The 57,671-nt window shown below is 34.5% G+C and carries 33 protein-coding genes and 2 tRNA genes (2 of these 35 running past the window's edge); 21 read left to right on the top strand and 14 right to left on the bottom strand.

Translation table 11 applies throughout. The annotated features are described in order from the left end of the window. From AC2TDS_RS14720 to AC2TDS_RS14700, 5 genes are all read left to right on the top strand, one after another. Window positions 1-384, top strand: partial view of a GNAT family N-acetyltransferase gene (locus tag AC2TDS_RS14720; RefSeq protein WP_484736334.1) — the 3' portion only. The gene continues 162 nt to the left of window position 1, outside the view; the window shows 384 of its 546 coding nt (coding positions 163-546); its start codon lies off the left edge, out of view; it ends in the stop codon at window positions 382-384. Window positions 385-924: 540 nt separating this feature from the next. Then, window positions 925-1,251 (top strand): thioredoxin family protein, encoded by a 327-nt coding sequence (locus tag AC2TDS_RS14715; RefSeq protein ID WP_484738964.1) that lies wholly within the window; start codon window positions 925-927, stop codon window positions 1,249-1,251. 15 nt (window positions 1,252-1,266) lie between these two features. Beyond that, entirely contained in the window at window positions 1,267-2,295 is a 1,029-nt protein-coding gene (locus tag AC2TDS_RS14710; protein WP_484736333.1) for a serine hydrolase domain-containing protein, read from the top strand. Window positions 2,296-2,737: 442 nt separating this feature from the next. Continuing rightward, on the top strand, window positions 2,738-3,061 hold the full coding sequence (locus AC2TDS_RS14705; protein WP_484736332.1) for a hypothetical protein: 324 nt from the start codon (window positions 2,738-2,740) through the stop codon (window positions 3,059-3,061). Continuing rightward, window positions 3,051-3,746, top strand: coding sequence for a TauD/TfdA family dioxygenase (locus tag AC2TDS_RS14700; protein WP_484736331.1), 696 nt, complete (start codon window positions 3,051-3,053; stop codon window positions 3,744-3,746). The genes AC2TDS_RS14705 and AC2TDS_RS14700 overlap by 11 nt, the downstream gene beginning before the upstream one ends. 501 nt (window positions 3,747-4,247) lie before the next feature. On the opposite strand, the gene AC2TDS_RS14695 is transcribed toward AC2TDS_RS14700, so the two are convergent. Continuing rightward, window positions 4,248-4,320: transfer RNA gene (locus AC2TDS_RS14695), tRNA-Met, on the bottom strand. Window positions 4,321-5,193: 873 nt separating this feature from the next. On the opposite strand from AC2TDS_RS14695, the gene msrA reads away from it, so the two are divergent. After that, complete coding sequence (gene msrA / locus AC2TDS_RS14690) at window positions 5,194-5,685, top strand: peptide-methionine (S)-S-oxide reductase MsrA (protein ID WP_484736330.1); 492 nt, start codon at window positions 5,194-5,196, stop codon at window positions 5,683-5,685. Window positions 5,686-6,227: 542 nt separating this feature from the next. Here msrA and AC2TDS_RS14685 read toward each other — a convergent pair. From AC2TDS_RS14685 to AC2TDS_RS14670, 4 genes are all read right to left on the bottom strand, one after another. Further along, entirely contained in the window at window positions 6,228-8,258 is a 2,031-nt protein-coding gene (locus AC2TDS_RS14685) for an OmpA family protein (RefSeq protein WP_484736329.1), read from the bottom strand. A 15-nt stretch (window positions 8,259-8,273) separates the two neighbouring features. Further along, a complete protein-coding gene (locus tag AC2TDS_RS14680; protein ID WP_484736328.1) occupies window positions 8,274-9,182 on the bottom strand; it encodes a PorP/SprF family type IX secretion system membrane protein in 909 nt (302 codons plus the stop codon). A 34-nt stretch (window positions 9,183-9,216) separates the two neighbouring features. Next, a complete protein-coding gene (locus AC2TDS_RS14675; RefSeq protein ID WP_484736327.1) occupies window positions 9,217-23,697 on the bottom strand; it encodes a T9SS type B sorting domain-containing protein in 14,481 nt (4,826 codons plus the stop codon). Window positions 23,698-24,557: 860 nt separating this feature from the next. After that, window positions 24,558-24,630, bottom strand: a tRNA-Met gene (locus tag AC2TDS_RS14670). Between the two features lie 138 nt (window positions 24,631-24,768). On the opposite strand from AC2TDS_RS14670, the gene era reads away from it, so the two are divergent. Next, the gene (gene era / locus AC2TDS_RS14665) at window positions 24,769-25,650 is read left to right on the top strand and encodes a GTPase Era (RefSeq protein ID WP_484736326.1); all 882 of its coding nucleotides are present in this window, start codon (window positions 24,769-24,771) and stop codon (window positions 25,648-25,650) included. Here era and AC2TDS_RS14660 read toward each other — a convergent pair. Further along, on the bottom strand, window positions 25,638-26,159 hold the full coding sequence (locus tag AC2TDS_RS14660) for a GTP-binding protein (RefSeq protein ID WP_484736325.1): 522 nt from the start codon (window positions 26,157-26,159) through the stop codon (window positions 25,638-25,640). The two genes, era and AC2TDS_RS14660, sit on opposite strands and share 13 nt — an antisense overlap. 124 nt (window positions 26,160-26,283) lie before the next feature. Between AC2TDS_RS14660 and AC2TDS_RS14655 the strand changes: the two genes are divergently transcribed. The 4 genes from AC2TDS_RS14655 to AC2TDS_RS14640 all read left to right on the top strand — a co-directional run bounded on the left by AC2TDS_RS14655 (window position 26,284) and on the right by AC2TDS_RS14640 (window position 35,039). Continuing rightward, window positions 26,284-27,801, top strand: coding sequence for a choice-of-anchor I family protein (locus tag AC2TDS_RS14655; protein ID WP_484736324.1), 1,518 nt, complete (start codon window positions 26,284-26,286; stop codon window positions 27,799-27,801). A gap of 233 nt (window positions 27,802-28,034) precedes the next feature. Continuing rightward, window positions 28,035-29,345: a ribosome biogenesis GTPase Der gene (gene der, locus AC2TDS_RS14650; protein ID WP_484736323.1), complete on the top strand. Its 1,311-nt coding sequence runs from the start codon at window positions 28,035-28,037 to the stop codon at window positions 29,343-29,345. A 400-nt stretch (window positions 29,346-29,745) separates the two neighbouring features. Further along, entirely contained in the window at window positions 29,746-32,517 is a 2,772-nt protein-coding gene (locus tag AC2TDS_RS14645) for an outer membrane beta-barrel protein (RefSeq protein WP_484736322.1), read from the top strand. Between the two features lie 131 nt (window positions 32,518-32,648). Then, window positions 32,649-35,039, top strand: coding sequence for a GAF domain-containing protein (locus AC2TDS_RS14640; protein ID WP_484736321.1), 2,391 nt, complete (start codon window positions 32,649-32,651; stop codon window positions 35,037-35,039). 231 nt (window positions 35,040-35,270) lie between these two features. Here AC2TDS_RS14640 and AC2TDS_RS14635 read toward each other — a convergent pair whose 3' ends face one another. After that, a complete protein-coding gene (locus AC2TDS_RS14635) occupies window positions 35,271-36,479 on the bottom strand; it encodes a Pycsar system effector family protein (protein ID WP_484736320.1) in 1,209 nt (402 codons plus the stop codon). Window positions 36,480-36,587: 108 nt separating this feature from the next. Between AC2TDS_RS14635 and msrB the strand changes: the two genes are divergently transcribed. From msrB to AC2TDS_RS14590, 9 genes are all read left to right on the top strand, one after another. Continuing rightward, window positions 36,588-37,049, top strand: a complete 462-nt coding sequence (gene msrB, locus AC2TDS_RS14630) for a peptide-methionine (R)-S-oxide reductase MsrB (RefSeq protein ID WP_484736319.1) — start codon at window positions 36,588-36,590, stop codon at window positions 37,047-37,049. Between the two features lie 217 nt (window positions 37,050-37,266). Then, window positions 37,267-38,832 carry a protein adenylyltransferase SelO gene (locus AC2TDS_RS14625; RefSeq protein WP_484736318.1) on the top strand — a complete coding sequence of 522 codons (1,566 nt, stop codon included), beginning with the start codon at window positions 37,267-37,269 and terminating at the stop codon, window positions 38,830-38,832. A 558-nt stretch (window positions 38,833-39,390) separates the two neighbouring features. Continuing rightward, window positions 39,391-41,736, top strand: coding sequence for a TolC family protein (locus AC2TDS_RS14620; protein WP_484736317.1), 2,346 nt, complete (start codon window positions 39,391-39,393; stop codon window positions 41,734-41,736). Window positions 41,737-41,766: 30 nt separating this feature from the next. Continuing rightward, on the top strand, window positions 41,767-42,858 hold the full coding sequence (locus tag AC2TDS_RS14615; RefSeq protein ID WP_484736316.1) for an efflux RND transporter periplasmic adaptor subunit: 1,092 nt from the start codon (window positions 41,767-41,769) through the stop codon (window positions 42,856-42,858). Window positions 42,859-42,877: 19 nt separating this feature from the next. Continuing rightward, complete coding sequence (locus AC2TDS_RS14610) at window positions 42,878-45,991, top strand: efflux RND transporter permease subunit (RefSeq protein ID WP_484736315.1); 3,114 nt, start codon at window positions 42,878-42,880, stop codon at window positions 45,989-45,991. Window positions 45,992-46,076: 85 nt separating this feature from the next. Then, on the top strand, window positions 46,077-46,649 hold the full coding sequence (locus AC2TDS_RS14605; protein WP_484736314.1) for an META domain-containing protein: 573 nt from the start codon (window positions 46,077-46,079) through the stop codon (window positions 46,647-46,649). A 7-nt stretch (window positions 46,650-46,656) separates the two neighbouring features. Continuing rightward, entirely contained in the window at window positions 46,657-47,349 is a 693-nt protein-coding gene (locus AC2TDS_RS14600; protein ID WP_484736313.1) for an ion channel, read from the top strand. Window positions 47,350-47,353: 4 nt separating this feature from the next. Further along, window positions 47,354-51,007 carry a ShlB/FhaC/HecB family hemolysin secretion/activation protein gene (locus AC2TDS_RS14595; RefSeq protein WP_484736312.1) on the top strand — a complete coding sequence of 1,218 codons (3,654 nt, stop codon included), beginning with the start codon at window positions 47,354-47,356 and terminating at the stop codon, window positions 51,005-51,007. Window positions 51,008-51,063: 56 nt separating this feature from the next. Next, window positions 51,064-51,441 carry a DUF423 domain-containing protein gene (locus AC2TDS_RS14590; RefSeq protein WP_484736311.1) on the top strand — a complete coding sequence of 126 codons (378 nt, stop codon included), beginning with the start codon at window positions 51,064-51,066 and terminating at the stop codon, window positions 51,439-51,441. A 20-nt stretch (window positions 51,442-51,461) separates the two neighbouring features. Here the strand turns inward: AC2TDS_RS14590 and AC2TDS_RS14585 are convergent, their stop codons facing one another. The 7 genes from AC2TDS_RS14585 to AC2TDS_RS14555 form a co-directional block, all read right to left on the bottom strand. Further along, window positions 51,462-52,319, bottom strand: coding sequence for a YjiK family protein (locus tag AC2TDS_RS14585; RefSeq protein WP_484736310.1), 858 nt, complete (start codon window positions 52,317-52,319; stop codon window positions 51,462-51,464). A 773-nt stretch (window positions 52,320-53,092) separates the two neighbouring features. Beyond that, on the bottom strand, window positions 53,093-53,821 hold the full coding sequence (gene bla / locus AC2TDS_RS14580; RefSeq protein WP_484736309.1) for a subclass B1 metallo-beta-lactamase: 729 nt from the start codon (window positions 53,819-53,821) through the stop codon (window positions 53,093-53,095). A 451-nt stretch (window positions 53,822-54,272) separates the two neighbouring features. Beyond that, the gene (locus tag AC2TDS_RS14575) at window positions 54,273-55,058 is read right to left on the bottom strand and encodes a TPM domain-containing protein (RefSeq protein WP_484736308.1); all 786 of its coding nucleotides are present in this window, start codon (window positions 55,056-55,058) and stop codon (window positions 54,273-54,275) included. After that, window positions 55,058-55,495: a TPM domain-containing protein gene (locus AC2TDS_RS14570; RefSeq protein WP_484736307.1), complete on the bottom strand. Its 438-nt coding sequence runs from the start codon at window positions 55,493-55,495 to the stop codon at window positions 55,058-55,060. Before AC2TDS_RS14570 ends, AC2TDS_RS14575 begins: the two co-directional genes overlap by 1 nt. 1 nt (window position 55,496) lies before the next feature. Continuing rightward, window positions 55,497-56,105, bottom strand: a complete 609-nt coding sequence (locus tag AC2TDS_RS14565) for a LemA family protein (RefSeq protein ID WP_484738963.1) — start codon at window positions 56,103-56,105, stop codon at window positions 55,497-55,499. A gap of 18 nt (window positions 56,106-56,123) precedes the next feature. Further along, on the bottom strand, window positions 56,124-56,453 hold the full coding sequence (locus tag AC2TDS_RS14560; protein ID WP_484736306.1) for a MerR family transcriptional regulator: 330 nt from the start codon (window positions 56,451-56,453) through the stop codon (window positions 56,124-56,126). A gap of 9 nt (window positions 56,454-56,462) precedes the next feature. Beyond that, a complete protein-coding gene (locus AC2TDS_RS14555) occupies window positions 56,463-57,431 on the bottom strand; it encodes a M23 family metallopeptidase (RefSeq protein ID WP_484736305.1) in 969 nt (322 codons plus the stop codon). A gap of 155 nt (window positions 57,432-57,586) precedes the next feature. Between AC2TDS_RS14555 and alaS the strand changes: the two genes are divergently transcribed. After that, on the top strand, window positions 57,587-57,671 hold the start of the coding sequence (gene alaS, locus AC2TDS_RS14550; protein WP_484736304.1) for an alanine--tRNA ligase. Its footprint extends 2,531 nt past the window's final position; only the first 85 of its 2,616 coding nucleotides appear in the window; it begins with the start codon at window positions 57,587-57,589; the stop codon falls past the right edge of the window.

The following is a 57,671-nucleotide window of genomic DNA, read 5'->3' as shown; positions in this document are numbered from 1 at the left end:
TGGTTAAAAGATTATGATATGTATGGTTATGGAAGATGGGCTGCTGTATACAAACCAGATAATAAAATAATAGGTTTTGCAGGTCTTAAATATCTTCCTGAAATAAATGAAACTGACATTGGTTATAGGTTTCTTCCTGAATATTGGGGTATGGGAATCGCCTCTGAGGTATCAGAAAAAATATTGGGATATGGTTTTGAAAAACTTAATCTTGAAAGAATAATTGGAATCGCTATGCCTGAGAATATAGGTTCTTGGAAAGTTCTTGAAAAAATAGGTTTAATCTTATACAAAATTGATGAATATAATGGTGACGGAAAAAAGTATAATTGGTATAAAATAAATAGAACTATCTACAATCAAGTAGACGTCTCTCCTCGTTAAAGAAGAGAGTGCGCCTCTCACACCACCGTACATACGGGTCTCGTAAATGGTTATGGGCACTACCCCACCCCATAAGGGACTTGCACCCTCTAGATTAATATTTTATCTTGCGATAAAATAAAGATGCCCATGCTGGGCACACACACGGTATAAAAATAATAGCGGCTTAATCGCTAAAATGAAATTAAATAATTATAAGAAGAACTATTCCAAATCGAAAATTAGTGTTTTAAATCCAATACTATTATTATACTAAACTCCTCATATACTAGACGGTTGTAGCTAATTTAAACGACTCATCACCTAAAAACAACAATTGAGTGAGTAAAATTAGATCTAATAATTTTTATTATTGAATTTTATCTCGGAAAACAAAAATCTTGTAATAATGAAAACAGCAGGCAATTCATCCTCCAAATTTTCTAAAACTAAATCTCATCCATTTTGGAGATGGTTCTGGCTCACTTTTCTTGTAGTCTCTCTTGCTTATGCTTGGTATTCTTTTTATGTGCCATCCAATGATATAAATGGGCAAAAAATATTACTTCTGCTCAAAAACTCACCAACTATTCTGACAAAAACACACTTCTTTTTTTCACTGGTAAATGGTGTGTACCTTGCCGAATTATGAAGCGTGAAGTTTTTGCAGATAAAGAAGTTACAAAGGTCATCAATTCGCAAATTACACCAGTAATGATTGACATTGACAACCCAAATACCAAAGAACTAGTTAAGCAATATAAGGTTAGCGCAACACCAACAACAATTATTATTGATTCCGAAGGAAAAGTAATTGATTACATTGTGGGAAAAATTGAAAAAAATAAATTCCTTGAAATGTTTGGTAATCTTCAACCTAATAAATAATAAGCACATATCCTGATGAACAAACAAAAAACCATAATACTTAGAGTAATTTTACTTGTCGGAACAATAATCTCATTGTTTTTTGTGCCATGGCTATTGGTAAAAGCGTGGATTCTTCCTTTACCAAATACGGTTCAGGAACAATTAGATGAGGCCATTGGTCATGGATTTGATGGAATGATTGTTTACGTAGACCAAGCAAACAAACCAGCTCAGTTTTATGCTTCCGGTTGGCATAATCGAGAATTCAAGACACCTGCTAAACCAGACGCACTATTTAAGATTGCTAGTATTAGTAAACTATATGATGCTGTAGCTGTTACCAAACTGGTTAGTGATGGAAAACTTTCATTAGATAAAACAATAGCTGATTATTTACCAAAACTAGTGGGAAGAATTGAAAACGCAGAAAAAATAACCTTGAGGTTAATGATACAGCATAGAAGCGGTATTCCCAATTTTACAAATACCCCAAATTTCTGGGGAAGTCCAACGCAAACTTATGAAGAAAGTCTCGCCTTGATTTTAGATAAACCAGCCAATTTTGAACCTGATGGAGATTATGAATATTGCAACACAAATTACCTTTTAATTAATAAGATAATGGATGATGTATTAGGTTATAATAACTTTCAATTCATTCGAGAAGAAATTCTTATACCACTAAATCTTAACAATACCTTCGGCTCGTTAAGTGATGTAAATATAGACGATGTAATGAGTGGTTATCATGTAGGGTATCCGTTTGATTTAAAGGAAGACGAACATGGTATGGTTGCTACTGCAGAAGACGTGGCCACATTCTTAAGAGCATTGAATGATGGCTCGTTATTTGAACAGGGAGAAAAGGAGATATATGATTCTATATATGAATATGAACATTCTGGTTGGGTTCCAGGATATCAGAGTTTTGCCAAATATCACAAAGACCTTGATGCTGTAGTTGTTCAATTCTACAGTACAACCGATGCAAAACTGTACAATTGGAATTTATCAGAAATCATAAATAACAGAATTAGAAATATAATCAGAAATAAAAATTAGCCACAATAACTAAGCATATGCCGTGCCGATAGGCTGACGCAATGTATCTTCTTGTAAAATTATAATAAAACTTACCATAAGCACCTTATCATCAAGGTGTTTTTTACACCCAAGATTTACGTAAACAAATTATGAAATAATAGTAGGTTTTTAGATCCTAAAAATGGACAAATTCTTTGACATAATTGTGGTGAGTATTACGATAACCACTTGTAAACGTTTACATCCTTTTGTAGTATATTTTTTGTTAAATGGATAATCCCTATAAAATTACTGTTGTTTTATAGGGGTCAAAACAGTTTTGTCACACCCACACTGTAAAGTATTTGTTTTCAATAAATTAAATTCAATTAGTTACGTGGGGATTTTTGTAATTTTGTGTAAAAAAAGATGAATATGCGTAATTGCGTATATACACTAGTTAGGCAAAATTAAAACTGATATGAATATTGAATATTATTCTGAATTTGATGATACTAATTTTCCAATAGTTGAGAAGTTAGAAATTGAAATTGATGAGACCTCACCTATAATAGAATTACTTGAATCAATTCACCAACTTACTGAAATACCAAAATATAGAGAGATAAAATGGGATGGAAAAGTGGAAAAAATTGCTTGTTCTTATTTTTTTAAGAAATCTCAAGAATCGTATGATTTTGAAATGGTAGAGGATTTAAATAGACAAATACTCGAATTTCCTAAAAATGGTTCAAATGGAGAATTAAGTTTATTCATTGACAAAAATACTGGACTTGTTAACTAAGTATAATTTTGAAAAAGGATTAGTTTTCCAACAAGTTATTGAAGACTTAAGAAAGGGAAATAATATCATTCACATTGAGAATTATCCGGTTTCAGACAATGAATTAAGTACATTTATCACTAAAATTGGTATTCCCTTTTATGAATACAGAAATAATAATCAAAAAGCTGTTTTTGATGTAGAAATTTCTAAACAGAATAATTATTTTAAATCTATTGCAAACTCAAATTTAGCTTTTCCTTTACATACAGATTGTGCAGATTTTGAATCTGTCCCAAATTGTATAGGATTATTATGTATTGAACCAGCATTAAATATGGGAGGGAAAAGCAGATTTTCATCTTTAAAAGATTTTTTGCAAAAATTGTCGGATAACAAATTCAATGAACTGACAACTAAAAACTGGAAATTTAGAAACCAACTAAAACCCATCATTCGAAAAAACAAAGAAGACATAACTGTATGTTATGACAGAATTACAATTGAATCATTTTCTAAAATTAATAATGATGAAATCGAAAAACTTAATAAATTAGATGAATTATTTAAAGATAAGTCGTTTGAATTTATGCTTAAAAAAGGGGATTTAGTATTGTTTAGAAATGATTTGTTCTTACACGGAAGAAGTGGTTTTGAAGAAAATTCAAAGAGATTGATTAAAAGAATAAGATTTGATATAAAATAACTTTGCCCAATAACTAAGCATATGGCGTGCCGATAGGCTAACGCTATATGCCCTGTTGACTGATCCGTTGACAGTAAGGGGTAAAACGATAATTTTGTATTATTTTAGTAAGTGAATGTTGGTTAGTTTCTAGTGGGGGTTTAGTTTTTTTTAGAGTCCTTAGTTTATAATTTGTTACTTTTTCTTTCTGATTGTAAAATTCATAGCTTAATCTGCTTGTTTATTTGGTTTTTTCATAAGTCCCTCTTACTACTAAAGACATTATAAATTCGGATAAAGGTTTATTTAATTATGGAAATCTAATATCGTTAAAAGCTTCTGATACATTAGAAAAGTATCGAAATAAAACAATAATAACTACTTTTTTATTTACGGGAATGAGATTTAACGAGCTTAGAAATTTAAAAGTTGAAGATTAAAATACTCTCAAATTTTTTAAGTATGTTTTAGGTAAAAAATCAAAAAAGACTTCCAAATAATTGAAAGTCTTTAGTGTTTTAGTAGCGGGAACAGGACTCGAACCTGTGACCTTCGGGTTATGAGCCCGACGAGCTACCTACTGCTCTATCCCGCGATTTGCGGTTGCAAAACTACAAACTTTTATTGAATTAAAAAAACAAAAAAGATATTTATTTCCATAATCATGACAGCTAGGAGGTTTCATTCCAATAGCAAATTAAAAACAAGCTATATCTAGGTATAATACCTCCACTAATGTTAATTTAAGAATTCTAAAAAATATCAAAACCAAAAAGGTGTTCTAAAATATTTAAAGTGATTGGTGTTATACGATTTATAGATATATATTTCGTGTATAGGTATTGAATTATTTTAAGTTAGTTTAAGGCATAAAACTTTAGCATAGCCAAGCTATGGTTAAGTTTTATAACGCAAAAATAGCTACAAAAGAAATAATAGATATGCGAAATATTTATTTGTAAATCGTATTAAACCCGAATTATGCAATAGAACTTCGTAATGAAAGAGGCAAGCAAGCGCAATAAAACCAAATGCTTTCTCAATTTTAACATAGTCCCCTATGGTTAAAAGTAAAACGAGATGGATGCTTTTAAAGTGGTTTTTATCTTATAATAAATATTCTATGGCATAATTCGCGTTAAATATACCGAATACCAATTGGAATTTGAAGTTACGCTTAATTTCGTCCCACTCATTAAAGGTTTTAAATAACCATCAGCATGATACCATGAAAATACTACACCTATAGATCGGTTTTTACCATAAACAATTTTGGTCGGCACATTAACACCAAATGGTATACAATTTTTTAAAAACCTAAAAACAACTAAGAATTACCATTTACTTACGTTGACATTGCAAAAAGTTATTCATGTTTACAAAAACAGAAAATACTTCTATCTAGTTAAACTTCGAGTATTTCTTGTAATTTTACAGTGTAATAAATCGTTTATAAAACACTACACATATGAGCACTTATAAAACAGCATATATCGCAGGAGGATGTTTCTGGGGAATGGAGGATTTATTTAGAAAACGCCCTGGTATAAAAGATACTGAAGTAGGGTATATCGGAGGGCAAAATGATTTTCCTACCTACAAAAACCACCCTGGTCATGCTGAAGGAATTGAACTTATCTATGATCCTTCTGAAACTTCCTTCAGAGAGATCTTAGACTATTTCTATAGAGTTCATGATCCAACAACCATTGATCGTCAGGGAAACGATTTAGGCGCAAGTTATCGTTCGTCTATATTTTTCCAAAATGAGGAAGAAAAGAAAATCGCTAAAGAGTTTATTAAAATCGTTGACGATTCAGGTAGATGGTCAAGCAAAGTTGTCACAACTTTAGAGCCGTACACTAAATTTTGGCCAGCCGAAGAGTATCATCAAGATTATTTGCTAAAAAAACCGAACGGTTACACCTGTCATTTTGAAAGGTTTGATACTTTTTTATAAAAATAAAATGATACCATTTGCAAAGTGAAATTACCTTCAAAGAAAAAAAGTAGGTTATTATGGTTGTTTCAAATTGTAATGGTATCATAAATTATTAAATCCGAATTAGGTATTATACCATTTACCATTTGAATTTACTGTAAAAGAAAACTCAAACAATAACTGGTATTAGTATTTCAATACTGAATGTTTTACTGTTTTTTTTCAGCATAGCGACGCTACACTAATACCAAGAAAACGCCTGTTTTTCATGGATATTTCAAATCTAATTTGAAAATTCTAATATAGAACTAGGGATAAAACTGATTTTATGTCATCTAATATCTAAAAAATAAACGTATTCGTTTTTATAGTTAAAACTCCTTACAGCAGTCATAAATCTCTCTTTTTATTCATATTAAAAGGTTCCATAAAAGTCCTTAAAACCATTATTTACAGAGCATATCATCTTACGATACTAGATACTAATCTTCTAAAGATACAATTTCAAGGACTATAATACAAAACGACTTCAATTTTACATTAATATTTTTACATAATTACTACATCTTAAGTATAATAAACTCAGATCTTCTATTCATCTGGTGCTCTTGTTGTGAGCAAGGAACATTATCTTTACATTTATTAATTAATTGAGACTCACCATACCCAATTGCACTTTCTATTCTGCTAGGAACAATGCCTTGACTGATAAGATAATCTCTCGTTGCTTTTGCCCTTCTGTCCGACAGGTTTACATTATAAGTACTCGTATTTCTAGCATCTGTATGAGATTCAATTTTTATGATCATTTTAGGATATTGTCTCATTAACACCACAATTTTATTCAACTCTATTCCAGCGTCATTTCTAATGAATGATTTATCTAAATCAAAATAAATGATCCCTATCTTAATTTTAAGGAGTCCTTGATCTTCAATAATTAACTCATTAAGTGTTTCTAATCCAAGAGCCACCACAGTCTCTCCATTTTCATTTTCGGTGATAAACCGTTTTTCTTTAATCTGATAGCCTGCTTTTGATACTTCTACCCTGTGTTTTACTTCACAATTAAGCAACGTATTAAACCTATAGGCTCCATTCAAATTGGTTACTGTTGTTTCCAACTTTTGACCGTTCTCATTAAATAAACTTACGGTTGCCTTTGCAATTCTCTCGCCTGTAATCGTATTAGAAACATAGCCGCGAACCATCTGTTCACATAGTGATTTTTCAGTATTTTTGGGCATTCTTACAAACGAATAAATATCATCATCTCCTTTTCCTGAAAGTCGATTTGAAGCAACAAACCCAGTATTTTTATCTTCTTTGATAATCAAAGAAAAATCATCCAACTCACTGTTCAGAGGCGTACCTAAGTTCACTGGCTTTTCAAAGACATCTTTAGACCTTGCGCTCCTGAAAACATCTAAACCTCCCAATCCTAAATGACCATCAGAGGCGAAATACAACGCTTTATCCGTAACGTACGGAAACATTTCACGTCCTGCAGTATTCACATTCTTTCCTAAGTTTCTAGGTTTAGAATAGCCACTGAATGTCTTATCAGATGCTTCACCTACCTCCTTTTCATCAAGAATATCAACAACAAAAATATCTGTACTTCCAATCGAGCCCGGCATGTCAGAAACAAAATACAACAACTTCCCATCATTACTTACAGATGGATGACCTACAGAATACGCGTCACTATTAAAAGGGAGTTCTTTAACATTTTGCCATGTTGCCATAGTATCTCCTTCTGACTTAATTAAATCTGCACTATATAATTTCAAGTGGTTGGTTCCTGCATCATCTCTACCTAGTTCTCCATTATAATTATTTCTTGTAAAATAAATTCTCTTATTATCGGGAGAAAATGCTAATGTAGCCTCGTGATATTTTGTGTTTAAATTTTCAGAAAACTCTCCAATTTCTTCCACATCCGATTCAATTTCGTTAAGATTACTGATATACATATTCAGAAAAGGTTGTTGATTCCATTGGTAAATTCGCGTATGATAATAAGACGAATCTACTGCTGAGGAATAGATTAATTTATCATTATAATACATAGGACCGAAATCTGAATTCTTAGTATTAATAGATAAATTATGCAACACAAACTGAGGTTCGATATCAAAAATATCATCGATAGCCATCTTTTCTTGATTTAGATTATTTGATCTATCATCAACATTTTTTGTTCTTTTTGCAAATTCTTTCATCCATCTTTTTGCTTCTCTGTGTTTTCCTACTCCTTCTAAACTATGCGCATATCTGAAAATATATTCAGCTTCAATACTGGTAAAATAATCTGAAACTAATTTATTATATAAACGGTACGAATTTTTCATATCTGTATTAAAGAAATAAGAGTCTCCTGCATTTTTAAGAGTTTTGACATACTCTTCTATCTCTTTGTTGGACTTGTTATCTTTCTTTGCTAATTTATTAAGCTCCAACTCATATTGGGCTGCTGCTTCTTTATACCACATTTTTTCAAATAACTTATCCGCTTTAGAAATAGGTTTTTGAGCATAAGAAAAGCTGGTTGTTAACCCTACTATGATTACTATAATTATTTTTTTCATGACTTACATAAATTTTTAAAAGAAGCGGGGTGATTTTAATTGACTTTCTTTTGTGATTAACTCATAACGCAACATTACCTCATGGGTACCAGAATTGAAATCTCCCAAACGAGTTGTTGTTAAATCATAAGCATAGCCTAATAATAATTTCGGGCTTAGTTGTAACCCTAGTAAACCGCTTACGGAATCATCCCAACGATAAGCAACTCCTAGTCTTAAATTATTATGAAACATAAAATTGGCTGAGATATCCGCAATAATTGGGGCTCCATCAGTAAATTTCCCTAAAAACGCAGGTTTAAACTTTATAGATTCACTTAAATCAAAAACCTTCCCTGCAATAAAAAAGTAATGCAACCTCTCTTCGCTAATATCATTAATATCACGATCGTAATGAGTGTTCGTTAAAAAATTTGGAACAGATACACCAAAATAACTCTTTTCATTTCGCCAATAAACCCCAGCACCAATTGTTGGTAAAAACTTATTATTAATCGACGCTACATCAGATTGCTGTTGAAACCCATCAAATAAATCGACATTTAACATCCTTCCTCCTCCTTTCATTCCGAATGATAGTTTACTGTTATTACTAAGTCGGATTGTATACGATACGTTCGCATCTAAATATAGTTCCTTAGAAGGGCCTAATTTATCATGAACAAATGAAATACCTAATCCTAAGTTTTTCCCTATGGGAGATTCTACACTCAGAGATTGTGTTTGAGGAGCTCCTTCAATACCTACCCATTGCGTTCTATGCAAAGCCGTAATTGATAAATGACCTCGCGAGCCCGCATATGCAGAATTGACAGACAATGTATTAAACATATAGTTTGTGTACTGAGGGTCTTGCTGAGCCTGAATATTTAGACTCAACAAGACGAACACAAATACAATTGATATTTTAAATTTTAAATACATTTTAACGTTTTTTATATCCTTATTAATAATTTTATTACCTAACAATGTACAACCATCCTACTTTGGCATCATTTCCGTCTCCTAAATCTAAAACGTAATAATATGTTCCAACTGGTAACTTTTCATCTTTATTCAATACTGCTCTACCATTAGAAACACCTCCGAAAGTATTATCATATCCCTCCTTTGAGTAAACAATATTTCCCCATCTATTATAAATTTCCAATTTATTATTTGGGTAATTGCTAATACAATCTATGTAAAACACTTCATTTTCAGCATTTCCGTTAGGAGAAAACTTAGGGTGAATTGTTAAACATACAGGCGAGATAGAAGCACTGTTTGTATCATTAGTACCATCAGAATCAATCTGATCTAATGAATTTAATGAGGCTGTATTTAGATAATCATTAATATCTAACACTTTAACCGTTACTTCTAACATCTCAATAGCCCCAGAACTGACGGTAGAAATACTCCAAACACCAGAGTCTTGATCATAAGTACCAACCGTAGCAACAGATGATATAAATTCATATCCTGTTGGAAGAACATCAAGAATTTCGACAGAGGTTGCGTCTGCACTTCCTTCATTGACTATCGTTATGGTAAAGGTTATCACATCGCCTATCGAAGGTTCAAGTACATCAACTTCTTTTTCAACAGCAATATCAGCTGTAGGAGTCATGATTGAAGTACCCGATTCATCATTTTCACTTTGATCACCATCATCATTACGTGGAGAACTATTCGGGTCAAACTGATTACTAGCGGTAATCTCAGCAATATTAAGATACTCTCCTTCTTGAAGAGTAGGTGCATTTACTGTCGCATCATACGTAATAGTCAATCCCGTTAAAGGCACATTTATATTAGACCAAGTAATCTTATTATCTATTAGCACCCCTTCATGACTTATATTAGAAATATTACCATAACCAATAGGCAAATTATCTTCTAAAGCAACGCCTGTAGCCATATCAGGACCAGTGTTATTTATTTGCAGTGTAAAGGTTATTACATCCCCCACATTTGCAATCGTATTACTAACAGACTTTTGTAATTCTAAGTCAGCTATCTCTACTAAAACGGTAAAACTAGCCTCATCATCATCTGTTATACCGTCTCCTAAGTCATCAACAGAGCTATCACCTAACACATCGCTATCAGGATCTATTTGATCACTTGCTATAATTTCTACATTATTAACAAACTCTCCGGTTGTATTACTTGGAGTATTGACTATTACATCAATGAACAACGTTTGAGAACCATTCACCGGAATGTCATCTACAGTCCACAAACCAGTTGCTGAATGATAAATTCCAGACGTTGTACTAAATTGCTGATAAATAAATCCAGCTGGTAATAAATCTTCAACTTCAACATTAGTTGCATGATCTGGCCCAGCATTACTTACTGTTATTTGAAAACGTAAAGGATCCCCCGGTAGCGCATTCGTAACACCACCAACAGTGGTCTTACTTATAGATAAATCTGCTACTGCCTGTATTGGCGTGGTTATGGCCTCCCCATAATCATCTTCGGAAGCAATTCCATTGCCTGGTGTTGAATCAATATCAACTACATTTGAAGCTGAGACTTCAGCTGTATTTAAATAGTCTCCTGTAGGGTTAACCTTTACATCAATTAAAAGTGTTTCAACATGGCCATTCTCTAAATTTCCTATAGTCCAAACTCCAGACACTTCATCATAACTACCTGTAGAAGAACTAAATGTTAAGAAATTATATCCTGAAGGTAATACATCTACCACTTCAACTCCTGTTGCCATTTGGGGGCCATCATTTCTAACCGATATTTCAAAAGTAATCTCCTGCCCGACCAATGGCGTTATATCTCCATCTACTACCTCTTTGGTTAACGATAAATCTGCCATCGGAACCACTGGTGTAACCTCTGCATTATCTTCATCATCTTCACTTTGATCTCCACTATCGTTATTTGGTGTCGAGTCAATATCAAAAACATCAGATGCTATTACTTGGGCTACATTCAAATAATTTCCTGTAGGATTCACCAGCACATCAACTAATAATGTTTGAGATTCACCGACTGGGATACTTCCAACCTGCCATATTCCGGTGGTTTCATCATAAACCCCAGCTGTAGAACTGTACAAGACAAAATCGTATCCCGACGGTAATAGATCTAATACTTCTACACCTGTTGCATCATTTGGTCCATCATTAAAAATTCTAATTTCAAAAGTTATTTCTGTCCCTACTAACGGTGTAGCATCACCATCAACCACAATCTTTGTCAATGATAAGTCTGACTGGTTTACAGCAGGAGCTATACTAGTTTCATCATCATCTGATATACCATCTCCATGATCATCGGTAGTATTATCTACTGTCGGATCACTATCTGGATCGTATTGATCACTCGAACTTATCGATGCTGTATTCGTATAACTTACACCTGAACCTGGGGCTAATACTGTAGCCTCATAACTAACGCTTATACTTCCATTATTACTTGGAACAGTCAATCCTGTCCAGTTTATAGTACTACCCATAGCAACACCTGAATCATGTATGGTTCCTATACTATATCCATTGGGTACAATATCGCTAATACTTACCCCAGTTCCTACATTCGGACCTGCATTGTTAACCGTGACCGTAAACGTAACAACGTCGCCTACATTAGGACTCATATCACTAATGGCTTTCTCAATACTTAAATCTGCTTGTTGAGGAACTACAAATACTTCATCCTCATCATCATCAGCTATTCCATCTCCTTTATCATCAACTGTGGCATCACTACTAGGATCACTATCTGGATCATATTGATCACTTGCTGTTATTTCAGCACTATTGGTATATTCTCCTGCGGCTCCTGTTGGCGCCTCTACTGTAGCCTCAAAAGTCAACGCTAGTGAATCGCCATCGGCAACAGATAAACCATTCCAAGTAACAGTGTTTCCTGTTGCACTTCCTCCATTACTGATACTAGTAATAGTACTATAACCAACAGGAACTACATCACTTACACTCAACCCAGTAGCATCACCTGAACCCGAATTACTTAGCGTAATTGTAAAGGTTACTGCATCGCCTACATTGGGCGTTGAATTACTTACTTCTTTTACTAAACTTAAATCAGATGTTTGTAGCGTAATTTCAAAGCTTGACTCATCATCTTCACTCGGAGTTCCATTACCATTTCCAGGGATACTATTCGGATCATATTGATCGCTTCCTGTTATTTGGGCACTATTTAAATACTCCCCTGTAACACCTAAAGGCGCTAAAACAGTAACATCATAAGTCAAGGTGATACTTCCCATTACCGTAGTAACACTTAAACCACTCCAATCAATCGTATTACCGGTTAATGTACCTCCATTACTAATATTAGTAATAATACCATAACCTGACGGTACTATATCTTCTATGCTTATTCCTGTCGCATCATTTGGCCCGTCATTTGCTAAAACAATTTCAAATGTAATTACATCACCTACATTAGGAGGTAAGACTACTCCAGCATTTTGAACTCCTTTTACTAAGCTTAAATTTGCCTGTGCCGGAATTACTGTAACAGCAGACTCATCATCTTCACTTGGCATTCCATTTCCTGGGGTACTATCAGGATCGTATTGATCACTTCCCGTTATCTGAGCTGTATTGGTGTATTCTCCAGACGCCCCTGTAGGAGTATTGACCATAACATCATAGGTTAGCGTTACTCCTGCTAATGGAACATTCGATAAACTCCAATTAATTGTGGTAGCTCCAGTATTATACATTCCTCCATCACTAACACTTCCTGGCACCAAACTAAAACCTATAGGAAGAACATCTTCAATAGCGACATTGGTGGCTATATCCGATCCTGCATTGGTGATCTTTAAACTAAACCTTAATACATCACCTATATTTACTGGCGAACCATTAATGTCAGAAAAACTCTTAGTAAGTGCTAAATCAGATGTCATTGGGGTAACTACAAAATTAGCTTCATCATCATCTGCTACTCCATCTGTATTATCATCTACCGTAGCATCTTCTGTTGGATCACTATCCGGATCATATTGATCACTTCCTGTTATTTGGGTACTGTTTAAGTACTCATCGGCAGCTCCTGTTGGCGCATTTACACCAGCGGTATATGTTACCGTTATACTGCTATTTGACGGTACAAATAAATTACTCCAACTTGCCGTATTACCTGAGGATGTTCCCGAACCGTTAACCGTTCCTAAAGTTAATCCTACTGGTAAAACATCTTCAACACTTACGCCTGTAGCATCGTTTGGTCCTGCATTTGTTATTGTCAATTGAAACGTTAATACATCCCCTACATTAGGACTTGAACTTCCTGAAGCTAATCCTTTTTTGATACTTAAATCCGATTGCTCTATTACTGGGGTTACACTAGTTTCATCATCATCTGATATACCATCTCCATGATCATCGGTAGTATTATCTACTGTCGGATCACTATCTGGATCGTATTGATCACTCGAACTTATCGATGCTGTATTCGTATAACTTACGCCTGAACCTGGGGCTAATACTGTAGCCTCATAACTAACGCTTATACTTCCATTATTACTTGGAACAGTCAATCCTGTCCAGTTTATAGTACTACCCATAGCAACACCTGAATCATGTATGGTTCCTATACTATATCCATTGGGTACAATATCGCTAATACTTACCCCAGTTCCTACATTCGGACCTGCATTGTTAACCGTGACCGTAAACGTAACAACGTCGCCTACATTAGGACTCATATCACTAATGGCTTTCTCAATACTTAAATCTGCTTGTTGAGGAACTACAAATACCTCATCCTCATCATCGTCAGCTATTCCATCTCCTTTATCATCAACTGTGGCATCACTACTAGGATCACTATCCGGATCATATTGATCACTTGCTGTTATCTCAGCACTATTGGTATATTCTCCAGATGCTCCTGTTGGCGCTTCTACTGTAGCCTCGAAAGTCAACGCTAGTGAATCGCCATCGGCAACAGATAAACCATTCCAAGTAACAGTGTTTCCTGTTGCACTTCCTCCATTACTGATACTAGTAATACTACTATAACCAACAGGAACTACATCACTCACACTCACCCCAGTAGCATCACCTGAACCCGAATTACTTAGCGTAATTGTAAAGGTTACTGCATCGCCTACATTGGGCGTTGAATTACTTACTTCTTTTACTAAACTTAAATCAGATGCTTGTAGCGTAACTTCATAGCTTGACTCATCATCTTCATTCGGAGTTCCACTACCATTTCCAGGGATACTATTCGGATCATATTGATCACTCCCCATTATCTGAGCACTATTTAAATACTCACCTGTAACACCTGAAGGTGCTAAAACAGTAACATCATAAGTCAAGGTGATACTTCCCATTACCGTAGTAACACTTAAACCACTCCAATCAATTGTATTACCGGTTAATGTACCTCCATTACTAATATTAGTAATAGTACCATAACCTGACGGTACTATATCTTCTATGCTTATTCCTGTCGCATCATTTGGCCCGTCATTTGCTAAAACAATTTCAAATGTAATTACATCACCTACATTAGGAGGTAAAACTACTCCTGCATTTTGAACTCCTTTTACTAAGCTTAAATTTGCCTGTGCCGGAACCACTGTAACAGCAGACTCATCATCTTCACTTGGCATTCCATTTCCTGGAGTACTATCAGGATCGTATTGATCACTTCCCGTTATCTGAGCTGTATTGGTGTATTCTCCAGATGCCCCTGTAGGAGTATTGACCATAACATCATAGGTTAGCGTTACTCCTGCTAATGGAACATTCGATAAACTCCAATTAATTGTGGTAGCTCCAGTATTATACATTCCTCCATCACTAATACTTCCTGGCACCAAACTAAAACCTATAGGAAGAACATCTTCAATAGCGACATTGGTGGCTATATCCGATCCTGCATTGGTGATCTTTAAACTAAACCTTAATACATCACCTATATTTACTGGCGAACCATTAATGTCAGAAAAACTCTTAGTAAGTGCTAAATCAGATGTCATTGGGGTAACTACAAAATTAGCTTCATCATCATCTGCTACTCCATCTGTATTATCATCTACCGTAGCATCTTCTGTTGGATCACTATCCGGATCATATTGATCACTTCCTGTTATTTGGGTACTGTTTAAGTACTCATCAGCAGCTCCTGTTGGCGCATTTACACCAGCGGTATATGTTACCGTTATACTGCTATTTGACGGTACAAATAAATTACTCCAACTTGCCGTATTACCTGAGGATGTTCCCGAACCGTTAACCGTTCCTAAAGTTAATCCTACTGGTAAAACATCTTCAACACTTACGCCTGTAGCATCGTTTGGTCCTGCATTTGTTATTGTCAATTGAAACGTTAATACATCCCCTACATTAGGACTTGAACTTCCTGAAGCTAATCCTTTTTTGATACTTAAATCCGATTGCTCTATTACTGGGGTTACACTAGTTTCATCATCATCTGATATACCATCTCCATGATCATCGGTAGTATTATCTACTGTCGGATCACTATCTGGATCGTATTGATCACTCGAACTTATCGATGCTGTATTCGTATAACTTACGCCTGAACCTGGGGCTAATACTGTAGCCTCATAACTAACGCTTATACTTCCATTATTACTTGGAACAGTCAATCCTGTCCAGTTTATAGTACTACCTGCAGCAACGCCTGAATCATGTATGCTTCCTATACTATATCCATTGGGTACAATATCGCTAATACTTACCCCAGTTCCTACATTCGGACCTGCATTGTTAACCGTGATCGTAAACGTAACAACGTCGCCTACATTAGGACTCATATCACTAATCGCTTTCTCAATACTTAAATCTGCTTGTTGAGGAACTACAAATACCTCATCCTCATCATCATCAGCTATTCCATCTCCTTTATCATCAACTGTGGCATCACTACTAGGATCACTATCCGGATCATATTGATCACTTGCTGTTATCTCAGCACTATTGCTATATTCTCCTGTGGCTCCTGTTGGCGCTTCTACTGTAGCCTCAAAAGTCAACGCTAGTGAATCGCCATCGGCAACAGATAAACCATTCCAAGTAACAGTGTTTCCTGTTGCACTTCCTCCATTACTGATACTAGTAATAGTACTATAACCAACAGGAACTACATCACTTACACTCACCCCAGTAGCATCACCTGAACCCGAATTACTTATCGTAATTGTAAAGGTTACTGCATCACCCACATTAGGCGTTGAATTACTTACTTCTTTTACTAAACTTAAATCAGATGCTTGTAGCGTAACTTCATAGCTTGACTCATCATCTTCATTCGGAGTTCCACTACCATTTCCAGGGATACTATTCGGATCATATTGATCACTCCCCATTATCTGAGCACTATTTAAATACTCACCTGTAACACCTGAAGGTGCTAAAACAGTAACATCATAAGTCAAAGTGATACTTCCCATTACCGTAGTAACACTTAAACCACTCCAATCAATTGTATTACCGGTTAATGTACCTCCATTACTAATATTAGTAATAGTACCATAACCTGACGGTACTATATCTTCTATGCTTATTCCTGTCGCATCATTTGGCCCGTCATTTGCTAAAACAATTTCAAATGTAATTACATCACCTACATTAGGAGGTAAAACTACTCCTGCATTTTGAACTCCTTTTACTAAGCTTAAATTTGCCTGTGCCGGAACCACTGTAACAGCAGACTCATCATCTTCACTTGGCATTCCATTTCCTGGGGTACTATCAGGATCGTATTGATCACTCCCCGTTATCTGAGCTGTATTGGTGTATTCTCCAGATGCCCCTGTAGGAGTATTGACCATAACATCATAAGTTAGCGTTACTCCTGCTAATGGAACATTCGATAAACTCCAATTAATTGTGGTAGCTCCAGTATTATACATTCCTCCACCACTAATACTTCCTGGCACCAAACTGTAACCTATAGGAAGAACATCTTCAATAGCGACATTGGTGGCTATATCCGACCCTGCATTGGTGATCTTTAAACTAAACCTTAATACATCACCTATATTAACTAGTGAGCCATTGATATCTACAAAGCTCTTGGTAAGTGCTAGATCAGATGTCATTGGGGTAACTACAAAATTAGCTTCATCATCATCTGCTACTCCATCTGAATTATCATCTACCGTAGCATCTTCTGTTGGATCGCTATCCGGATCATATTGATCACTTCCTGTTATTTGGGTACTGTTTAAGTACTCATCGGCAGCTCCTGTTGGCGCATTTACACCAGCGGTATATGTTACCGTTATACTGCCATTTGATGGCACAAATAAATCATTCCAACTTGCCGTATTACCTGAGGATATTCCCGAACCGTTAACCGTTCCTAAAGTTAATCCTACTGGTAAAACATCTTCAACACTTACGCCTGTAGCATCGTTTGGCCCTGTATTTGTTATTATCAATTCAAACGTTAATACATCCCCTACATTAGGACTTGAACTTCCTGAAGCTAATCCTTTGCTGATACTTAAATCCGATTGCTCTATTACTGGGGTTACACTAGTTTCATCATCATCTGATATACCATCTCCATGATCATCGGTAGTATTGTCTACTGTCGGATCACTATCTGGATCGTATTGATCACTCGAACTTATCGATGCTGTATTCGTATAACTAACACCTGAACCTGGAGCTAATACTGTAGCCTCATAACTAACGCTTATACTTCCGTTATTACTTGGAACAGTCAATCCTGTCCAGTTTATAGTACTACCTGCAGCAACGCCTGAATCATGTATGGTTTCTATACTATACCCATTGGGTACAATATCGCTAATACTTACCCCAGTTCCTGCATCTGGACCTGCATTGTTAACCGTGATCGTAAACGTAACAACGTCCCCTACATTAGGACTCATATCACTAATGGTTTTCTCAATACTTAAGTCTGCTTGTTGAGGAACTACAAATACCTCATCCTCATCATCATCAGCTAATTTATCTCCTTTATCATCAACTGTGGCATCACTATTCGGATCACTATCCGGATCGTATTGATCACTTGCTGTTATCTCAGCACTATTGGTATATTCTCCAGAGGCTCCTGTTGGCGCTTCTACTGTAGCCTCGAAAGTCAACGCTAATGAACCGCCATCGGCAACAGATAAACCATTCCAACTAACAGTGTTTCCTGTTGCACTTCCTCCATTGCTGATACTAGTAATACTACTATAACCACTAGGAACTGCATCACTTACACTCACCCCAGTAGCATCACTTGAACCTGAATTACTTAGCGTAATAGTAAAGGTTACTACATCGCCTACATTAGGCGTTGAATTACTTACTTCTTTTACTAAACTTAAATCAGAAACTTCCGGTGCAGCAATAGTTACTGTATCTTCATCATCATCATCTGGGTTACCATCATTATTTTCATCAACTGTGTGATCTGTACTTGGGTCACTATCAGGATCAAACTGATCACTTTCCGTTATTTGAACATTATTAGTATATTCTCCCGCTACATCCGTTGGAGCATCCACTGTAACATCATACGACAATGTAACACTCCCTGTATTTACAACACTTAAACCACTCCAATCAATTGTATTACCAGTTAATGTACCTCCATTACTAATATTAGTAATAGCACTATAACCTGACGGCACAATATCTTCTATGCTAATTCCTGTGGCATCATTTGGCCCATCATTCGCTAGAACAATTTCAAATGTAATTATGTCTCCAACGTTTGCTGGCAATACATTACTAGCGTTTTGAACACTTTTCGCCAAACTCAGATCAGCAGACTGTATTGTCACCTCCGCACTATCTTCATCATCATCATCTGGGTTTCCATCACTATTTTCATCAACTGTATCATCTGTACCAGGGTCACTATCTGGATCATGTTGATCACTCTTAATTATCTGAGCGCTATTAGCATAAGAACCTGTTTCATTTACAACCGCATCAAACATTAAATGTAAGGTAGCTCCATTTGCAATGCTTAAGTCTGACCATAATAAAGATTGGTTCGCGGCATCGAACGCCCCACCGCTACTCACTGTTCCTTGAACCAATGAATACCCCATTGGTATTACATCTTGAACACTTACTCCGGTGGCATCTCTATTTGTAGAAAGAGCATCATTATTGACTATTGAAATTGTAAACGTAACGGTATCACCTACATTCACTGAGCTAGGGTTTACCGATTTAGTAAGTTCAAGATCTGCGTTCGCTCTTATTTCAATGGTAACTTGATCAGTAACTGGAGAACAAGTACCATTGTCTATTCTCCATTCAAAAACATATACTCCTACATTTGCTCCTGTTACCGAAGTATTTGGATCATTAACATCTATAAAATTAACCGTAGAAGGCCCAGAAATTTGAGACCAAGCACCTACATCATCTGCTGCAGGAGTAGCGTCAAGTACTAAGGGTGAAAACTCTGGAATATTCTGATTGGGTCCTGCTTCAGCAACTATCGGATCTGACAGGATCTCTATCCTGACGGTGTCTTCAAATGAACAACCATTATCACCTACCGTGGTTGTTTTCCATTTAAACTCATAAACTCCAGTTGTAAGCCCTAATAATAAACTATTAGAATTGTTTGGTGAAGTGATTGTAGGACTATTAGGGCCAGATACTAATGACCAAGTACCCAATCCTGACGTTACTGGTGTCGCTCCTAAATTTGTTTGAATAGCATCACATAAAATCTGATCGGGTCCTGCTTCTGCCTCAGTTGGCGGTATATCGTTAAATGTGATCGTAACAGTATCTGATTGCGGTTCACAAAGTGAAATAGGCACAAAAGGCCCGCTAGATACCGTCCATGTAAGTTCATAAGTACCAACTTCAATATTAGACAAACTAGTCATTGGATTATTGGGGCTGTCGATCGTTGTCGAAGATCCTAATGGAGCATTCGTAATAGTCCATATTCCTAATCCGACTGTAGGAGTTGTAGCATTTGTTTGAAAATCTAATTGACAAGCATTTGGCTGATCTGCCCCTGCCTCAATAGGTTCTGGCGCTGCGAAAACTTCAATTCTTACAACATCCGCTAACTTTACACAGTTATTATTGCTAAAAGTCCATTCAAGCACGTAAATACCAGGAGTATCTAAATTTGTTACTTGAGCATTTGGTGAGGTAGCATTAACTAATCCTGCTCCGTGACCTGATGGGCCAAAAGTAATAACCCATTCCGCTGTTGTACCATCCAATGGCGGTGCATTACCTGCCATTGTAGCTATCATTGTATCTGCCATACATATATCTTGATCTGGTCCTGCTGTTGGATCAGCACTTGGCGTAGCGCTTATTACAACCTGAACTGTATCTGTTCCTGACGAACAATTTACCCCAGAGGCAAATGTATGCGCATCCGTTTGATACTGAAACTCATAAGTACCAGGTCCCGACATTGACACATCTACATTTGCGACGTATCCACCTGCTGGAGATTGTGTTATCACGGCACCTGCAGGTCCTGAGACTTGGCTCCAGGTACCTCTTGAATTTTCAGTGCCTCGAAGAAGAACGCTACTTACATCACATAATTGCTTGTTTGCTCCCGCTTCTGCAGGAGCATATACCTCTACAACTACATCATCAAAAGACTTAGGACATAGAGGGTTTGCTATTGCTGAAACCGTCCATCTGAATGTATATACTCCCGTTACCAAACCAGTTACATTTGTGTTTGGATCATTAGCATTAGCTATCATAGGCACGTTAGGTGCTCCAGAAATTAAAGACCATGTTCCTATTTCTTTAGTCGAATCATATGTATTCCCTGCCAGTATAGCATCTATACTTCCACAAACCTCTTGATCAACACCAGCGTTTGCTATTGTTGGTGGAATTCCTACATCAATAGTAACCTGATCCGAATCTGTAGAGCAGCTTCCGGCAGAAACTGTCCATTCAAATACATAAGTACCACTGAACGTGAAATTAATAGTTGTATTAGAATCTTTGATATCGTCAAATGAAAAACCTCCTGGCCCAGACACATATGACCAAACTCCTGTTGCTCCGCTAGATGCAGTAGCTGCCATAACTGCAGAATTTTCACAGATTGTTTGATCAGAACCAGCAGAAGCCAATGCTGTTTCAGCAATGACAATTGCTACATCGTCCATTGTAGTGCCACAAGTACCTGAATCATCTGAAATACTCCATGTAAACGTATAAGCATCATCACTCGTAACTCCAGCAACCGCATTAGGATCATTAGCACTTGGTGTAAAGGTAACCCCAGTACTTGGAACAACCGACCATGTGCCTGTTTCACCAACCGCTGGTGTGTTAGCCGCCAAGGAAATACTTGTTGTTCCTGAAGGTGCGCATTGATCAGATCCTGCATCGGCTACTGTAGGTGTTTCCGTCGATGAAGTTATTATATTAACACTAGCTGTAGACGCCATAGAACATCCCATAGCCCCAGGATTACTATAATCTATGGTCCATGTTAATGTATATGTGCTTGAAGGACTGGATAGTCCTGTTATAATAGCATTAGGATCATGTATATCGGAAATCATCACTACATTTGGGTTACTTGGATCTTGCGTCCATGTCCCTATCTCCCCTAAAACCGGCTGATTAGCTGCCATATAAGCTGGTGAGTTGAAACAAACCGTTTGATCGGCTCCTGTTGCAGCTGTAGTTAGCATACTATTAGACACATTAACCATTACGGTATCAGGGCTAATTGGACAAGAAGTACCCCCACCTTGAAATACATATTGAAATTCATATGTACCAGCAACCAATCCAGTAATGTCTGTTGTTGTCATATAAGGGTCTGCGAATGTTACCGTACTTGGTCCACTAACTTGGCTCCAAACAGAAGTTCCAGCCGCAGGTGTTGGTAAATTTCCAATGAGAGTTGCCGAAGTAACTCCACAATCCAAACTAATATCTTCACCCGCATTTGGCGAATTGGTGTTTGCAGAAACTGTTACGTTGATAGTATCAAACCCATCAGTACATCCTAATGGTAAATTCCCTTTTTCTGACCTAACAAATTCAAACACATACGTCCCCGCCTCCTCTAAATCAATATTTAAATTTCCTGGAGTATTCCTAAAAATAGTTGGAAAAGGCCCAATATCTGAATCACTTGGTCCACTAACTAGTCTATACGAATTGGAACCAGAACCTACAGTTGCTATAGGAATAGTAAAATTTGTTTGTCCACAGTCTCCATAAATATCATCTCCTCCATTAGCTTCTATAGTTCTGGAACTCCCATTAAAACCAACTCTGTACTGCCTAGATGAAGTACAACCCGTATTTGTATTTAACAAAGTATATCTGAAGATATACGGTGCTCCCGAAGGAGAAAGGTTCTCTATTAAGGTACTAGAACTATTAGGAGACTGAATTGAAGCCATCCCGCCAGAAATTAGTTCCCAAGACACCTCTTCTCCAACAAATTGAGGTTGAGTTCCTGTCAATGTAATACTTGAAATTTGGTCATCACATATAAAATAATCTCGACGGTTGCCACCTACATCTGTAACATCTTGTGTTGCCGCAGGTACGGTAATCATAACATCATCGGTTCCTACAGAACATGGCCCACCAACACTCCAACGCATCACATATACCCCTTCTATCAATCCATTTATTTTAGTTCCAGAATCGTTAACATCTTCAATACTGGGAATATTTGGACCACTTACAAAACTCCATTCTCCTATCTGACCGTTGAGACCACAACCTCCAAAAGTTCCATTTAAAGAAGTTTCTGTTGTTGTTGTATAACAATTACTTAATATTTGATCCGGTCCAGCTTCAATAGGCTGAACACCTCCATAGTTCGTTACCACAATGTCTGATTGTGACCTACACCTTAGTCCCGGTGCATACTCTGGCCCTTCTATTACCCAAGAAATTGTTGTGGAACCACAACTTGTACTAGGTAATTTTAGTGTAGTGGTTTCTGAATTGGGAAAATCAATAATTACTCCTGCATCATTAGTACTAGAAATTTCCCATTTGCCAATCTCACCTGGATTTAATGGTGTGTTTCCTGTTACCATTACATTACCCGTTATATCCGGGCAATACTCAATATCCCCATCCGTATCGGCAATTGTAATAGGCACCACAGTAACGGTAACTTCTTGAGTTGCCGGAGTACAGTTTGCTGCAAAACTAAACACATATGTGTTACCTCCTACCATTCCAAAAACAGCAGATTGGGGGTCATTCACATCATCAATCGCAACCGAAGGACCTGAGATCTGCGTCCATGTCGTTTGATTAGGTGGAGCTAAAGCTTGCCCCGTGAAACTAAAAGAAGTTCCTTCACAGATGGTAAATTTTAAATCTCCCGCATTAATAGTACATGACTGAGCTTTTAAATCATTTACACAAAACACACAAAGAAATGCCAAGAAACATATAAATTTACTGTAGAGTAAATTTATAATAACTGCGTATTTATTTTTCATTTAAAAAAATTTTATTGAGTTATTAAATCATAAATATTTTAGAGAATGGCCATCTAGTGACCGGATACTTTTATCAAAAAAGTATGGAAGTAAAATGCAAAAAATTCAAAAACTTGATTTAGGGGACCTAATATAAACATAACTAATAATTTTAAATTATACTTAATTAAAATAATTAGTAGTTAAGAAGTTATTTAGTTTGGTTTGTTAGTTATTAAATCGAATAATAGTGTTATCCAATTCTCTGTAAATTTAATACTTTTTATTGAATTTTTTGAAATTTTAGTGCTTTATTCTCTTAATTTAAGTTAATTTTTGATGAAAAACCGAAAATAACTGCCATTTTTTTACTACTTAAGCATTTTTTTTAACCTAATAAATTAAAAAACCTGTCTAATAAAAGCTCATTTTTTTTGATTTCACATAGTGCGTTTTATCAGAATACAACATTTCAATAGCAGCCAGAAATCTTCACATTTGAGAACATAACAAGAAGCTTTTCCTTGAATAAAAAAGTTATCTAAGTAGATTCGAGCAATACCATTCTCATATCAATTTACCAACCATAATTGTTTATCATAAATGCCAATCTATAGGTGTAGTATTTTAATCCTAACACCAGTTATTATTTGCCCGCAAACTCCAATCAGTATAAAACACAAGCATGGCTGCAAGGGAATGTCCGTGGAACTTTACCTAAGAATCGGTATAATGGAATAACATTCGTTTTTAAATCATTCATCCTTTTCATAGTCATCATACTGAAATGATCATTTGATAACAGAAAAAAACAAATACCAACCTAAAAATCCAAGCATAAAAAAAAGCTTTCAATTTCTTGAAAGCCTTGCGAATTTTAGTAGCGGGAACAGGACTCGAACCTGTGACCTTCGGGTTATGAGCCCGACGAGCTACCTACTGCTCTATCCCGCGATTTGTGGTTACAAAGATACGGCTTTTTCTATCCTACATACAAATAAAAACTCCTTTTTATTAGCAATTAACTTAATCAAAACATTAACAGTATATTAAAAATAGTTTTCTTTTTTAAAAAGCGCGTATCTTTGCAATATGACACACAAAGCAGGATTTGTAAACATTATAGGAAACCCTAATGTTGGAAAATCAACCTTAATGAACGCCCTTATTGGCGAAAAATTATCAATAATAACCTCCAAAGCACAAACTACTAGGCATCGTATTTTAGGTATTGTAAATAATGACGATTATCAAATCGTATTTTCGGATACTCCAGGTATTATAAAACCAGCGTATGAATTACAAGAATCTATGATGGATTTTGTCAAATCTGCTTTTGATGATGCTGATGTATTGATATATATGGTAGAAGTTGGAGAAAAGGAGCTTAAAAATGAAGCTTTCTTTACTAAAATAATAAATAGTAAAATCCCAGTAATTTTACTACTGAACAAAATAGATAAATCTACCCAAAAGGAAGTAGAAGATAAAATTGATTATTGGAAAAAGAAAGTTCCTAATTCTTTTGTCTATGTAATATCAGCTTTGGAGAAGTTCAATGTTGAATCTGTGTTTTACAAAATAATTGAACTTTTACCAGAAGGACCTCCTTTCTACCCAAAAGATCAGTTAACTGACAAACCCGAACGCTTCTTTGTCAATGAAACAATTAGAGAAAAAATATTACAACAATACAAAAAAGAAATTCCATATTCGGTTGAGGTTGAAACGGAAAGTTTTGTAGAAGAAGAAGGTATTATAAAAATTCGTTCTGTAATTATGGTTGAACGAGAAACTCAAAAAGGAATCATTATTGGTCATAAAGGAAGTGCTATAAAACGAGTTGGCACAGACGCAAGAAAAGATTTACAGCATTTTTTCGATAAAAAAGTATTTCTTGACTTGTACGTTAAAGTTAATAAAAACTGGCGATCAAATGAACGACAATTAAAACGTTTCGGTTATAAAGATTGAGAATTTTCAATATTCTTTAAAAGTCGTTTCGCGAATTCTTTGAGTTCCTGCATTTGCTTTTTACCTGTTGCTTTTCCAATACTACCTACAACATACAATATCACCCATAATAAAGGTAAAACATATAGCATCGCAACAGGTAGAAACATATTCTTTTCTAAGGTCCAGTTATTACAGGCAATGATGGCAAAAATTAAAAATGCCATCGCAACCATAAAGTGAATAAGCATAAATAGGGTCCATACTCTTGGTTTGGGGCCAAATACCCCTTTTATTTTACTCGTATGTTCAGTCAATTCTTCTATTTCGATTTGTAATTGTGGTGACCAATAACGGTTTTCTTTTTCAGGAATATCTATAACGATATGATCATCGACAATCTTAACATCGTACTGTTGTTCCTTATTCATATTTTCCCATATTTTATGTAATAAAAAATCAGCTCTAGTATTAATATTAATCTGAAATCTAGGCTTTAAGAAGATTTGGTTATATAAATTGTCATCCATAATTATACTAATTGTTTACAATTTACAATTTATAAACGAGCTAAAAGCAATTATAACATACACTTTTCTTTCCACTAACCTTTAGGTTAAAATCAAACTTAAAATTTGTCAAAAATCTAAAAAAATGAAGAATCTATTAAAATGCATCACAGCATTATACGTTCTATTAATTACAAGCTGTAAAGATGACTCACCTAGTGAAGTTCCGATCAATACTGAAGTGAATTTCAAGTATAAAACCACGATCAATGTTGGCGGAGAAGGAGCTACAGAAATAACAGCTTATGATTCAGAAACTAAAAAATTATTTATTGTAAACGTTGAAAAAAATGAAATATCAGTATACAGCATTCGTAATATAGACACCCCAATAAAGGAAACTTCTATTACTTTAGCATCTGGATCCCCTAATAGCGTTAGCACCTATGGCGGTAAACTTGCTATAGCCTTAGAAGATGAAACAAAACAAAACAATGGTAAAGTGCTAGTTTACAACACTAAAAATCAAGTTTTGGAAAACACTTTTACCGTAGGAGCTCTACCCGATATGGTTACCTTCTCTAAAGACGGAAAACTAATTATTTGTGCAAATGAAGGAGAGCCAAATAAAGATTACACCAATGACCCTATGGGTAGCATAAGTATTATTTCAATGGAAAACCAACAAGTTACAACGTTAGATTTTTCAGCATTTAATTCACAAGAATCAACCTTAGAAAGTCAAGGTTTTAGAGTATTTGGTCCGAATGCTACTTTAGCAATGGATGTAGAACCTGAGTACATTACAATTTCTGATGATTCAAAAACAGCCTGGGTTTCCTTGCAAGAAAACAATGGTATCGCCAAAATAAATTTAACAACGAAGACAATTGACGCTATTTACCCATTAGGGTATAAAGATTATAGTAAACCAGAAAACTATATTGATCCTAGTGATAAAGATGATAAAAAGGAATTAAGAAGTGTTCCGGTATATGGAATGTACCAACCAGACGCCATCGCCTATGTGAATATAAAAGGTACTGGTTATATTATTTCTGCAAACGAAGGTGATTCAAGAGAGTATGAGGGAACGCCAGGATTTATTAATGAAGAAAGAGTTAAAAAAATAGAGCTAGACCCTACGGTATTTCCTAATTCAGATAATTATAAAAATGAAGCTAATCTGGGCAGATTAAAAATTGCTTTAGATTTAGGAGATACTGACAATGATAGTGATTATGAAAAGTTATATTCGTATGGAGCTCGTTCTTATAGCGTTTGGTCTGAAGACGGAAATTTAGTATATGATAGTGGCAATACTATTGCAAAAGAATTACTAGCAAGAACGGAAGGCAGGTTTAATGACGATGATGGAAGAAGTGATGATAAAGGTGCAGAACCGGAAAGTGTTGAAATTCTAAATATGAACAACCAACGTTATATTTTATTCGTCGGATTAGAGCGCACGGATCAGGTATTAGTTTATGACATTACCACGCCTACATCTCCTCTTTTTTTAGACATACTCTCTCATCAAGCGGATGAGGCCCCCGAAGGTTTACTCGCTATTCCTTCGAGTGAAAGCCCTAACGGTAATGATTTACTTATTGTGTCAAATGAAGATAGTGGGACGGTAAGTATTTATGAAAATATAAAATAACATCATTTCTCATGTTATTTTACCGACCATAATTGTTTTCCTAAATACCAATCTATAGGTAAAGCACAAGTATGACTACGAGGAAATAATTTGGTAATTTTACCTAAGAATCGGTATAACACCATCTATCACTAGAAATTACCAATGATATAAATCATAAAAAGATACTAAGAAACAATTATTGATCTTTCATCAATAGTTGTTTTGTTTTACAGAAACACTACCTTTGCAAAATGAGTGATATTATAGCTATAGTAGGAAGACCGAACGTAGGGAAATCTACCTTATTTAACCGTTTAGTGAAACGTCGTGAGGCGATTGTTGATTCAGTCAGTGGTGTAACTAGAGATAGGCACTACGGAAAATCAGAATGGAATGGTAAAGAATTTTCTGTAATTGATACAGGAGGATACGTAATCGGATCCGATGATGTTTTTGAAAGTGAAATCAGAAAACAAGTACAATTAGCGATCGATGAGGCTGATATCATTGTTTTCGTAGTCGATGTTGAGCAAGGTATTACTCCTATGGATGATGAAGTAGCAAAAATATTACGCCAAGTTAAAAAGCCAATTTTTATGGCTGTTAATAAGGTTGATAACGCCATGCGCGACGCTGATGCCGTTGAGTTTTACAATTTAGGATTAGGAGATTATTATACGATATCATCAATAAACGGAAGTGGAACAGGAGAGTTATTAGACGCTGTTGCAGCTATTATTCCGGAACCTTTGAACGATGAAGACGCCGATAATGAACTTCCGCGTTTTGCCGTTGTTGGACGCCCAAATGCAGGGAAATCGTCATTTATCAACGCCCTTATCGGAGAAGACAGAAACATCGTAACCGATATAGCCGGTACCACACGTGATTCTATCGATACTAAATACAACCGTTTTGGGTTTGAATTTAATTTGGTTGATACTGCCGGAATTAGAAAAAAATCAAAAGTAAAAGAAGATCTTGAATTTTATTCTGTCATGCGTGCAGTAAGAGCCATTGAACATTGTGATGTTGCTATTCTAGTTGTTGATGCTACCAGAGATTTCGAAGGTCAGGATGAAAAAATATTCTGGCTCGCCGAAAAGAATCGAAAAGGTGTTGTTATCTTAGTCAATAAATGGGATTTAGTCGAAAAACAGACCAATACGATGCGAGATTTTGAAGCACAAATTCGCAAAAAAATTGCCCCGTTTGCAGATGTTCATATCGTATTCATCTCTGTATTGACAAAACAACGAATTTTCAAAGCTATTGAAACCGCTGTTGAAGTTTTTGAAAACAGAAAACGACGCATTCAAACAAGCAAGTTAAATGAAACCATGTTGGAGATTATGGAGCATTATCCACCTCCAGCAACTAAAGGAAAATACATAAAAATAAAGTACTGTATGCAATTGCCAACGCATACACCACAGTTCGCTTTCTTTGCTAATTTACCTCAGTATATAAGAGAACCTTACAAACGTTTTGTAGAGAATAAATTACGCGAACATTACGATTATACAGGAGTTCCTATTAGTATTTATTTCCGACAAAAATAAATTTAACTCCTCTTTATCATACCACATTCACTCTTTGCACGAATTTTGAATCTTTACATAAGAAAAAGACAAAATTCGTGCAAAGAGTATTATTATACCAATTCTTAGGCAAAATTACTCAATCATTCCCCTACAGTCATCCTTACTATTATCTATAGATCGGGATCTATCATAAACGACTCCAATGGATACATTAACGTCAGAAATGTCATTATTTCATTCATAACACCAGTTATTGTTTTAATTTACTGCAAAAGAAAATGAGTGTTTTTTTCTTTATATAAAATAGAAAGAAAAAAAGGACGTTTTATGACCATAAATTCAAATGGTAAATGGTATAATTATACCATTCGTGATTTTTTTTCGTTATTTGCCAAACAAGCTATCCCATTGAATGACTATGAAAAAACTATTTATTATTTTCCCCTTATTTTGTTGTATACAAATTTTTTCGCAGCACTACGCGTTCAAAATAACTGGTAAAATTGACACTAAAAAAGGAAATAATATAGTGGAGGCAGCTACTATACATCTGGAAAAAGCTAAAGACAGTAGTGTTGTATCCTATACCATTTCTGATGATAAGGGCCAATTTTCTTTAGAAGGCAAATCATTTCACAAAGACCTCAAACTTTTTGTTTCATTCGTAGGAATGCAAAATTACACTAAGGGCATAAACTTGGATACAAAATCAATTTTTAACCTAGGCACCATCTCTTTAAAAGAAGAAACTCTTTTAAATGAAGTAATTATAAAATCAAGGGCGCCGATTACTGTAAAAAGAGATACCCTAGAATTTAATGTTACGTCTTTTAAAACAAAAAAAGACGCCAATGTTGAGGATTTACTAAAAAAACTTCCAGGTGTCGAGGTAGATGAACAAGGAAAAATTACGGTAAATGGAAAACCGGTAAATAAACTATTAGTGAATGGAAAACCTTTCTTTGGCAATGATCCTACCATTACTACCAAAAACTTATCGAAAGAAATTATAGAAAAAGTTCAAATTACGGACACTAAAACAAAATCCGAAGCATTTAATGGAGAAACTGGTGACAGCACAAACAAAACAATCAATCTAACGATAAAAAAAGAGAATAATAAAGGCTGGTTTGGACGAGTTTCAGCAGGAAGTGGTACCAACAAAAGGTATGAAGGAGCCACCATGATAAACCGGTTTAATAATGAGCGCCGCGCGAGTGTGCTTGTCGGTGCTAATAATATCAACTCTCCTGGTTTTAGTTTTGGTGAAATTCAAAAAATGTTTGGCGGTGGCGGTAACATTTGGCTTAATAGTAGTGGGGGTTTTGGCATGAACGGAAGAAGATTCGGAGGAGGGCAAGGTGTTATTAAATCAAAAACAGCAGGCGTAACATACGCCGATACTTATAATAAAAAACTGGACGTTAACTTAAATTACTTTTATTCAGGAAGTAAATCGAACAACGACTCAAAAAAAGATAGAGAAAATATCTTACCAGATGAGACATATTTTTCTAGCGCTAGCACCTCTTCATTTGATGAAAATGACAACCACAATATAGATGTCGATTTTGACATTAAAATTGATTCTACTTTCTTAATTAATATTAGTCCAAGATTCATTGCAAATAATAGAGAAGGCAACTATAATAGCTTAGAAGAATCATTTGATAATGATAGGGTATTAGCCAATGTATCAACGATAACTTCAAGATCTAAATCAAGTGCTAGAAATTTCGAAAATGACATTGACATTTCAAAACGTTTAAACAACAAAGGGTCTTTTATAAAAGCCTCTATCATTAATCAAATTGACAGAACAAACACGGAGGATTATAACATTTCTAGTATCGAGGTTTTTGGAACTACTCCATCTGTTGACAATAGAAATCAGTTTAGCGATAGTAATAATAAGGTAACAAGTTTTCGAACACGTGTTAATTATAGATATGCAATTATTTCAAAAAAAATGTTTTTAGAATTTCAATACAGATACAGAACGTATGAAAGAGAAAACGTTAAAAACACCTTTGATTTTGAAGAAAACTCTAATGAATATACTACATTCAACAAAGATTTAAGCGCTAACTTTACATCAACCGATATTACTAAAACTCCATCTATTGAGTTTAGTTATAAGACCAAAAAATGGCGTTTTAACATTGAGGCTGGTCATATACTAAGAACTTTAAAAAACAACGATGAGTTACGACCAGAATTAACCTTTAAAAAAGACTTTAATGCTTTACAACTAGGGAGTAGCTTCCGGTATAGTTTTGACTCGAAAGCCTCTATTTACCTGAATTACAACGTAGAAAATGATGCCCCTAGTATTCGGCAATTACAACCGTTTACAGATATCAGTAACCCTTTAAATATCGTTACAGGTAATCCATTTTTAAAACCAATTGAAAGACACAGAGGGTATGTTAATTTTAATAAATACAATTGGCAAAAAAGAACTGGTTTGTATGTCTATGCAGGAGGTAATTTAACGAACAATGACGTTGTAGCTAAAAGCATAATAGACGACAATTTCATACGAACAACTACGTACGAAAATGTAAAAGGGGCCTATCGTTTATGGGGAGGGGCAACTTATAGCAAGCAAATAAGAATCGATTCAATTAACGCTGTAAAGTTGAAGACTACGCTTAGAGTGAACAATCAAAGAAATATTAATTACTTTAATAGTGAAAAATACAAATCAACAACAAATTCTGTTTCTCCTGGTATTGGATTTACATTTAATTGGAACAAGGTTGTCATGATTGAGCCAGAATATGGTATTTCATTGACGAATACAAAATATGACTTGGATAATTTTAATGCTCAAAACTTTACCAGACATGAGTTGAAAATTAAAACAAAAACTAATTTTCCTGAAAAGTTAGAATGGAGAAATGATGTTCGATATAACTATAACCCTAATGTTATTGGATTTAATCAATCGGCTTGGTTCTGGAACGCAACATTAGCATATTCAGTTCTCAAGGACAAAGGAACTATTACACTAAAAGCATATGATATATTAAACCAAAATAATAATGTAAGACGAAGAGCTACCGCTAATTATATCGAAGACTCCGAAGGTACTGTTTTACAACAATATTTTATGTTAGCTTTTAGTTGGAAATTTAATAGTTTAGGAAAGAAAGGAAAAATAAAAGCCCATAATTTCGATTTCTAAATATAAAAAACATTCCTTACAAATGATGGCTCTTTTTATAATCATTGCCTAAGGTTACCCACTAAGTAATACTAGAGTAAAACGACTATACCACCAGTATTTCGTAACTTTGCCAAAGAAAAATAGTGATAATGGAAATTAGAAACATAAAGGAAACTCAAAACATTGAGCTTCCCGTACAGCTTCAAATTAGTTTTAGAAAGGTTTTTGAAATTTTTCAAAAATATGCAAGTGAGCCTTTAATTAACCATCCTTTTCATCAATCATCGAAAGTAATGATTACTGAAATTGAAAAACATCCCGAACTCATTCATGGTTTTTCTGATTTTTCATTATTACATAAACATAGCCATACAATTAGTTTACTCTTAGATGCTTTATTTCCAGAGATTTTAACAACTAATGAAATAAAAACAGCTACAATACCCTTCTCTTTTGTCTCCTTTAAATTCACGGAAAGATTTAAAAATATTCTTAAAAATGCAGGGGATGACTACATACTAAAAATCAGAAATTTTGAGAATGATGCTATGTACATTTTTGCATGTACACTTATTTTAGATGTTGTATACAACTATTCAGTAGATTTAAAAAGGCCTTTTTATTTTGATATCCCGGACAAAAATCTTGGAGTTACTAAACATTACAGGGTAGCTACTAACATTGATTTTATAGAGGTTATACCCACAGATGATGCTCCTGTAATTACCAATGAAGACATTAAACTATTATTAGATAATTTTGAAAACATTGATATTTGGAGAGAAAAATTCCCACCCAATTCTTACATTTTAAAAGGGTTTGCTATCCTAAACTTATTTGATGTAACGGTGGATGAAACATTAACGGCAATCAGAACAAATCTACTTCAAAAAGATGATGGAAATATTGTTGAAAAACTAAGAACAAACTTAAGTGAGTTCTACGCCATCAAAAACTTAAAGATTGGGTTTTCTGTATTCGATGTAAGCAATTTGGAAGTGCAAGCACCAAGAGTAAAAAAGTCAGAAAGTATTTTAATTGAAGAAGGAACCCCAATAACTTGTTCTGATTTTTTCTGTGATTTTATAGTCTCTAAAGTATTCAAACAAAATGAAGATGCTGTCATTTCAGATGTAGAAAAATACGGTAAAAACTCAAACAAGAATAATTTTTATCAACAGTTAGTCAAAAATAACATCGGAAGCATTGTTTTAATCCCAATTAAAACTCCGAATAAAAAAGATTTAGTGCTGTTAGAAATAGCATCCCCTAAACCTTATGAACTAAATTCGGTTAACAAACAAAAATTAAAAGACATTATTCCTGTCTTTGAAGCTGCTGCCGAAAGGAATTCTGAGGAATTTTTAAATATTTTAGAAGCTACTATTCAAGAACATTACACCTCTATTCATCCTTCGGTTAAATGGAAGTTTTATGAAGCTGCTGAAAACTACCAAAGCGCCTTATATTCAAAAGAAGAAAATGTCAAAATAGAAGAAATTATTTTTGATGATGTATATCCGCTTTATGGTCAAATAGATATAAAAGGATCTTCTGTCGCGAGAAACAAAGCCATTAAAGACGATCTAATAGCACAATTAAATCTTGCTACAAATGTATTAAATGAAGCCTGTAAAATTGAAAAACTACCCATTTATGATGAATTAATCTTTAGAGTATCCAGGTATTTACAAGAGGTTAAAAAAGGATTAAAGGCTGGGGACGAAATAGGAATATTGGATTTTTTAAAGCATGATATTCACCCTGTTTTTAATCATATCAAAAAGATCAACCCTAACCTAAATGCCCGTGTTGAATCATATACTAATAGCTTAGATAAAAACCTTCATGTCATATACGACAAACGAAAATCTTATGAAGAAAGCGTAACAAAACTAAATGATAAGCTTGCACGATACCTTGATAGTAAGCAAGAAGAAGCTCAAGCGATGTTCCCACACTATTTTGAACGCTACAAAACAGATGGCGTTGAGTACAATATGTATATAGGGCAGGCTTTAACAAAGTTAAAAAAATTCGATAATTTATTCTTACACAACTTAAAATTGTGGCAGTTACAAACGATGTGTGAAATGGAAAATCTTGCTAACACAACAAGAAAAAAACTAACACACGATCTAGAAGTAGCCTCGCTTATTTTGGTACATAGCAACTCCCTAGCCATAAAGTTTCGAATGGATGAAAAACAGTTTGATGTTGATGGCGCCTATAATATTCGTTATGAAATAATAAAAAAACGAATAGATAAAGTACATATAAAAAACACGAGCAAGAGATTAACCGTGCCTGGTAAAATAGCTATTGTATATTCACAAGACAAAGACGCCCAAGAGTACTTGAAATATATAAAATATTTACAATCTAAAAACCTACTTGGGGGTATCGAAAAGTTAGAATTAGAAGACTTACAAGGTGTTTCTGGTTTAAAGGCCCTGCGTGTTGAAGTTAGGTATCAAGAAGAATTTTCTGAAGATCAAACCATCACGATAGATCAATTATTGAATGAATTTAAAAAATAACACTACCATTTAACCCGAATTCTGAAATAGAAAATTTATTATACCGATTCTTAGCTAAGAAGACTCAATCCTTTTCTTACAATCATGCCTGTGTTTTGCCTATAGATCGGCATTTACTATAATAATGATGTCTGGTAAATTAACACCGGAAATAATATTACAAGATAAAACCACTGTGAAATAAAACGTCCTTATTTTTTTTATGCCATTTTCAATTCATAATGATATAGCTTATGATAATGGTGGTGTATTACTTTGTAAGTAAAAAGCAATCATAAAAGATAAAACACTAATAATAATGCCAATCATAAAAACGGTATACGTTGTTCTTAACAATCCATATTTTCTATTTAAAACCACCCCTAAGAAGTACAAATCTTTAGTTAGTGAACCGTATAAATAATCGCGGTCTTTCAACATTTCATCCATTGCCCATTCAAATTCTTCTAAACTCATTTTATGAAAGTTCCCGAAAAAAATAAGATTTACTTTCTTCTCTGCTACATCTTTTTTGGTAAACTTTCCTTGTGTTATATTAGGTCTGGTTGCCAATATGGAAAGTATCATAGATGTTACCGTAAAAGCAATAAAAACGACAGATGGAATCACAAGATAACTATTGGAAGGATTGTCTAACTTTGGAATCAACGTAGAAAGTGCCATTGAAATTATGATAGCATTCACAGACAACAAAATGTTTGCTTTGGTATCAGCAATATCACTAAGTGTAATATGATTTCTTAGGGCTACCCTAAACATAGTTTCAATTCCGCGTTCTGGAAGCTCTATTTTACTCTTCTTAAATGCTAATTCCTCTTCTTTTTGTTTTGTTTTTACGAGCTCTTGTTTTACTTTCTTTTCATTTTTCAGCAACTGAGCCAAATTCTTTCCTTTTTGCTTCCCCCAAACCTTAACAGCGCTTGTAGAATAAAATTGATGCTCTTTCGTTAGGAAATTAATAGTATCACTAAACCAATCAAGATCAGAGATCGTAACTCCTTTAACCAACTCAAGTTCCTTTCGAAGTAATTGAGAAAATTCATCATAATTTTTACTCCCAACATGAGAGCAATCGGCATCTCTTAATAACCTCTCTAATAACGTAGTGGGCTTCTCTTTCATTCTTGTAGCCAAAATCACTTCAGACACCTCCTTGATAAGCACATCTGCTCCTTGTTCCTTTAAAAACTGGGAAGCTATTTTAACACTCTCCTCTTCATGATTATCAGCATTCACCACATAACCCACATCATGAAACCAAGCCGCTATCAATAATGTTTGAAGATCTTTCTCGCTCAAATTTTCTAATACAGCTAACTCTTTTGCTTTCTCCACAACACGTTGTGTATGAGCTACACTATGATACACAAACCTTCTTTCTAAACCTGTATTTAAAAAATTTAGAACATAATCCGCTGTTTTTTCAACTAAATTACTCATGAATTAGCTATTTTTATTGCGTAAAAATAATGAAATTTTGTAATTTTCAATACTCATATAATTACAACACGCTAAATTAATTAGAAGCTTTCTTAAAAAACAGATAAAATGCTCACTTGGAAAAACATTATTAGTTTCGCAGTAAACGGAAACCCCACTCCTTCTTCGAGAGTAGAAAAAACGGATGCCGAATGGAAAAAAATACTCCCTTTTAAAGTTTACTCTATTACACGATTAAAAGGAACTGAGCAACCTTTCAGTGGTGAACATTGTACTGCTTTTTCAGAAGGCAAGTATAATTGCATATGTTGCAATGCACCATTATTTGATTCAAGCATTAAATATGAATCCAACTCTGGTTGGCCAAGTTTTACGCAACCAGTAAAAGAAAATGCTATTAGATACCATAAAGACACTTCACATGGTATGGTTAGAGTTGAAGTTTTATGCAATACCTGTGATGCACATTTAGGACATGTTTTTCCTGATGGACCAAAACCAAGTGGTTTGCGTTACTGTGTAAATGCAACCTCTCTAAAATTAGAAAGCAGCAATGAATCCATTTTATAACTTGAAGCAATTTATAAAAAAAGCCAGTCTTTGTACATAGTTGAAAAAGATGAAGTATAACAAATCAGAATTCTTTCAGACTAATTATTACAGGATTCATCAAAATTATCTAAGAAAACAAGTAGCCAATAAATAGTTTAGAGTCCTTCTTTTTCACTTGTAATTTTTTAGTTAATTTTACGACTAAAATCAGACGGATAGCTGATCCAAAATCACCATGAAATTTAACATCAACAATACCTTCACCAAAGAATTACCAGCAGATAAAAATTTAGAAAATACTCGCAGGCAAGTTTTTGATTCTTGTTTTTCATATGTAAGTCCTAAAAAAACAATAAAACCATCATTGATTCATACCTCGGATGAGATGTTAACTGAATTGGGCTTGACAAAAAAAGATTCGAAAACACCCAAATTTCTAAATATTTTTACTGGAAATGAGGTTTTAGAGAACACCCACCCATATGCTATGTGTTATGGAGGGCATCAATTTGGTAATTGGGCAGGACAATTAGGAGATGGTAGAGCTATTAATTTGATGGAACTAGTTCATAAGAAAAAGCGTTGGGCCCTACAACTGAAGGGTGCTGGTGAAACTCCTTATTCTAGAACTGCCGACGGATTGGCTGTTTTACGCTCATCAATACGAGAATATTTATGCAGTGAGGCAATGCATCATTTAGGGGTACCTACCACTAGAGCTTTGTCGTTAAGTTTAACAGGAGATCAAGTATTACGAGATGTTATGTATAACGGAAATGCGGCCTACGAAAAAGGAGCCGTTGTTTGCAGGCTTGCTCCTAGCTTTATTCGTTTTGGTTCTTTTGAAATTTTTGCCGCAAGAAAGAATTATACAGCACTTCAACAATTAATAGATTACACCATTCAGTATTTTTATCCTGAAATAACATCAGAAGGAAAAAGCAAATACCTAGATTTCTTCACATTAGTTCGAGACAAGACCATTGAAATGATTATACATTGGCAACGTGTAGGTTTTGTACATGGGGTAATGAATACTGATAACATGTCTATTTTAGGATTGACTATAGATTACGGACCATATGGTTGGTTAGAAGGTTATGATTTTAATTGGACTCCCAATACTACTGATGCTCAACATAAACGATATAGATTCGGCAATCAGTCATATATCGGCCTATGGAATTTATTTCAACTAGCAAATGCCTTGTATTCTTTAATAGAAGATCCAGAACCTATTCAGCAAATATTAAATGATTACAATGATTTGTACATCAAAGGATATAATACTATGATGAAAAACAAATTAGGATTGTATGAAACAAATGAAAAGGATCAGCAACTTATTGAACAACTTGAAGAAACACTTCAACTTAGTGAAACGGATATGACCCTTTTCTTCAGAAACCTCTCTGGAATCACAAAGGAAGACACAACCTTGTCAGCCTTTAAAAAAGTTACTGAAGCTTTTTACCAACCATCTGAACTAAAGGATGACCTAAAAAAACATTGGGAAAACTGGTTTGCTCAATATATTTCTAGACTGCAACAAGAGACGCAACCCCTAGCAAAACGCAAGCAGCAAATGAATGCAGTAAACCCGAAATACGTACTAAGGAATTATATGGCACAATTAGCCATTGATAAAGCGAACAAAGACGATTACAGCTTAATTGAAGAGTTTTATCAACTGTTAAAACATCCTTATAACGAACAACCTCAACATCAAAAATGGTTTGCTAAACGTCCTGAATGGGCTCGTCATAAAGTGGGTTGCTCTATGTTGTCATGCAGTTCATAAAATTTATTCGTTTTTCTAATTTTGAAGGAAAATAACTTTGCTTAGTAAAAGAATATCAGAACAATAATTATCTAAGGAGAATAATAATCATACTGAAAAAAGTAATTAAACAGCTCCCTTAAGTTCCCTGTTTTATCTTTTAGCAAAATTCTAAAAAAACCATAAAATCTCATTCTGAAAAACCTGCTTCTCGTTACAAAAATTCAATAACAAAGGCTTTTTAAAACATCTTTATATCGATTCTTAGATAACGTTACACAACCATTTCCTTACAGCCATGCTTGCGTAGTACCGATGGATCGGTATTTATCATAAATAATTATGATCTCCAAGTTACTATCAGAAATGTTACTCTACCACATTAATCCCCTTTAACTTAGGGAATATTTCATCTCTTTATCTAGCCTATAGCACTACTATAAAACAATGGAACAAGTCACTCATTTTCAACAAGTTAAATATATAGTTGCATATTTGTCATTTTTTATTTAAGTTAATTTTACGTAATTTGCGCCCGTTTTATTTTGTTTTTTTTTCTTTTTAAAAAACTATATCTACATGAAAAAACTAACCACTTTTATACTCATCTTATGCCTATCTGCATTACAGTCACAGGTGAAAAAGAGTTACAATATCGGTGTACTTCTAGACTATCATACTTCAGAAGTCGATCCATTACTGAATCAATTAAAAAGTCAAATTAAAGCTATTGTAGGTGAAGATGCCATCATCAATTTCCCTGATAATAGTCTTCTAATTAACAATTATGATTTAAATAAGGCACAACAAAACTACCAAACCCTATTAAACAACAATTTAACCGATATCATTTTGGCCTTTGGCATCGTGAATAGTGAGGTTGTTGAAAATCAAAAAAACTATCCTAAACCTACTATTTTATTTGGTGCAGTAAACAGAGATTTTAACAAGATTGATCTTTCCAAAACTAGCTCAAACACACCAAATTTCACCTATTTAATCAACTCGCAATCGTATTTAGACGATTTAAAAAAATTAAAAGAACTTACTGATTTTAAAAACGTAGGAATTATAATTGAAGCTCCTTTTGTAAACATTCTACCTTTGAAGGAGACCTTTGACAAAGATTTAAGAGAAACCGGAGCGAATTACAAACTAATACCATTCGAAAACACCAATGACATTATTTCAAACCTCAGCGGAGTTGATGCTGTATATATTGCCGGTGGTTTCTTCTTAACGGATGAAGAAACCAAGCTATTAGCAAACACATTCATTGATAAAAAGCTACCCTCTTTTACGATAAACAACATAAAAGATGTACGAAATGGAATTATGGCTACCAATCAGTCCGAAAACAGTCTTGATCAATTTATACGCCGAGTTTCATTAACTGTTGAAAACTACGTCAACGGAGCTCCATTATCTGAAATGCCTGTTTATATCGAATACAGTCCTCGTTTAACTATTAATTATAATACGGCAAAAACAATTGGAGTTCCCATCAAATACAGTCTGCTAAATAGCACTGATTTTATAGGTGAGATGAAAAACATAAATGCCCAAAAAACATACGACCTAGAAACAGTAATACAACAGGTGTTAGGAAAGAACCTAAGCTTGATCGCTAGTCAGAAAAACATAGACATTAGTAACCAAAATATAAAAAGCGCCAAAAGTAATTACTTACCAAGTATTACCGGTGCTGCAACGAGTACCTATATTGACCCTCGTTTAGCAGAAATCAGCAATGGTCAAAACCCTGAATTCTCAACTTCTGGAAATATAACCTTACAACAAACCTTATTTTCACCTGCGGCAAGTGCAAATATTACTATTCAAAAAAATTTAAAGAAAGCACAAGAAGAAAGTTATAATATTGACGAACTAAACACCGTTTTTAATGCATCAAACGCCTATTTCAATGTCTTAATTTTAAAAGCTAATGCCAAAGTTAGAATGAGGAACTTAGAGCTTACTAAAAAAAACCTAGCAATAGCAACACAAAATTTTGAAGCAGGCGAGTCTGGAAAGTCGGACGTATTGCGTTTTCGTAGTGAATTAGCACAAAATACGCAAGCAATGATTGAAGCAATCAATCAATTGCAACAAGGCCAAATCAATTTAAATCAATTACTCAATAATCCCATAGAAATGGAGATTGATGTTAACGATGCTGTATTAGACAAAGGGCTTTACAAAGATTACAATTATAGCCAATTAACAGAGTTATTAGATAATCCAACCACCCGTGAACCTTTTATTTCTTTTTTAATTGAGGAAGCAAAAAAAAATGCACCAGAATTAAAATCTCTTGACTATAATTTAAAAGCAACTGAACGCAATATTAAGTTAAGTGGTAGCAATAGGTTTATCCCTACAATCGCACTACAAGGACAATATAATCATACTTTTACCAGAAAAGGTGCAGGAAGCACTCCGCCCCCAGGCTTTTCTTTGATCGATAACAATTACAATGTTGGCGTCAACTTGTCACTTCCTATCTTCAATAGAAACCAAAACAATATTGATAAGCAGACGGCGATGATTCAAAAAGACCAAATAGAAACCAATCGTCTTAACAGCGAATTAAATATTACCTCTAATGTGCGCAGAGATGTATATAATCTAATCAATCAAATTTCTAATATTGAGCTTTCAAAAGTTTCTGAACAAACAGCAAAAGAAGTATTAGAGCTAACCCAATCTTCATATCAGGAAGGTGCTGTGAATTTCGTACAGTTAATAGATGCTCAAAACAATTACATCACTGCACAATTATCAAGAGCCAATGCCGTCTATAATTTTTTTATTAACGCACTGCAATTAGAGCGTAATATCGGGTATTTCTTCCTTTTACATACTCAAGCTGAAAACGATAAATTCAGACAACGTTTTCAACAATACTTATTAACTAAAAAATAAAGCCTCAATTCAACTATTAAAAACTTCAGAATGATGAAATCTATAATTCAACTTTTCGTAGGTACCTTCTCCTTACTATTTTTAATTTCTTGTGGAAAAGAGAAAAAAGAAACTGTAAAATTAATCCGCCCTGTAGAATTCAAAACAGTAGGGTACTACGAAGGAGGTAAAATTCGATCATTTAGTGGAACTTCCCGCACGGGTAAAATCATAAAACTTAGTTTTAGAAGCTCAGGTATTATTACTTCATTCGATATCAAAATTGGACAAAAAGTTCGCAAGGGTCAGCAATTAGCAACTTTAGATAACGTACAAGCTCGTTTAAATTATCAGAGTACAATATCGAATCTTAATAGTGCCGAATCGGCAATGAACACTGCAAAACTAAGCTTAGACAGAAACCGTAAGCTTTTCGAAAAAGGAAGTGTTTCTTTAAGTAATTACGAAGCTGCCAAAAACCAACACACCTCTTCTAAAAACTCTTATAACTCTGCCAAACAAAGTGTTGCGCTACAACAAGAACAAATTCGATTTGGTTATGTAATTGCCCCAGAAAATGGTGTTATTTCATCTGTGGCTGCTGAAATCGATGAAAACATAAGCCCAGGTCAAACTATAGCAACGTTAAACGCAGGTACCGATATGGAAATTTCATTAGGTATACCAGAAAGTATCATTAACATTGTTAAAGAAAACATGTCGGTTCAAGTTTCTTTTTCATCTATTCCAAATAAACTGTTTCAAGGAAAAGTAACTGAAGTATCTCCATCAGTTGATAGTAATACAGCTACGTATCCTGTTCGAATTGCATTAATAAATCCGTCGAAAGAAGTTAAAAGTGGTATGGCAGCGAATGTTGTGTTTCAGTTGGAAGATACCAACAAGACCACTAAAAAAGAAATAGTTGCCCCAGCGCATGCGGTTGGAGAAGATAGTAATGGAAACTTCGTGTTTTTAATTAAAGAAGAAGGTCAAAATGCAAAAGTATTTAAACAAAAAGTGGTTATAGGCGAATTAACACCTAAAGGCTTTATTATTAATTCGGGGCTATTACCAGGACAAAAAATTGCAACAGCTGGTTTGCAAACTTTATTAAACGGACAAGAGGTAAAACTTCAATAACCTTAAAGCAACTTACCACATGAACTTAGCAAAATTTTCAATCGACAAAAACCGAATAACCTTTACGGTACTTGCCACTATAATTATCATGGGACTCATCATGTATTCTAGTTTGTCACGTGATAGTATGCCTCCGTATACCGTAAGAGCTGCCAGTATAGTATCTTCTTTTCCTGGTGCAAGTCCTGAGCGTGTTGAGCAGTTAGTTAGTGATAAAATTGAAAAAATAGTACAAGAATTACCAGAACTTAAAAATGTCTCTAGCACCTCTCGAACTGGTTTATCAATTGTTTCCGTTACATTAAAAGACGAAGTACCTAAACATAAGATGCAATCCGTTTGGGATCGTTTGAGAAGGAAACTTAACGCCATGAAGGGGTTACCACAAGGAGTTAATCCTAACTTAAATGACGATGGCATTGGAGACGTTTATGGAATAGTGGTAGGCTTAACCTCTGATGGTTTCTCATATGCCCAATTAAAAGAGTATGCTGATGATATAAAAGATGATTTAATAAAACTACCAGATGCTGCTAAAGTAACACTTGGTGGTGTGCAAGATGAACGCGTATTTATAGAATTTGATAATACCAGGCTTAAAGAATATGGTTTATCATCATCAAAGCTTCAACAATTTATATCAAATACTAATATTTTAATTTCTGGAGGCCAGGTGAACGTAGGTGATGAAAGAATTATCCTGGAACCTACTGGAAATTTCAACTCTATTAAAGACATTAATGATTTGTTGATTCCCGTGGGTAAAGGAGGCGCACAATTAATTAAACTAGGAGATATAACCACGATAAAAAAAGGATATATAGATCCCTCAAAACAACTTGTAAAAGTCAATGGAAAAACTGCCATTTCAATACATGTTAACTTAAAAAAAGGAGCCAATATAATACAATTGGGAGAAGTTGTTAATTCTGTCGTAAACAAATGGCAAGTAAAATTACCAATAGGGTTAGAATTGACACGTGTATCATCACTAGACTCATATATCGATGCTAAAATAGATTCGTTTATCTCCAACTTATTGCAATCAATAAGTATTGTTTTAGTTGTTATGCTGATCTTTTTAGGAATCAGAACAGGATTTGTTATTGCTAGTTTGATCCCTATTGTTACAATTATGACTCTTATGATTATGGGGTTAATCGATATGGGATTGAACCAGGTAACACTGGCTGCCTTGATCATGGCACTTGGAATGTTAGTTGATAATGCAATTGTAGTTGCTGAAACCATCATGGTTAAAATGGAACAAGGTGTAAAAAGATTTGAGGCTGCCACGCAAGCTTTTTCTGAGTTATGGATGCCTTTACTTATCTCAACTTTAACCACATCCGCTGCTTTTTTAGCTTTTTATTTGTCGCCAACAACGATGGGAGATATTGTAGGGCCTATTTTTGTGGTAATCACGATTGCTTTGTTATCATCTTGGATCATTGCTCTTACTGTCATAACAATGTTTTGTTATCTGTTTTTAAATATACAACCAAAGGGTACTAAAAAACCAAGTATTATTGATAAGAGCATAGATGCATTGAAAGTGTATTACAAAAACCTAATTTTAATTGCCCTTACGAACAAATGGAAAGTCACTATTGGCATTTTTATCGCTTTCTTTTTATCATTGTACGGGTTTACCAAAGTTAACTTTGTTTTCTTTCCAGATAGTGATCGTAATATGATCACTATTGATGTAAACCTCCCACTAGGCACTAAAATTGAGCGCACACAACAAATTGTTTCATCGATAGAACAATTTATGTTAGATTCTTTAAAAACCACAAAAAGCAACCCCAAAGGTATTCTTAGCTGGTCTTCATATATTGGACAAGGTCCAGAATCATATGATTTAGGATATAGTCAAGATGAAGCGAATTCAAGTTATGCTCATATTTTAGTCAATACTTCTTCATTTAATGAAAATAAAGAGATGATTGCTAAATTAGATAAATACGGTTTCAAAAACTTCCCAAATGCCGACATTAAAGTAGGTGCTTTAGGTGCTGGAGGCGGAGGTAATCCTATTGAAGTAAAAATTTCAGGCCCCAACCCTGGTGAATTAGCCAAAATAGCGGAAACAGTAAAAGCAAAACTCTTCTCTATTGCTGGCGCCAAGAACATTAAAGATGACTGGGGACCAAAAAGTAAAAAATTCCTTATTAAAATCGATCAAAACAGAGCACAAACAGCAGGTATTTCTAGTCAAGATATTGCTATTTCCTTGCAAACGGTTTTAGATGGTTTCAATACTGGTGAATACAGAGAAGACAATAAATCAATTCCTATCTTATTACGTAGTGATGATAGTCAGCAACAAACCTTAGCATCATTAGAAACCCTTAACGTTTTTGCACAATCAACAGGTAAAAGTATCCCATTACTACAAGTAGCTAATATCATTCCGCTCTGGCAATATTCAAAAATCAAACGTCTTAACTTACGAAAAACCATCAATATTTCGTCCAAGCTTCGTGAAGGAGGTAACGCAAGTGCTATCATGGCAGAAGTAACTCCTTGGTTACAAGAAGAAGTTAAAAATTGGCCTAAAGGATATACCTACGAACTAGGTGGAGACGCAGAGCGCTCAGCAGAAAGTATGGGTTCTGTAATTCAATATTTACCTTTATCAGGGTTTATCATTGTACTATTGTTAATAATACAGTTTAATTCCTTCAGAAAAATGGGAATGGTGCTACTAACCATACCTTTAGGAATTATAGGTGTTGTAATTGGCTTACTTACCTTTGGAGAGCCTTTTGGTTTCATGCCTTTCTTAGGAGTTATCTCTTTAGCAGGAATTGTAATTAATAACGCTATCGTACTGATTGACCGAATGGAAGTTGAGCAAAGCCTTGGCAAATCAACGGAAGATGCCGTTATCGCTGCTTGCTTACAAAGGTTCCGCCCTATTCTGTTAGCTACCTTTACCACAGTGCTAGGATTAATTCCATTGTATCTATCTGGAGGTGAAATGTGGGAAGGAATGGCAGTAAGTATTATGATAGGTTTACTTTTTGGTACCGTTATCACCTTACTTTTTATACCATCGCTATATAGTATTCTATTCAAGATAAATTATAAAAATTACTCTTTTAACGAAGCCCTATTAGCCGATTAACATGAAAGTAATCGTTTACATTTTTAATTTGTTATTCGTAATCTCTTGTGTACCGAGTAAAAAAGTAAGCGAGAAGATGATATGGGTGAATAGCTCCAAAGTTCCATGTACTGGCGCATCTTCCAAACAATGCATGCAAGTGCAAACTGGAGAGCGACTCAAGCCTGATCAATGGACTTCTTTTTATGACACCATTAGAGGATTTGACTATAGACCAGGTACTATTTATAAATTAAAAGTTTCTATCGAAAGCCTAAAACTTGTAAAAACATATCATCTACTAGAAATTGTATCCGAAATGCCTGATGCAACATTGAACTTAAATGATCTCTGGGTATTAACCCATATTAATGGTAGTGAAATCAAAATTGACCATTCGCATGAAAGACCTCGTTTAGAAATAAAACCATCTGAAAAAAAGATTTTTGGAAAAGGCGTTTGCAATCGTTTTTCAGGTACTATCAAAAATATAAGTAACGGTTATATTGAATTTAATGAGGATATAAACAGTACACGAATGATGTGTAATAACATACAATTAGAACATCTATTTTTTAACACCTTAACTAAAACCAAAAAATATATTATTGAAAATAACCAATTATCTCTAACAAATAACACGCAAGAGGAAGTGTTGCGTTTTAAAAAAATAGACTAATTTTCTTATGAGACAACGGTATGTATCTCTATATGAACATCGATTCGAATTATTTCTAATTGTTCAACTATTCATCCTTTTTGGGTCGTTAGTGTTTCCTGTTAAATTTTTCGAATCTATTATTTTACCTGTATTATACTCTTTGAGTTCTCTGACAGGTATTTTAATTCTTTCTAAAGTTAAAAGAGTCATGTGGGTTTCCTTCATTTTATTTATCATATCACTACTCATGTTCGGAGGAGATGTAGTTGCTTACAGGAATATGTCAGGTGATTATCTCTTAGTAAGGTTTTCGATGTACTTCACCATCACCACCCTTGTCACTTTCCATACTATAAAGCAAGTATGGAGAGAAAATAAAGTTGACCGAAAAGTTATCTTTGGGCTTATTAGCGGTTATATTTCACTTGGTTTTTTAGGTTTTTTATTATTTGTATCAATAGATTTAGTCTATGATAATGCCTTTACAGGGCTTCTCGTTGATCAAAGTGTAAATTACAAATCTCACAGTGAAAATTTATTATATTTTTCTTTTATAACTTTGCTAACAATTGGATACGGCGATATAACACCTGCCATTCCTATTGCTCAGAAGGCAACCATTTTGGTGGGGCTTGTTGGGCAATTTTACGTTACCATTGTTATAGCCATAATCGTTAGCAAGTATATTAATTATTCTATCATTAATTTTGAAAAGTAACCGTATGAGAAACAGTTATATTTATGTATTATTATCAGTTTTATTAAGCTCATGTGCTGTTTATAAGGCTCAATATGCTGATAAGCATGCTCCAAGAACAATCACAGTTACCAAAGAACTATCGCATTCTTTTTATTTGATTGGCGATGCTGGTTATGTAGATATAGGTAAAACCTTGCCCTCGTTAAACTATTTTCAAAAGGACCTAGAAACAGCACCAAAAAATAGTACAGCCTTGTTTTTGGGAGATAATATTTATCCGGTCGGAATGCCCAAAAAACAGGATACTGAAAGAGCCTTGGCTGAGCATCGTTTACAAATTCAAATAGACGCAGTAAAAAATTATAAAGGCAACCCTGTTTTTATTCCTGGAAATCACGATTGGTATAGCGGTATAAAAGGCTTAAAGCGTCAGGAAAAAGTCGTAGAAAAAGCCTTAGGTAAAAACTCTTTTCTGCCTCAAAATGGTTGTGGTCTTAAAAAGATAGACATTAATGATGACTTAACTCTTATTATTATAGATAGTAAATGGTTTATCACTGACTGGAACGATCATCAAACCATTAATGAAGATTGTGATATTAAAACTCGTGAGCGTTTTATAGACGAACTCTGGGGCTTATTCAAAAAGAATCGCTACAAAAACGTAGTAGTTGCCATGCACCATCCATTATATAGCAATGGCCCTCACGGAGGAAGTTTCTCCTTTAAAGATCATATGTCACCCTTTCCAGTATTGGGAACCTTTAAAAATATGTTACGTGCTCATGCAGGAATTCAAACGGACAACTTTAACAAAAATTATACAAACTTCATTCAAGAGATAGAAGCAATTGCAGAAGATTTTAAAAATAACATTGTATTTGTAAGTGGTCATGAACACAACCTTCAATACATAGAAAATGATGGCTTTAAACAGGTAGTTAGCGGTGCTGGTTCAAAACAATCTCCTGCACTTGCCGGTTACGGAGCACCTTTTACTTACGGAAATCACGGATATGCCAAACTAAACTTTTATAAAGATGGATCCGCTGTAATTGAATACTATGCTGCCAACGATAAAGATAAAAACAATTTGTTATTTAGTAAGGAAATTATTGCTCCTAAAACGGTAAACGGAAACTATGATTTTAGTGAGTTTAACACCCATAATAAATTTGTTCAAACATCTATTTACCCTACTGAAGACACACAAGTTAGCGGCTTCCATAAATTTATGTGGGGTGATTTGCATCGAGATAAATATGGTGAAAAAATTAACGTACCCGTATTAGAATTAGACGCTGTTTTCGGTGGATTAAAACCTATTAGGCGTGGAGGAGGAAACCAAACCAATTCTCTTCGTTTAGAAAATGCTAACGGAAAACAGTATGTATTACGCTCCATGTTTAAAGATGGTAGCCGTATTATGGGAGGTATTTTAAAAGGTACCATCTTAATTGATGTGATTCAAGATATTTTTACCATGTCACATCCGTATGCTGCCTTTGTAATTCCTGATATGGCTCAAGCGGTGAATATCTATCATACGAATCCGAAATTGTATTATATGCCTAAACAACCTGCCTTAGGAAAATACAATGATGTTTTCGGTGGAGAGCTATATCTATTAGAAGAACGCCCTGCTGGAAACAGAGAGGATATCGCTAGCTTTGGGAACTCAACAAAAATCATAAGTACTTTCGATGTTTTAGAGAAACTTCGCAAAAATGGCAAACATACTATCGACCAAGAATGGGCCGTACGTTCGCGTTTATTTGATATGGTAATTGGCGACTGGGATAGACATGAAGATCAATGGCGCTGGGCTTCTTTTAAAACAGCAAGCGGAAAAACATACTATCGTCCTATACCAAGAGATCGAGATCAGCCCTTTTCTAAATTTGATGGACTAATGATTCCTTTGTTTCAACAATTTTTCCCGTTGGTGAAAAACATGCAAACTTTTGAAAACGATATAAAGGATATGAAATGGTTTAATAACTATCCGCGTTTTTTCGATGCAGAATTTTTGAATGAGCTCACATTAGAAGATTGGTTGACCCAGGCAACCTATATTCAAAAACATTTAACAGACGAAATCATCGAGTCATCTATCAAAAAATTCCCTAAAAAGATTTATGATATTGATGGCGCTGAAACCATTGCTAAAATTAAAGCTCGTAGAGATCTTTTAAAGAATATTACGCGTAGGTATTATAAAAAATATGCTAAAACGGTTTACATAACAGGAACCGATAAGGATGATGCTTTTACTATTGAGCGTTTAAATGACACAGACACCAAAGTGACTGTTACACGCAAGGATCAAGTTATTTATGAGCGTACATTTACCACTAAAGAGACCAAAGAAATTCAAATTTACGGATTGAACGGTGACGATACTTTTCATATTTCAGGAAAGGTAAAGAATGGTATTTTACTTCGTTTGATTGGTGGTCAAGATCATGATGTATATACCGATAAATCATCAGTGGCTGGTTGGGGTAAGAAAACAAAAATTTACGATTATAAGTCGAAGAAAAACACACTACATAGCAGCAATGAAACCGCTGATTTACGATCAGACAATTATCTTAAAAACACCTATAACCACCGAGACATAGAAAACAATACGACTATCGTGTTTCCAAGTGTTGGGAGCAACCCTGATGATGGTTTCTTTTTTGGAGCATCCTTAACGCATACACGTCATGGCTTCAAAAAACAACCGTTTGCAAGTCAACATATTATTTCAGCAAATTATTTTACTGCCACTAATGGTTTTGATACAGAATACAATGGTGAATTTACAGAGTTTCTTGGAAACTGGAGTTTAGCGATTAAAGCAAAAGCAACCAGTGATAATTATTCTATTAACTTTTTTGGCTGGGGAAATCAGACAATTTTTAATCAAAACTTCGATTTAGATCATTATCGTGTCAAAAAGAGTGAATTAAGCTTTACACCGGCTCTTTTAAGACGCTATAGAGGTGGTAATATTCTTAAGTTTTCTTCTTCCATCGAAGGAATTAAAGTGCAAAATACCCCTAACAGGAATATTACTAATTACAACAAAAGTGTTGTCGATATTTTTGATACAAACTACTTTGTCGGAGGAGAAATTAGCTTAACGCACAATAGACTTGACAATAGTAGCTTCCCTACAAAGGGGATGAATTTTGAAGTAGCTGTAGGCGCCAAATCAAACATGAATGATTTTAACAGGCGTTTTGGCTACATTAAAAGTGCTCTAGCCATTTATCAAAACTTAGTACACAATCGTTCGTTCGTATTTGCATCTGAAATAGGTACTCATATTAATGTTGGCAATCGTTTCGAATTCTATCAAGCTGCGACGTTAGGTGGTGATCGAAGTTTACGAGGATTTAATCGTCAACGATTTACAGGTACGGAAAGTTTTTACCACAGTAATGATTTACGCCTGCGTTTTGGAGAAATTAAAACATCCATACTTCCCATAAAAGTTGGGATTTCTGCTGGATTCGATTACGGTCGTGTTTGGAGTCCGAAACAAGCTAAAAATGCCGTATGGCACACCAGTTACGGAGGTTCATTATGGTTAAGTGGAATTGATATACTTACAGTAAACCTTTCTTATTTCCAAGGAAACACAGATGAAAAAAGAATTGCCTTTGGCTTAGGTTTTTCCTTCTAATCAATAAAAAACAAAGACTTTACGATGTATATTTGTAAAGTCTTTTTTCATTACTTATGATACAAACAATCTTAATTTTTGGTGCTTTATACGGTATGCTCTCTGTGATTTTTGGAGCTTTCGGCGCGCACGCCTTAAAAAAAATATTGACAGAAAACCAACTAAAATCAGTTGAAACAGGTGTTAAATATCAAATGTATCACGCCATTGTATTATTGCTCATTGGTTTTAACATAGAGCACCCAGGTTTTGCCATGGGCTGGAGTTTTATACTAGGAATCTTTTTATTTTCATTTAGTATTTACGGACTTATACTATCGGAAGCCAGTGGCAAAAAACTACGATTTCTTGGCCCTGTAACTCCTTTAGGCGGGCTGATGTTAATTATAGGATGGGTACTTCTCTTGTACGATATAATACTTTTTACAAAGTAAAATTATCTACTAAAAAACGGTTATTCTTTATGGATAGAAAATTCATAGAGATTCCCTCCCGATCCATGGGATTGCTCGTCAGTAATATAAAGTGTATTAATATCTTTAAAAGTAATGCCTTCTTTTTGCGACGTATGTCCCAAGTTATATTGGGTTAAGGTTCCATTAAAGAAATTATCATCTTTAAAATCAGTAAACACAAAAACTGTATTGTGATTTAACAAAGCCACTTGGGTCTGGTCTGGTGACATACTTGCTGCGGTAATCCAACAACTCAATTTATCATTACATGTTTCAAAACTATCAATATACTCAGCGATATGTTTTCCAGGAGAAGCCGGTATTTTGTATAGTTTCGTCTTTCCAAAAGATTTTTTCACTCTACTCTTGGTGAAAATATACAAATAGTTGTTATAGTATAACAACGATTCTGCATCAAAAAATCGATCCTTCTTTTTGGGAGGAAACTTCGTTTGATCAGGATACCTAAACCTTATTTTATCAAATTCTACATGACCTCCCTTCAATAAATGTTGTTTATTAATTTTATAAATCACCAAATTTTTTCGTTTATTATCGTTGTTTCCAATATCAGCAATGTATAAATTACCCTGTTCATCTGAAGTTATATCTTCCCAGTCTCTATTTTTGACATCTAGCTTTACTTTTTCTTGAATCTCCCCCTTTATATTGACTCCATAAACTATTGGTTTATTTCCACTATCATTCAGCATCCATAACAGATCAGAACCTTTTATTTTCTCAACTCCAGAAACTTCTTCCAAAGTACTGGGCATATCCGCAACTACAGTTAACTGGCCATAATTAGTACAACTCAAAAAGAAGAATGCACTTAAAAAGACTATTGTTTTTTTCATTTAGATATTCGTTTTTTTGGTTGATAAAGATACTAAATACAGATAATCTCCTAAAATACAGCGCGTAAAAATTTTATAGAATCTAAATAGAACTAAGAATGATATAGAATCTCATATTATGCTTTCCTTAAAATTCCTTAAAAACTCCTTCGAAATTAAAATTTTACATGACATCTTCCGACGCCGAAAACACATACCAACCCACCTCATTAAAAAGTTAAAATTCACGAAGTTTCTTTCCGTATTAAACTAAGTATATTTCAGATAGCCTATAGGGCATTTAATAAAACCAATTACGATTGGTAAATTATCATCAAGGTAGTATAAATAGCAAACCACAACATCCATAAGATGCTGTGGTTTTTTCGCAGTAATTAGTGTATACTACATTTGGTTATCGTATATATCGTTAACTTTTTTAGTGGTACATTATGGTTAGTTAATGTTTTTTACTTATAGTAAGTTACTATTCGATACCAAAGTTTGATAATCCAAATATAAAAAAGCAACACACTTAAATAATAAAAAAAATCATAAGCGGTAGTAAATCGGGTATAAGCGTGTCAATTTCGCAGATAATGCCATAAACAAGGAATAAGTGATAGTTTAAAAAGTAGAAATTTCCTTAATTTCACAAAAAAAGTCATGAAAATGATATACTCAATACATCTACAAACTACATTTTAGGAGATGAAAAAGTATTCGATTCCGCCAATTTTAAGGTATAAAGAGAATCTATTCCATAAAGTTTATTTTAATATATCCCCTATAAATTATGGTGTAAACAATTGAATCGTATGCGTTAATAAATCAGCACCTCCCTCTTTCCCATGACCAGGAATTATCCACAATACTTCTGGATACATGTCTTGTACATTAGCAACAGTGGTAGCCCATGCATTAACATTAGCATCTGCTAAATTTCCTTTCTTTGCTTTCAATGCTTTTAATAAACACCCACCAAACAACACTCTATCCTTAGGGTAATAAGCTACTATATTATCTTTGGTATGGCCTTCTCCTAAAAACTCACAAATAACTTTTTCTTCGCCAACATCTAGTGCTAGATGATTATTAAAAGTTACCGCAGATTGAATCTCGTGATTTAACATTTTAGTGCGTTCATTGGCATATACTAGTATTCCTTTCTTACGGAAAGCAACTATCCCTCCTACACAATCTACGTGAAAATGTGATGGAACCACTGCTTTTACCTTTGATTTACAAGTTTTTTCAATCCAATCAATTAATTCAAAGGAGGCGTTTATGTTAGTGGGGGTGTCAAATACAAGGGCTTCGTGTTTATCAATAACAATCATACCATTGCACGAAACCTTTCCCCATTTTTCAGTATCTAAATACGAAATATGGATATAAACATGCTCCGAAAGTTGCTTTATCAAAAGGTTTTCAGAGCTATAGACTTCTCCGAATTTTTGACCACAACCGAAAAGATAGAACGTTATGAATAAGCCACCAACTAGATTCCAGTAATTTTTCATTGATATTTGTTTTTATGGCAAAACGGCTAACCTCATTATTTCCTTCTAATATTTCTACATATAGGTGGTTGTTTCTATTGCTTTTGAATATCATCCAATTTTAAACTCTGAGGATTGATGTTTTCCCTTTTCTATAGCTTATGTAAACAATACTACCATTATTTTAACTAATTATCGTTAAGCCTTAGTTATGCATTAGCATCCTATATACTTCCCAAACTCAGCTATCCTATTTCCTTTTAAAAAAATTTAATGTCTGCACTTACGGTTTCAAAATATCGCTAGAATTATCAAATACGCTGTCAAAAACATGGTATGAAAACAATTGGTCTTATACCGTTTACCATTTGAATTTACAGTAAATTCAAACAATAACTGGTATTAAACTAAAAAACCACTGAAAACACAGCGGTTATTATTACGATATGTTCTCGAAAATTCTCTAGTGAACTTACCAACTACCACCAGCACCACCTCCACTAAAGCCTCCGCCTCCGCCGAAACCACCAAAACCTCCACCAGAGGATCCTCCAAAGCTTCCACCGCTACCGAAACCACCTCTACCAGAATTACTGAGAATAATGGTTTCTAAAAGACCACGAGAGCCTGATCGATAACCTCCTCCTCTATTGTTTCTATTTCCATTAGAGATAATCATAAAGAAAACAACAAGAATGACAATAAAAATGATAAAACCAGCGTCAAAGCCATCTTTTTTATCTTTCTTTTGTCTCTTATAAAGCCCTTTTAAAACCTCAAAAACAGCATCAACCCCCTTGTCTAATCCAGCGTAATAATCACCTCTTTTAAATTCAGGAATTATAACATTTCTAGTAAGCTCTCCAACTACACCTGCAGTTAATTTATGTTCTACTCCATAACCCGGTGCTATCCAAATTTTCCGATCATCTTTTGCTAGCAATATAAAAACTCCATTGTCTTCTCTCTCCTGGCCTATCCCCCATTTATGAGCCCATCTCGGTGCTAAAATCCCGATAGATTCACCCTTTGTACTAGAAATAATTGCTACTGCAATTTCTGTAGAAGTTGAATCACTATAAATTTTAAGCTTATTATAAAGTCTATTGTACTGGTCTTTAGTTAATAAATCAAGACTATCTATAACAGGTGGAATAAATTTAGGTTTTTCAGAAATTTCAAATTGCCCGAAACTTACTTGAACAAAACATAAAAAAGCAATAAACAGTACCTTGTATGAAAAATTTTTGATATTCATTAGCCTTTTGATATTTCATTAGACAATTCATCTTCATCATCAACTTGCCAAGGAAAATGGGTCTTTAACTCTTCACCAGCCTTCAAAACCCCATTAATTATTCCTTGCTTAAAATTGCCTTGTTTAAATTGCTCTTGCATTACATTTTTAGTGGTATCCCAAAAATTCTCGGGCACTACGTCATTAATACCTTTGTCACCGTAAATAACAAATTTATGATCTTCCACCGCCACGTAAATCAGTACTGCATTCTGATGTTGGGTATTAAACATCTTTAGCATATGAAAAACTTGTAATGCTCGATCAAAATGAGGTAATGATGAACTCTTCTCCATATGAATTCTAATCTCACCAGAAGTATTTAATTCAGCCTGCCTAATAGCTGCTACAATTTCTTGTTCTTCAGAATATGATAAAAACTTTTCTACTTCAGACATCTTATTTTTTATTCCCAAAATCAAAATCTATATCCGGTGCCTTTTCAGCACCAATCTCGGCATCAAAATAAGGTTTTGGTTCAAAATTAAACCATCCCGCAAAAACAGAATTCGGGAATATTTTTACATGATTATTATAAGGCTTAATAGCCTCATTAAAACGTGTTCTTGATGTTAATATTTGATTTTCAGTACTTGCAAGTTCATCTTGTAATTTTAAAAAATTTTGATTAGATTTCAATTCCGGATACCTCTCTACAGTCACTAATAAGCTTTTTAAAGCCCCACTTAAACCACCTTGTACTTTATTGAATTGTGCTAATTGCTCTGGAGTCACTTTTGAAGCATCAATATTCATTGAAGTGGCCCTTGCTCTCGCATTAATTACTTCTGTTAATGTTGATTTTTCGAAATCAGCAGCCCCTTGTACTGTTTTTACTAAATTCCCAATTAAATCATTTCTCCTTTGATACGTCGTCTCGACATTTCCCCATGCTTCCGCAACATTTTCATTCAATCTAACAGCTGTGTTATTAAACCCTACAGTCCATCGGTACAAACCGAATACGATAACTCCTAAAACAATTATTGGTACTAACCATTTTTTCATCATTATTATTTTTTTTGTTTATAATTGATTTTTTATTTTTATTAATGCTGCTTTCACAGCCTCTAATCTACTAATTATTTCGTGATTGCTTATTACTTCATCAGGATTTTTCTTTAGCCTTTGCTTTGCTCCTTCTAAAGTAAATCCTCTTTCTTTTACCAAATTATAAATAAGCTTAAAATTCTCAATGTCTTCTTTGGTAAACAACCTATTCCCTTTGGCATTCTTTTTAGGTTTGATCACATCAAATTCTTTTTCCCAAAAACGTACCAACGACGTATTTACCCCGAAAGCTTTCGCTACCTCTCCTATTTTATAATATCTCTTTTCAGGTAAATCTACGTACATTTTTAAGGCTTAATCATATGATTGTCCCTTTTGCTGAGACGCTTTTTGCATGGCTATAAATTCTTCAGGAGATAAATCGCCGTAATAAAAATATATAGGATTTACGGGGCGTCCATTCTTGTGCACTTCATAATGCAAATGAGGTGCTGCTGAACGTCCTGTATTTCCCACGTATCCAATCAAATCGCCACGTTTTACCTTCTGTCCTACTTTTGCCGCTATTTTGCTCATATGCGCATAAATAGTTTTATAACTGTACCCGTGATCAATATACACCACGTTTCCAAAAGTTGAACTTCTATGTGCTTTGATAACTTTACCGTTTCCTGAGGCAAAAATTGGTGTTCCAGTAGGTGCTGTAAAATCCATTCCGTTATGCATACGCCACGACTTTAATATCGGGTGTAAACGCATACCATAACCAGAAGCCATCCTTGTTAAATCTTCATTCTTCACTGGTTGTATGGCGGGTATTGAAGCTAACATTTTCTCTTTTTCTTTTGCCAAACTAACAATCTCGTCTAATGATTTTGATTGCACCACCATTTGTTTAGACAACACATCTAACTGCTTCGTTACATTGGTGATCATGTTGCTATTTTCAAAACCATCTAAGCTTTTATATCTGTTCACCCCTCCAAATCCTGCTCTTCTTTGCTCCTCGGCAATGGGTGTTGCTTCAAAATACGTTCTATATATATTATTATCTCTTTCTTGTAACTCTGTCAATATTTTTGAACTTTCATCCATTCTTTTAGAGAGCAGTTCATAGTGTAATTTCAAGTTCTCAAGTTCTCTTTTTTGAGCTCGTTCTTTTGGTGTCAGTAAAAATTGGCTAAAACCTATAAATCCTAAAAAAGCAATTAAAGAAATTCCTGTGATTCCTAAAAAGGCTTTTTTATACTTTTCACTTCTTTTACTTTCTATTTTCCTGTAGGATAATGTGTCCGGATCATAATAATATTTTACTTTCGCCATAATGCTAAATATACTACTTTTGTGCTCTTTAAAAGAGCAACTTTATTTAAGGGGTTAATATTTGGTAAGTCGCAAATTTACAAAATGTTTTAAAACTACTTTTTTAAAGCTATTTTTTAATTAAAAATTAACAATAATTAAGATACTGGAGTGGTATGAAATCTCAAGAAATTAGAGCACAATTTTTAGATTATTTTAAATCAAAGCAACATGATATTGTTCCTTCTGCACCAATGGTGC

This window comes from Tenacibaculum profundicola, from assembly GCF_057220795.1.
Note: the sequence above shows the minus strand (reverse complement) of the source record. Positions and strands in the feature narration are given on the sequence as shown.

What these genes read in the sequence shown, in the direction of transcription:
- AC2TDS_RS14585 (WP_484736310.1), bottom strand. Translation starts at nt 52,319, where the DNA reads ATGAAAAAAACAATAGTCTTTTTAAGTGCATTCTTCTTTTTGAGTTGT.
- era (WP_484736326.1), top strand. Translation starts at nt 24,769, where the DNA reads ATGACACACAAAGCAGGATTTGTAAACATTATAGGAAACCCTAATGTT.
- msrB (WP_484736319.1), top strand. Translation starts at nt 36,588, where the DNA reads ATGCTCACTTGGAAAAACATTATTAGTTTCGCAGTAAACGGAAACCCC.
- AC2TDS_RS14685 (WP_484736329.1), bottom strand. Translation starts at nt 8,258, where the DNA reads ATGAAAAAAATAATTATAGTAATCATAGTAGGGTTAACAACCAGCTTT.
- der (WP_484736323.1), top strand. Translation starts at nt 28,035, where the DNA reads ATGAGTGATATTATAGCTATAGTAGGAAGACCGAACGTAGGGAAATCT.
- AC2TDS_RS14675 (WP_484736327.1), bottom strand. Translation starts at nt 23,697, where the DNA reads ATGAAAAATAAATACGCAGTTATTATAAATTTACTCTACAGTAAATTT.
- AC2TDS_RS14595 (WP_484736312.1), top strand. Translation starts at nt 47,354, where the DNA reads ATGAGAAACAGTTATATTTATGTATTATTATCAGTTTTATTAAGCTCA.
- AC2TDS_RS14575 (WP_484736308.1), bottom strand. Translation starts at nt 55,058, where the DNA reads ATGAATATCAAAAATTTTTCATACAAGGTACTGTTTATTGCTTTTTTA.
- AC2TDS_RS14660 (WP_484736325.1), bottom strand. Translation starts at nt 26,159, where the DNA reads ATGGATGACAATTTATATAACCAAATCTTCTTAAAGCCTAGATTTCAG.
- AC2TDS_RS14615 (WP_484736316.1), top strand. Translation starts at nt 41,767, where the DNA reads ATGATGAAATCTATAATTCAACTTTTCGTAGGTACCTTCTCCTTACTA.
- AC2TDS_RS14635 (WP_484736320.1), bottom strand. Translation starts at nt 36,479, where the DNA reads ATGAGTAATTTAGTTGAAAAAACAGCGGATTATGTTCTAAATTTTTTA.
- AC2TDS_RS14560 (WP_484736306.1), bottom strand. Translation starts at nt 56,453, where the DNA reads ATGTACGTAGATTTACCTGAAAAGAGATATTATAAAATAGGAGAGGTA.
- AC2TDS_RS14620 (WP_484736317.1), top strand. Translation starts at nt 39,391, where the DNA reads ATGAAAAAACTAACCACTTTTATACTCATCTTATGCCTATCTGCATTA.
- AC2TDS_RS14645 (WP_484736322.1), top strand. Translation starts at nt 29,746, where the DNA reads ATGAAAAAACTATTTATTATTTTCCCCTTATTTTGTTGTATACAAATT.
- AC2TDS_RS14655 (WP_484736324.1), top strand. Translation starts at nt 26,284, where the DNA reads ATGAAGAATCTATTAAAATGCATCACAGCATTATACGTTCTATTAATT.
- AC2TDS_RS14570 (WP_484736307.1), bottom strand. Translation starts at nt 55,495, where the DNA reads ATGTCTGAAGTAGAAAAGTTTTTATCATATTCTGAAGAACAAGAAATT.
- bla (WP_484736309.1), bottom strand. Translation starts at nt 53,821, where the DNA reads ATGAAAAATTACTGGAATCTAGTTGGTGGCTTATTCATAACGTTCTAT.
- AC2TDS_RS14565 (WP_484738963.1), bottom strand. Translation starts at nt 56,105, where the DNA reads ATGAAAAAATGGTTAGTACCAATAATTGTTTTAGGAGTTATCGTATTC.
- AC2TDS_RS14600 (WP_484736313.1), top strand. Translation starts at nt 46,657, where the DNA reads ATGAGACAACGGTATGTATCTCTATATGAACATCGATTCGAATTATTT.
- AC2TDS_RS14640 (WP_484736321.1), top strand. Translation starts at nt 32,649, where the DNA reads ATGGAAATTAGAAACATAAAGGAAACTCAAAACATTGAGCTTCCCGTA.
- AC2TDS_RS14610 (WP_484736315.1), top strand. Translation starts at nt 42,878, where the DNA reads ATGAACTTAGCAAAATTTTCAATCGACAAAAACCGAATAACCTTTACG.
- AC2TDS_RS14590 (WP_484736311.1), top strand. Translation starts at nt 51,064, where the DNA reads ATGATACAAACAATCTTAATTTTTGGTGCTTTATACGGTATGCTCTCT.
- AC2TDS_RS14705 (WP_484736332.1), top strand. Translation starts at nt 2,738, where the DNA reads ATGAATATTGAATATTATTCTGAATTTGATGATACTAATTTTCCAATA.
- AC2TDS_RS14555 (WP_484736305.1), bottom strand. Translation starts at nt 57,431, where the DNA reads ATGGCGAAAGTAAAATATTATTATGATCCGGACACATTATCCTACAGG.
- msrA (WP_484736330.1), top strand. Translation starts at nt 5,194, where the DNA reads ATGAGCACTTATAAAACAGCATATATCGCAGGAGGATGTTTCTGGGGA.
- AC2TDS_RS14710 (WP_484736333.1), top strand. Translation starts at nt 1,267, where the DNA reads ATGAACAAACAAAAAACCATAATACTTAGAGTAATTTTACTTGTCGGA.
- AC2TDS_RS14680 (WP_484736328.1), bottom strand. Translation starts at nt 9,182, where the DNA reads ATGTATTTAAAATTTAAAATATCAATTGTATTTGTGTTCGTCTTGTTG.
- AC2TDS_RS14625 (WP_484736318.1), top strand. Translation starts at nt 37,267, where the DNA reads ATGAAATTTAACATCAACAATACCTTCACCAAAGAATTACCAGCAGAT.